This window comes from Vibrio sp. 99-8-1 (assembly GCF_013114595.1).
Taxonomy (GTDB): Bacteria; Pseudomonadota; Gammaproteobacteria; order Enterobacterales; family Vibrionaceae; genus Vibrio.
The window spans coordinates 1-57,671 of sequence record NZ_VTXE01000021.1 but is presented as its reverse complement, the minus strand read 5'-3'; the positions used below and the strand labels follow the sequence as shown (position 1 = coordinate 57,671).

At 40.2% G+C, this 57,671-nt stretch carries 42 protein-coding genes and 1 tRNA gene (1 of these 43 running past the window's edge); 30 read left to right on the top strand and 13 right to left on the bottom strand.

The window, feature by feature from the left end; all coding sequences use genetic code 11:
- Positions 1–574, bottom strand: the 5' portion of a protein-coding gene (locus F0227_RS13160; RefSeq protein ID WP_171753676.1) for an inositol monophosphatase. 212 nt of this gene lie to the left of the window's left edge; only the first 574 of its 786 coding nucleotides appear in the window; the start codon lies at positions 572–574; the stop codon falls past the left edge of the window.
- Positions 575–830: 256 nt separating this feature from the next.
- Between F0227_RS13160 and F0227_RS13155 the strand changes: the two genes are divergently transcribed.
- Positions 831–1,655 (top strand): MurR/RpiR family transcriptional regulator, encoded by an 825-nt coding sequence (locus F0227_RS13155; protein ID WP_171753675.1) that lies wholly within the window; start codon positions 831–833, stop codon positions 1,653–1,655.
- Positions 1,656–1,745: 90 nt separating this feature from the next.
- On the opposite strand, the gene F0227_RS13150 is transcribed toward F0227_RS13155, so the two are convergent.
- Positions 1,746–2,912: an iron-containing alcohol dehydrogenase gene (locus tag F0227_RS13150; RefSeq protein ID WP_171753674.1), complete on the bottom strand. Its 1,167-nt coding sequence runs from the start codon at positions 2,910–2,912 to the stop codon at positions 1,746–1,748.
- A gap of 363 nt (positions 2,913–3,275) precedes the next feature.
- Between F0227_RS13150 and F0227_RS13145 the strand changes: the two genes are divergently transcribed.
- From F0227_RS13145 to F0227_RS13080, 14 genes are all read left to right on the top strand, one after another.
- Positions 3,276–4,649 (top strand): GntP family permease, encoded by a 1,374-nt coding sequence (locus tag F0227_RS13145; protein ID WP_171753673.1) that lies wholly within the window; start codon positions 3,276–3,278, stop codon positions 4,647–4,649.
- A gap of 168 nt (positions 4,650–4,817) precedes the next feature.
- The gene (iolC, locus tag F0227_RS13140; protein WP_171753672.1) at positions 4,818–6,725 is read left to right on the top strand and encodes a 5-dehydro-2-deoxygluconokinase; all 1,908 of its coding nucleotides are present in this window, start codon (positions 4,818–4,820) and stop codon (positions 6,723–6,725) included.
- A 19-nt stretch (positions 6,726–6,744) separates the two neighbouring features.
- On the top strand, positions 6,745–7,635 hold the full coding sequence (gene iolE / locus F0227_RS13135) for a myo-inosose-2 dehydratase (protein ID WP_171753671.1): 891 nt from the start codon (positions 6,745–6,747) through the stop codon (positions 7,633–7,635).
- A gap of 77 nt (positions 7,636–7,712) precedes the next feature.
- Positions 7,713–9,647, top strand: a complete 1,935-nt coding sequence (iolD, locus tag F0227_RS13130; protein ID WP_171753670.1) for a 3D-(3,5/4)-trihydroxycyclohexane-1,2-dione acylhydrolase (decyclizing) — start codon at positions 7,713–7,715, stop codon at positions 9,645–9,647.
- A gap of 174 nt (positions 9,648–9,821) precedes the next feature.
- A complete protein-coding gene (iolB, locus tag F0227_RS13125) occupies positions 9,822–10,649 on the top strand; it encodes a 5-deoxy-glucuronate isomerase (RefSeq protein ID WP_171753669.1) in 828 nt (275 codons plus the stop codon).
- A gap of 38 nt (positions 10,650–10,687) precedes the next feature.
- Positions 10,688–11,674, top strand: coding sequence for an inositol 2-dehydrogenase (gene iolG / locus F0227_RS13120; RefSeq protein WP_171753668.1), 987 nt, complete (start codon positions 10,688–10,690; stop codon positions 11,672–11,674).
- A 633-nt stretch (positions 11,675–12,307) separates the two neighbouring features.
- Positions 12,308–13,939 (top strand): sensor histidine kinase, encoded by a 1,632-nt coding sequence (locus tag F0227_RS13115; RefSeq protein ID WP_171753667.1) that lies wholly within the window; start codon positions 12,308–12,310, stop codon positions 13,937–13,939.
- Positions 13,940–14,632: a response regulator gene (locus F0227_RS13110; protein ID WP_171753666.1), complete on the top strand. Its 693-nt coding sequence runs from the start codon at positions 13,940–13,942 to the stop codon at positions 14,630–14,632.
- A gap of 470 nt (positions 14,633–15,102) precedes the next feature.
- The gene (gene citD / locus F0227_RS13105; protein ID WP_171753665.1) at positions 15,103–15,396 is read left to right on the top strand and encodes a citrate lyase acyl carrier protein; all 294 of its coding nucleotides are present in this window, start codon (positions 15,103–15,105) and stop codon (positions 15,394–15,396) included.
- Positions 15,396–16,271 (top strand): citrate (pro-3S)-lyase subunit beta, encoded by an 876-nt coding sequence (gene citE / locus F0227_RS13100; protein ID WP_171753664.1) that lies wholly within the window; start codon positions 15,396–15,398, stop codon positions 16,269–16,271. The genes citD and citE overlap by 1 nt, the downstream gene beginning before the upstream one ends.
- A gap of 3 nt (positions 16,272–16,274) precedes the next feature.
- Positions 16,275–17,813 carry a citrate lyase subunit alpha gene (citF, locus tag F0227_RS13095; protein WP_345775807.1) on the top strand — a complete coding sequence of 513 codons (1,539 nt, stop codon included), beginning with the start codon at positions 16,275–16,277 and terminating at the stop codon, positions 17,811–17,813.
- 60 nt (positions 17,814–17,873) lie between these two features.
- The gene (gene citX / locus F0227_RS13090; protein ID WP_345775806.1) at positions 17,874–18,362 is read left to right on the top strand and encodes a citrate lyase holo-[acyl-carrier protein] synthase; all 489 of its coding nucleotides are present in this window, start codon (positions 17,874–17,876) and stop codon (positions 18,360–18,362) included.
- Positions 18,325–19,257 (top strand): triphosphoribosyl-dephospho-CoA synthase CitG, encoded by a 933-nt coding sequence (citG, locus tag F0227_RS13085; protein WP_171753661.1) that lies wholly within the window; start codon positions 18,325–18,327, stop codon positions 19,255–19,257. The genes citX and citG overlap by 38 nt, the downstream gene beginning before the upstream one ends.
- Before the next feature lie 75 nt (positions 19,258–19,332).
- Entirely contained in the window at positions 19,333–20,115 is a 783-nt protein-coding gene (locus F0227_RS13080; protein WP_171753660.1) for a DUF5718 family protein, read from the top strand.
- Between the two features lie 131 nt (positions 20,116–20,246).
- Here F0227_RS13080 and F0227_RS13075 read toward each other — a convergent pair whose 3' ends face one another.
- Complete coding sequence (locus tag F0227_RS13075) at positions 20,247–21,485, bottom strand: helix-turn-helix domain-containing protein (protein ID WP_171753659.1); 1,239 nt, start codon at positions 21,483–21,485, stop codon at positions 20,247–20,249.
- Positions 21,486–21,609: 124 nt separating this feature from the next.
- Between F0227_RS13075 and F0227_RS13070 the strand changes: the two genes are divergently transcribed.
- Positions 21,610–22,914 (top strand): DUF1566 domain-containing protein, encoded by a 1,305-nt coding sequence (locus F0227_RS13070; protein ID WP_171753658.1) that lies wholly within the window; start codon positions 21,610–21,612, stop codon positions 22,912–22,914.
- A gap of 99 nt (positions 22,915–23,013) precedes the next feature.
- Here F0227_RS13070 and F0227_RS13065 read toward each other — a convergent pair whose 3' ends face one another.
- The gene (locus F0227_RS13065) at positions 23,014–23,511 is read right to left on the bottom strand and encodes a MarR family transcriptional regulator (RefSeq protein WP_171753657.1); all 498 of its coding nucleotides are present in this window, start codon (positions 23,509–23,511) and stop codon (positions 23,014–23,016) included.
- A 111-nt stretch (positions 23,512–23,622) separates the two neighbouring features.
- On the opposite strand from F0227_RS13065, the gene F0227_RS13060 reads away from it, so the two are divergent.
- The 8 genes from F0227_RS13060 to F0227_RS13025 all read left to right on the top strand — a co-directional run bounded on the left by F0227_RS13060 (position 23,623) and on the right by F0227_RS13025 (position 35,972).
- A complete protein-coding gene (locus F0227_RS13060) occupies positions 23,623–24,792 on the top strand; it encodes a multidrug effflux MFS transporter (RefSeq protein WP_171753656.1) in 1,170 nt (389 codons plus the stop codon).
- Positions 24,793–25,139: 347 nt separating this feature from the next.
- Complete coding sequence (locus tag F0227_RS13055; RefSeq protein WP_171753655.1) at positions 25,140–26,909, top strand: methyl-accepting chemotaxis protein; 1,770 nt, start codon at positions 25,140–25,142, stop codon at positions 26,907–26,909.
- Positions 26,910–27,236: 327 nt separating this feature from the next.
- A complete protein-coding gene (locus tag F0227_RS13050; protein WP_171753654.1) occupies positions 27,237–28,730 on the top strand; it encodes a 5'-nucleotidase C-terminal domain-containing protein in 1,494 nt (497 codons plus the stop codon).
- A gap of 11 nt (positions 28,731–28,741) precedes the next feature.
- Positions 28,742–30,451 (top strand): GGDEF domain-containing protein, encoded by a 1,710-nt coding sequence (locus F0227_RS13045; protein ID WP_171753653.1) that lies wholly within the window; start codon positions 28,742–28,744, stop codon positions 30,449–30,451.
- Positions 30,452–30,784: 333 nt separating this feature from the next.
- Positions 30,785–32,311, top strand: a complete 1,527-nt coding sequence (locus F0227_RS13040; RefSeq protein WP_171753652.1) for a PTS transporter subunit EIIC — start codon at positions 30,785–30,787, stop codon at positions 32,309–32,311.
- A gap of 287 nt (positions 32,312–32,598) precedes the next feature.
- Positions 32,599–33,303 carry a response regulator transcription factor gene (locus tag F0227_RS13035; RefSeq protein WP_171753651.1) on the top strand — a complete coding sequence of 235 codons (705 nt, stop codon included), beginning with the start codon at positions 32,599–32,601 and terminating at the stop codon, positions 33,301–33,303.
- Entirely contained in the window at positions 33,293–34,732 is a 1,440-nt protein-coding gene (locus F0227_RS13030) for an ATP-binding protein (RefSeq protein ID WP_171753650.1), read from the top strand. The genes F0227_RS13035 and F0227_RS13030 overlap by 11 nt, the downstream gene beginning before the upstream one ends.
- A gap of 1 nt (position 34,733) precedes the next feature.
- On the top strand, positions 34,734–35,972 hold the full coding sequence (locus F0227_RS13025) for an ABC transporter substrate-binding protein (protein ID WP_171753649.1): 1,239 nt from the start codon (positions 34,734–34,736) through the stop codon (positions 35,970–35,972).
- 303 nt (positions 35,973–36,275) lie between these two features.
- On the opposite strand, the gene F0227_RS13020 is transcribed toward F0227_RS13025, so the two are convergent.
- Both F0227_RS13020 and F0227_RS13015 read right to left on the bottom strand, forming a co-directional pair.
- A tRNA-Gly gene (locus F0227_RS13020) sits at positions 36,276–36,350 on the bottom strand.
- A gap of 250 nt (positions 36,351–36,600) precedes the next feature.
- Complete coding sequence (locus tag F0227_RS13015) at positions 36,601–37,833, bottom strand: serine/threonine protein kinase (RefSeq protein WP_171753648.1); 1,233 nt, start codon at positions 37,831–37,833, stop codon at positions 36,601–36,603.
- Positions 37,834–38,279: 446 nt separating this feature from the next.
- Between F0227_RS13015 and F0227_RS13010 the strand changes: the two genes are divergently transcribed.
- Positions 38,280–39,200 (top strand): AraC family transcriptional regulator, encoded by a 921-nt coding sequence (locus F0227_RS13010; RefSeq protein ID WP_171753647.1) that lies wholly within the window; start codon positions 38,280–38,282, stop codon positions 39,198–39,200.
- Between the two features lie 96 nt (positions 39,201–39,296).
- Here F0227_RS13010 and F0227_RS13005 read toward each other — a convergent pair whose 3' ends face one another.
- The 6 genes from F0227_RS13005 to F0227_RS12980 all read right to left on the bottom strand — a co-directional run bounded on the left by F0227_RS13005 (position 39,297) and on the right by F0227_RS12980 (position 45,626).
- Positions 39,297–40,757, bottom strand: coding sequence for a sodium:solute symporter family protein (locus F0227_RS13005; protein ID WP_171753646.1), 1,461 nt, complete (start codon positions 40,755–40,757; stop codon positions 39,297–39,299).
- A 14-nt stretch (positions 40,758–40,771) separates the two neighbouring features.
- Complete coding sequence (locus F0227_RS13000) at positions 40,772–41,713, bottom strand: DMT family transporter (RefSeq protein ID WP_171753645.1); 942 nt, start codon at positions 41,711–41,713, stop codon at positions 40,772–40,774.
- Between the two features lie 3 nt (positions 41,714–41,716).
- Positions 41,717–41,863 carry a hypothetical protein gene (locus F0227_RS12995; protein ID WP_171753644.1) on the bottom strand — a complete coding sequence of 49 codons (147 nt, stop codon included), beginning with the start codon at positions 41,861–41,863 and terminating at the stop codon, positions 41,717–41,719.
- Positions 41,864–42,572: 709 nt separating this feature from the next.
- Positions 42,573–42,950, bottom strand: coding sequence for a RidA family protein (locus F0227_RS12990; RefSeq protein ID WP_171753643.1), 378 nt, complete (start codon positions 42,948–42,950; stop codon positions 42,573–42,575).
- 80 nt (positions 42,951–43,030) lie between these two features.
- Positions 43,031–44,326, bottom strand: a complete 1,296-nt coding sequence (locus F0227_RS12985) for an L-serine ammonia-lyase, iron-sulfur-dependent, subunit alpha (protein ID WP_171753642.1) — start codon at positions 44,324–44,326, stop codon at positions 43,031–43,033.
- Positions 44,327–44,594: 268 nt separating this feature from the next.
- A complete protein-coding gene (locus tag F0227_RS12980) occupies positions 44,595–45,626 on the bottom strand; it encodes an HD domain-containing phosphohydrolase (RefSeq protein WP_171753641.1) in 1,032 nt (343 codons plus the stop codon).
- A gap of 524 nt (positions 45,627–46,150) precedes the next feature.
- On the opposite strand from F0227_RS12980, the gene F0227_RS12975 reads away from it, so the two are divergent.
- Both F0227_RS12975 and F0227_RS12970 read left to right on the top strand, forming a co-directional pair.
- Entirely contained in the window at positions 46,151–49,852 is a 3,702-nt protein-coding gene (locus F0227_RS12975) for an ATP-binding protein (RefSeq protein WP_171753640.1), read from the top strand.
- A 36-nt stretch (positions 49,853–49,888) separates the two neighbouring features.
- Entirely contained in the window at positions 49,889–50,503 is a 615-nt protein-coding gene (locus F0227_RS12970) for a response regulator transcription factor (protein WP_171753639.1), read from the top strand.
- Positions 50,504–50,638: 135 nt separating this feature from the next.
- Here the strand turns inward: F0227_RS12970 and F0227_RS12965 are convergent, their stop codons facing one another.
- Positions 50,639–52,327 carry an NAD-dependent malic enzyme gene (locus tag F0227_RS12965; RefSeq protein ID WP_171753638.1) on the bottom strand — a complete coding sequence of 563 codons (1,689 nt, stop codon included), beginning with the start codon at positions 52,325–52,327 and terminating at the stop codon, positions 50,639–50,641.
- A gap of 546 nt (positions 52,328–52,873) precedes the next feature.
- Between F0227_RS12965 and F0227_RS12960 the strand changes: the two genes are divergently transcribed.
- The 3 genes from F0227_RS12960 to F0227_RS12950 all read left to right on the top strand — a co-directional run bounded on the left by F0227_RS12960 (position 52,874) and on the right by F0227_RS12950 (position 57,405).
- Positions 52,874–54,253: a DASS family sodium-coupled anion symporter gene (locus F0227_RS12960; protein WP_171753637.1), complete on the top strand. Its 1,380-nt coding sequence runs from the start codon at positions 52,874–52,876 to the stop codon at positions 54,251–54,253.
- A gap of 222 nt (positions 54,254–54,475) precedes the next feature.
- Positions 54,476–55,378 carry a LysR family transcriptional regulator gene (locus F0227_RS12955; RefSeq protein WP_171753636.1) on the top strand — a complete coding sequence of 301 codons (903 nt, stop codon included), beginning with the start codon at positions 54,476–54,478 and terminating at the stop codon, positions 55,376–55,378.
- A gap of 536 nt (positions 55,379–55,914) precedes the next feature.
- Positions 55,915–57,405: a DASS family sodium-coupled anion symporter gene (locus tag F0227_RS12950; protein ID WP_171753635.1), complete on the top strand. Its 1,491-nt coding sequence runs from the start codon at positions 55,915–55,917 to the stop codon at positions 57,403–57,405.
- Positions 57,406–57,671: the final 266 nt, after the last annotated feature.

The window sequence follows — 57,671 nt, the reverse complement described above, 5'->3', positions numbered from 1 at the left end:
CTGCAGAACCATTCCGATAAAACATTCCTCCCATTCGTAGTAGATTGTCTAGAAATGGAATAATTTTTTCTGATGGTATTCTAGTTGAAACGCCTACACCAAACAGTCCTTCATTAAGAGACTCCACCTCATTTACGGTAATTCTTGTTTCGTTCAAATAGGCTCCACAACCTGACATCGAGTGAAATAACTCATCATGTACAGGATCGTAAACTAAGCCAATTTGAGTAATCTTTTGTTCATCAAGAAGTGCAATAGACACGCACCATGAAGGCAAGCCGAATAGAAATGCGCTAGTGCCATCAATTGGGTCTACAACCCAGGTATAGCTAGAGTTGTCTCCAGATAATCCTGACTCTTCACCAAAAATACTGTCTTGAGGATAATGGGTATTGATTTGATTTCGGATGAAGTCCTCTGTAGTTCGATCAGCGACAGTGACCAGATCTTGTCCATCATTATTTTTTCTTTCAATCTTGAGTTGTTCTCTATTCTGAAAGTAATCAAATGCAAGTTTACCTGCTTGCTTTGCCACCTCTTTGATGAAAACGTATCTATTCGTTAAGCTGTCCATTTTTATTCCTGCGGTAAAATCTATGTTTCATAAGATACAGATTTAAGAATAAACATTCTGTGATCGATTTCAAAAACATACGTATATGCAATGAAAGTTCGCCAAAATAGCCCGAATAGGAGGAGAACTTTTAATATTTTACGAAATAAATGAACTAAAATTGCTTTTAACTTGAAATTTACAGACTAATAACTACACTAATACCGTCTAAAAAATACGTGATTGCTCATTAAAGGTTATTAAATAAGAGGACTATATGTTGGTTGCAACTAATTTAATTGAATTGCAAGATCAAATTCGCTCTAGGTATGACGAGTTAAGTAAAAGATTACAAGAAGTGGCGGGTTACATTATAGAGAACCCAAACAGTGTTGCATTTGATACGGTTGCGATTATTGCAGAAAAAGCCGATGTTCCTCCATCTACTTTGATACGCTTTGCTAATGCTTTCGGCTTCACTGGCTTTAATGATATGAAGCAGATTTTCCGAAAAAACATGGTAGAAGAAACAACGAATTATTCGGATAGGGTTCGTCTGTTCGAAGAGCTGGAAGGAGAAGCTCCGTCATTAGAACGACCAGCCGATATCCTTCAAGAATTTGCTCATGCAAATACCAAAGCATTAGCCTGCCTGGCTGCCCAAACGTCAACGGAAGAGCTTGAGAAAGCCGTTAATTTATTAAGTGATGCGGAAAACATATACATAATTGGTATGCAGAAATCTTTTAGCGCTGCTTCATACTTAAATTACGCGTTATTGCATCTAAATAGACGAGCTTCATTAATTGATGGGTTGGGGGGGATGCACCGAGAACAAATGAATGTTGTTGGCCCCAAAGATGTGGTACTTACTATTAGCTTTTCGCCATACTCAAAAGATACCATTATGCTGAGTGAGTTAGTGGCAAAAGCTGGCGCGAATCATATTGTTATTACAGATAGCCAAATCAGCCCATTAGCAAAATTCAATGACACATTGTTTGTAGTAAAAGAGGCCGAGTTGGCTGGGTTCCGTTCACAGGCTGCATTGCATTGTTTATTGCAAACTCTGGTTGTTTCTCTTGCGTTCAAACAAAAATAGTTAATTTTATTGACGATTAAAAGCATAAAAATCCAATTGAATAATCAGATTTTTATGCTTTTAACTTATTTAGTCGCTATACATTAATGACTACTTATCTAACCAAACTTTTTTATAGAGTTTAATCATTTCATCAACACTTGGTACGCGTGGATTATTGCTAGGAGAGCCGGAAGCAAGTGCTTGTTCTGCCATTATTGGTAACAAGTCGTGAAATCTGTCTGAGTCAATGCCATATTTCTCCATGCTCGGAACCTCTAAATCCTTATTTAAGGATCTCAGTTCTGTAACTAGTTTATTACAAGCAACGCTATTACTATCTTGGATATTGGATACACCCATCGCTCTTGCACAGTCCGCATAGCGAGCTTGCGCATTTTCGATAGAAAACTCAGTAATTACCGGTAAAAGCATGGCATTGGATAAACCATGTGGAACATGAAAAAACGCACCAATTGGACGGCTCATTCCATGGATTAATGCCACTGATGCATTTGAAAATGCAATCCCAGCCAATGTGGATCCCAACATCAAAGCTTCTCGGCCATCTTCATCTTTAGGGTTTCTGTACACATTTCGTAAGTTTGGTGCGATCAATCTTATTGCGGCTAATGCTTGATGATCGCTAAAGGGGTTGGCTTTTTTACTTACGTAGGATTCGATAGCATGAGTAAGTGCATCCAAACCGCAATCGGCAGTTGTTCTTGTTGGCAAAGATAATGTTAGGTTGTAATCAATGATTGCCGTATGAGGCATAAAACCATCGCCGGACAATAGCATTTTTTCATCACTTGCATCATCAGTAATAATGGTAAAGCGAGTGGCTTCAGAACCTGTTCCGGCGGTTGTTGGAATGGCAATAATTGGCAAACCCTGCTCTGTCACATCGCGTGGGAACTTATAGTCGCGAGCTTTACCGCCAAATTTTCCAACAATACCGATAGCTTTAGCACTATCAATTGGACTACCGCCACCAACGGCGATAATGCAGTCGAAATCCCCTTCCTGAACAATGGTAACGCCAGCCGTAATTGAACTTGCTGTCGGTTCTGGAACGGTGTCTGAAAAAACAGCAGCGTGATAATTGTTCTTTGACAGAATCGCGTCAATTTTATCGATATACCCCAAACTAACCATTATTTTGTCAGTAATAATTAATGGTTTAGAAGCGTTAAGCGCTTTCATTGCTTCGGCAACTTTCTCAATGGAATCTTTGCCGACATGCATGGTTCTAGGCAACACTACTTTAGTGCTCATTACTGTACTCCTGATGATGTTTTACGTTTAAACTAATGAAATGAATATTTCGGCATATTACAATGTTGTCGTTATAAATCAAACTCTAAATCGGATTTTTTCACCTTGCCGTTAAATTTTACGACAGTTATTCGAGTGTATTTCACTTGTTAATGGTTTATAAGTGATTGTTAATCAGTGCGTTAGCTCTTGCATTTATTCATTTGTCTGTTTTCTATACAACTTTTCTGTGTTCAAAAAAATAGAAATTTTCTTCCAATTTGATGAAACAAATGTTTCAATGCGTGCAGGGTGTTGAATGGAAGCTTATTGGTTAAGGCTAGCATTCTTAAAATTTAAACATTTTAAAATTTGGAGTTAGTTGTGTATTTAGGAATTTTTGGAATATTGCTGTCATTAGTAATGTTGATGTATTTGGCATATAAAGGCATGTCAGTCATTTGGCTTGCGCCCATATTGGCGTTAGTGGCGGCAATGTTCTCAGTTGGCACGCCTTTAATGGCAAGCTTTACAGAAGTATTTATGTCGAGCGCGGCAAATTATGTAAAGTTATATTTTCCGGCGTTCTTGCTTGGTGCAATTTTTGGCAAAGTCATGGATGCTTCAGGCGCCGCAAAAAGTATTGCTGAAGTGATAACGAAAAAGATTGGTGCCACTAACTCTATATTAGCGGTTGTACTCGCAGTGTCAGTATTGACCTATGGTGGCGTATCCATGTTTGTCGTTGTGTTCGCTGTATATCCTATTGCTGCAGACATTTTCCGACGAAACGATGTGCCAAAAAGATTAATACCGGGATCAATTGCACTAGGTTCGTTTACTTACACAATGACCGCGTTACCTGGCTCTCCTCAAATTCAAAATACAATCGCAATGCCCTTTTTCGGTACAACAGCTTACGCTGCTCCCATGCTGGGGATTATCGCTTCTGTAGTGATGTTTGGTTTAGGGATGTTGTGGTTGAAACGTCGCGAATCAATAGCAAAAGAAAACGGTGAAGGGTATGGGGTTCATATAGAAAAAAGAAATGAGGCAGATGGCGCAGATCTTCCTTCTGCAACATTAGCCTTTATACCTATTGTAATAGTATTAGCTCTAAATTTTATAATCGTAACATTTTACTACCCCAATATTGATACAAGCTACCTTTCTGATTACGGAGTTACGTTATCTAAAGTAAACGGCATGTGGAGTCTCATCATTGCGCTAACCACAGCGATAGTGGTCGCGATTGCTCTATTTCACAAATATATGCCTAACGTAAAACAGATTATCAATGAGGGGAGCCTTGATTCGGTCATGCCAATCATGAATACAGCAGCGGCTGTTGGGTTCGGTAATGTTATTAAGTCATTGGCTGCGTTTGTGGTTATAAAGCAATTGATCTTGGCTATTCCAGGTACACCACTCTTATCATTTGCACTATCAACAAGTTTACTCGCAGGGATCACTGGCTCCGCATCAGGAGGTTTGAGTATTGCGCTTGATGCCTTGGGGCAAACTTATATTCAACAAGCATCTGAGTTAGGTATTAGCTTAGAAGTCTTGCACCGTATCGCATCCATAGCATGTGGAGGCTTAGATTCTTTACCGCACAATGGAGCGGTTATTACTTTACTCGCTATTTGTGGAATGACTCATAGAGAATCGTACAAGGATATTTTTGTCTGTACGTTATTTATCCCAATTATAGCCACCGGAGTGACCTTAGTTTTCGCTGTAATGGGGGTCGTTTAACTAGAATGAATCAATTTCAAACAGGGTTAAATTGAAGGTAAAGACGCTCATTAAATAAAAGTTCCAACTTGATCACGATTTGGAATAAATGTACTTAATTGCATTGAAATAAAATAAACGTTTCGTATAATGTTTGTTATGAAATAAATAATTGTAAGAGGTTTTAAAGTGGACAGTAAAAAATCTTTAGATTTAATCTGCATGGGCCGCATTGCTGTTGATCTCTATGGTCAACAAATTGGTTCGCGTCTTGAGGATATGGGATCTTTTAGTAAGTATCTTGGAGGCTCCTCAGGTAACGTCGCGTATGGCACAGCAGTTCAAGGACTAAAGTCATCCATGCTAGCGCGCATAGGCGACGAGCATATGGGACGCTTTCTAAAGGAAGAACTCGAAAGTGTTGGCTGTGATACAAGTAATCTAATCAAGGACAGTGAGCGTCTTACTGCTTTAGTTATTCTCGGCATTAAAGACGAAGATACATTCCCATTGATTTTCTATCGCGATAATTGTGCTGATATGGCGATTACAAAAGACGATTTTACAGAAGAATATATTGCGTCTGCTCGTTGTTTAGCTATCACTGGTAGCCACCTCTCTAATCCAAAAACGCGAGAAGCAGTGTTAACGGCGTTGAAATACGCACGTAGAAACGGTGTAAAAACCGCGCTAGATATTGATTACCGTCCTGTTCTTTGGGGATTAACTTCCTTGGGAGATGGTGAAACACGTTTTGTAGAGTCAAGCAAGGTAACAGAAGAGCTCCAAGAAGTTCTTGGCTTGTTTGATGTTATTGTTGGAACAGAAGAAGAGTTCCATATTTCTGGTGGTTCAACCGATACAATTGAAGCACTAAAGAACGTAAGAAAAATCTCAGACGCTGAGTTTGTCTGTAAGCGTGGACCACTAGGTTGTTCCGTGTTTACAGGAGATATCCCTGAAGATTTAGATGATGGGATCACGGTAACAGGTGTTCGAGTAGAAGTGCTTAACGTATTGGGTGCTGGTGATGCGTTTATGTCTGGGCTACTGCGTGGTTACTTGAATGGTGAAAGTTGGCAGAAATCTTGTGCCTATGCTAACGCTTGTGGCGCGTTAGTGGTTTCCCGTCATGGTTGTGCTCCGGCTATGCCAACCAAGGAAGAGCTAGACAATTATTTGACTCGTGCTGAAGATGTGCCACGCCCTGATCTCGATGAAGAATTAAATCATTTACACCGTGTAACAACTCGAAAAACTGAGTGGCAAGAGTTATGCGTTATGGCATTTGACCATAGAATTCAGTTTGTAGAAATGGCGCGTGAAGCTGGTGCGGACTTGAGTCGAATTAAGCCGCTCAAGAAACTGATACTGCAAGCAAGCCGTGAAGTAGAACAAGAAGCAGGAATTCAAGGTAAATCAGGACTTCTTTGTGATAGTACATATGGTCAAGATGTGTTGAACGAGGTTACTGGGAGTGGGTGGTGGATTGGCCGTCCTATTGAGCTTCCTGGCTCTAATCCATTAGAACTAGAACATGGCAATATCGGTTCACAGCTTATCGATTGGCCTCTAGAGCATATCGTTAAATGTCTTGTGTTCTTTAATCCTGAAAGTGACTGCCAAGTTCGCCTAGAACAAGAGCGTCAAATTAAAGAAGTGTATCAAGCATGCTGTAAGTCAGGTCATGAGTTGCTGTTGGAAATCATTTTACCCGCTGGTGTTGAAAAAGAAGATGATCTCTATATTCGAGCAATGAAGCGTTTTTACAACCTAGGTGTGAAACCGGATTGGTGGAAATTACCTCCTCTAGCCAGCGAGTCGTGGAGTCAGGTATCTGATCTAATCCAAGAGCGTGATTGCTACTGTCGCGGTGTTGTTATTCTAGGTTTAGACGCCTCTCAAGCAGAGTTAAAATCCGGATTTTCTGCCACAGCAGGACACGATGTTGTTAAAGGCTTTGCTGTAGGAAGAACACTATTTGGTGAGCCTTCTCGTAATTGGTTAGCTAACAAAACAGACGATAAAACATTAATCGAAGATATTAAATCTAACTATCACAATCTCATCACTCTATGGCGCAACCGCGCACTCTAGTGAATAAGGAAAAAATATAATGACAATTAAACTTGGTATCAATCCGCTAACTTGGACTAATGATGATTTACCTTCTTTAGGCGCTGAAACATCTTTGGAAACATGTTTAACAGAGGGTCGTCAAGCTGGATTTGTAGGTTTCGAACTTGGCAATAAGTTTCCAAGAGAAGCCAGCATTTTAGGCCCAATTTTAAACGCTCATGATGTGGAGCTTGTATCTGGCTGGTATTCGTTAGAGCTTCTTACTCGTTCTGTTGAAGAAGAGATTGAAGCAGTGCAACCGCATTTAACTTTACTTCGTGAGCTAGGTGCGAAAGTCATGGTGGTTTGTGAAGTAACGGATTGTATTCATGGTAAGCAAGATACACCTGTTCATCTACGTCCAGAGTTTCCAAAAGATCGTTGGGAAGAGTACGGTAAAAAAATCACAGAGTTTGCTAAATATACTCAAAGCCAAGGTGTGCAAATTGCCTACCATCACCACATGGGTACGGTGATAGAAACTGCGGAAGATGTTGATAATTTGATGTCTAACACCGGTTCTGAAGTCGGTTTATTACTTGATACAGGACATCTAACTTTTGCAGGCGCGGACCCTATTGCTGTAGCTGAACGTTGGGCTAAACGAATTAATCATGTTCACTGTAAAGATATCCGAAAAGATGTACTTGCTGATGTTAAAAATAAGAAGATGAGTTTCTTAAACTCTGTTCTTGATGGTGTTTATACCGTGCCGGGAGATGGTTGCGTTAACTACCCTGAGATTTTCAAAATTCTAAAACAGGAAAACTATCAAGGTTGGTTAGTGGTTGAAGCGGAACAAGATCCTGCGATTGCGAACCCATTAACCTATGCAACACTCGGGTATAACAACCTAGAGAAACTAGCTAAAGATGCGGAATTAATCTAATACGCACGAAGTAGTATAAGCGCCAGGCCCTATGCTGGCGCTTTCTAATAACTTCCAGTTTTTGGAGTGATGTAGTTATGAACACCATACGAATGACAACTGCGCAAGCGCTAGTAAAATTTATGAATCAACAATACGTTGAGTTCGATGGTAAGCAAGATAAGTTTATACATGGTGTATTCACGATTTTTGGACATGGAAACGTAGTCGGTTTAGGCCAAGCATTAGAAGAAGATGCCGGAAGCCTTATTGTACATCAAGGTTGTAATGAGCAAGGCATGGCTCATATTGCAATGGGATTTGCTAAGCAGCACAAACGCAAAAAAATCTACGCGGTAACGTCATCTGTTGGTCCGGGCGCTGCAAATATGGTCACGTCAGCAGCAACGGCAACGGCCAATCGAATACCGGTTTTATTTCTTCCGGGAGATATATTCGCAAGCCGTCAGCCAGATCCCGTGTTACAGCAAGTAGAGCAATTCCATGACTGTTCTATTAGCACTAATGACTGCTTTAAGCCTGTGTCACGCTATTGGGATAGGGTGAATCGTCCTGAACAACTGATGACCGCAATGATCAATGCGATGCGTGTTCTTACTGACCCTGCTGATACGGGCGCGGTGACTATCTGCTTACCTCAAGATGTACAGGGTGAAGCTTATGATTTCCCTGATTACTTTTTCAAGAAACGAGTTCATAGAATTGAACGCCGTCCAGCAACATCAGAAATGATTCGTGACGCTGTAAATCTAATTAAGAGAAAGAAGAAACCAATTCTAGTTTGTGGTGGTGGTGTTCGATATTCAGAAGCACATGGTGTTTTTCAAGAATTTTCTGAGAAATTCAATATTCCATTTGGAGAAACACAAGCTGGGAAAAGTGCCATTGTTGCCAGTCATGAATTAAATCTTGGCGGGATAGGAACAACAGGTTGTTTAGCTGCAAACTTAGTCGCGAAAGACGCAGATTTAGTTATCGGTGTCGGTACACGTTTTACCGATTTTACTACTGCTTCAAAATCATTATTCCAAAATCCTGAAGTGGAATTTTTAACGATTAATACCGCTGAATTTGATGCGTGCAAACTGGATGCAATTTCAGTGGTTGCAGACGCAAAATCGGCGTTAAAAGAGATAGAAAATTTACTTGTTTTAGAAAACTATTTAACTCAATACAAAAATGAAATTGTTGATGCTAAATCTGCATGGGAGCAAGAGTTAGATCGTTTATTTAATATCAAATTTAGCGATGAGTTTACGCCTGAAGTGGATGGTCACTTTGATAGTCAGCTCATTGAGTATCGTGATTCATTAGACACTGAGCTAACTCAGACTCGTATTTTAGGATTACTCGACCAAACGTTGGAAGATAACGCGATTGTTGTTGGGGCTGCTGGTTCGCTACCGGGAGATCTTCAGCGTGTATGGCGACCAAAACACCCTGATACATATCATATGGAGTATGGTTACTCCTGCATGGGATATGAAATTGCGGCATCGATTGGTGCGAAGATAGCGAGCCCAGAGCAACCTGTTTATACAATGGTTGGAGATGGTTCCTACATGATGCTTCATTCGGAGTTACAAACCGCAATCCAAGAAGGCATCAAAATCAACGTGATACTGTTTGATAATGCGGCGTTTGGTTGTATTAACAACCTACAAATGAGTCAAGGCATGGGGAGTTATGGGACTGAAAATCGCTTCCGAGATCCAGAAACAGGGAGAATGACAGGCAAGCTTGTACCTGTTGATTTTGCCAAGAATGCCGAAAGTTATGGTTGTAAGAGTTATACCGTGCGCACGGAGGCTGAATTGATAGCTGCTGTTGAAGATGCCAAAAAACAGACGGTATCAACCCTAATTGATATTAAAACTCTGCCTAAAACCATGACCAACGGTTATGAAGCGTGGTGGCGTTGCGGAACGGCACAAGTGGCTAAAAAACAAGAGGTTGTTGATGCTGCCGCAAGCATTAAAGAGGTTTTAGCTACTAAGGCACGTCAATACTAACAAGGTATATCAACCCTCTAAGGTAGAGGGTTGATATGATCGCTATCACACATCAAATAAAATAATTAATTCGCATTTAATTTATTTTGAAATTTATATTTCGTGGTGGTAGTTTGTATCAATAGTTAATTCCAACGAATATTTACCTTATATAACAGTAAGTTTGGGATCTTTATGTCTAAATTATTATCAAAATACGAGTATGTGAACGGTTCCACGCCGACACAAGACATCACACCAGAATCGGCAGGATGGGACTATGTAGGATTTAAAGCTTATGAACTAAATCCTAGCCAATCTTTAAAGTTTGAAGCATCAGATATAGAAACTTGTGTCGTTATTATTTCTGGTAAAGCGACAGTTCAAACGGATTCAAAATTGTTTAAAGATATTGGCGACAGAATGAGTCCTTTTGAACGCAAAAAGCCTTATGCGGTTTATATTGCGAACAATGAAGCATACACAATCAAATCTCATACCGATCTAGAAATAGCGATCTGTACCGCCCCCGGAAAAGGCAGCCATGAGACTCGTCTTATTGCGCCAGACGACATCGATGCAGAACATCGCGGGGCAGGCGCCAACCAACGCTATGTTCATAATATTCTTCCGGATTATAAAGAAGCAGATAGTCTGCTTGTGGTAGAAGTTTATACGGATGAAGGCTGTACTAGCTCTTATCCAAGCCATAAACATGATGAAGCGACAGAAACAGAAACCTATTTAGAAGAAACGTATTATCACCGTCTGAACCCTTCTCAGGGGTTTTGTTTACAACGAGTTTATACCGATGATCGCACACTCGACGAATCGATGGCTGTATATAACAAAGACGTTGTAAAAGCACCTAAAGGCTATCATCCAGTCGCGACCATCGCCGGTTACGATAGTTATTATCTAAATGTAATGGCTGGGCCAACGCGTAAATGGTTATTTACTTGGGAAGCCGATCATAATTGGGTGAACTCAGACGAATACGCCAAAAAGCATTTAAAAAAATAGACTCCACAATTATTAACAACAACTTAGAGAATGTAATTATGTTTAATATTGCTTTGTTTGGTGCGGGCCGCATCGGAAAGGTTCATGCACTAAATATTAATAATCACCCTGAAACAAATCTTTATTCTGTTATTGACCCATACCTCGAAGGTGCGCAACAAATTTGTGCGGCCTATGGTGCTAAAGTTCAAACAATTGAACAAGCAATGACAGACCCAGAAATAGATGCTGTTTGTATTGGCTCTGCAACAGATACGCATGCAGACCTAACAATGATGGCGGCGAAAAATGGAAAGGCGATTTTCTGTGAGAAGCCGATCGATCTTTCCCTTGAACGTGTGCGCGAATGTCTTTCTGTTGTTAAGCGATACGAAGTACCAATGCTAGTGGGTTTTAATCGTCGTTTTGACCCTCAGTTCCGTAAAGTAAAAGAGCAGTTTGGCGCTGGTGTAATTGGTAAAGCAGAATCATTGCTCATCACATCTAGAGATCCTTCGCCACCGCCAGCGGAATACAGTGAAGTGTCTGGCGGTATGTTCCGCGATATGACGGTGCATGATTTGGATATGGCACGTTTTATTATTGGTGACGAGCCAGTATCTATTTATGCAAGTGGCAGTTGTGTTGTTGATCCTGCTATTGGTCACGCGGGTGATATTGATACTGCGACAATTATTATCGAATTTAAAAATGGTGCCACAGCAACCATCATGAATAGTCGCCGTTCTGGCTATGGTTATGATCAACGCATGGAACTTCACGGCGAGAAAGGTCTTCTTCAGGCGAATAATATGCTGGAAAGCCTTGTTGAGCACTGGGGTGAAACGGGTTGTAATGCAGAAAAACCACACCCATTCTTCCTTGAGCGTTATGAAGCGGCTTATATTTCAGAATGGAGCCACTTTGTTGATGTGATAGCTAAACGTTGCCAACCAAGCTGTAACGGTGATGACGGTGAGTATGCATTGGTTCTTGCAGAAGCCGCATTAGAATCATTGAAATCTGGAAAAAAAGTATCACTGTAAAAAGTATCCAACCGTATTATTTTGCGTAAAACGTAAAACGTAAAACGTAAAAATTAAGCCATCAAAGACCTTTTTCGAGAGGTCTTTTTTTCTGGGCGGAATTAAATCCGATCAGCACAAGAATCAATATTTGATTACTTTCTAATGTCGTACGTCCTCAGAACCTCTGCTTCTTTCATTTATATTCATCCAGCTTAGTATCTGTTCGGTAGTATAAAATTTGATTAAATTGACAGAAACGGACAAAAAAAGACATGAATGGACGCGATATTTAATTATAACTTGCTATGGTGCTCTTAGTTATTCTGAGAAATTGAGTTCACTTTTTCTAGATAATGAATGTGATTGGTATAACTCGATATATTTGATGATGGATATTATCTAACCGTTGAGTGAATGGGATTGACAATAATTAAATTCATTAAAACCATTAGGTGCATTAAATACTAGTAAAAATATGAGTCTTGATTGTGGCGTACTGTTTTACTTAAAGAATATGTTAATGATGATAGATATAATATATTCGGTTTTTATATCCGTTATCACACTGTTTAGATTTAGTGGTGAATTATATTATTATTAAAACTATAATTAAGTGGAATATATCAAGAACAGCTAGCTGGGCATCGGGTTATGAATGAAATCTCTCATCAATTGATAAGTAAAGTGAAGTTTGGTTTTTCATTCAGGAAAAAAGTTTTTCTTCTCATTTTTGCTTTGCTAACTCTGCAGCTTGTATTCATGAGCAGTAATTTCCATTCAGCCTTGCTTGATACACTTGAGGATCAGGTTGGAACTCGAGCACTGATTCAGGCGCAGGAAATTGCCAGTGATCCTGAGTTAATTAATGACGTCAGAGTGAGAAATCAGCCAGAGATTAAAAAACTGATCGAGCGTTTAACCAAGATCTCAGATGCCAGTTTTATTGTTGTTGGAGATACAGAAGGCATTCGTCTGGCTCACCCAGTTGAGGATAAAATTGGTTTCCCTATGCAGGGCGGCGATAACGCGGGGGCACTAGAAAGAGGTGAATCTTACGTTTCTATTAGAGAGGGAAGCTTAGGTTACGGTGTTCGAGGCAAAACGCCTATTATTGATTTTGACGGCTCAATCATCGGTGTTGTATCGGTGGGTTACTTACTCAACCGTTTTGATCAATGGCTATTGTTTTATGCAAAACCTTTTGCTTACGATGTGCTTACGGTATTCATTTTGACAATCATCGGTGCGTGGTTTTTTTCTCGTCATATTAAGCGGAAAATGAATGGCATGGAGCCTTCGCAGATAGCGCTGGCCTTATATCTACAAAATTCGATACTGAAATCTGTCTACGAGGGAGTGATTGCCATTGATAAGCAAGGCAAGATTTTGGCGATTAACAAAACAGCGCTTGCGATGTTGGGTATTAATAAACAAGCTAGTGAACTGAAAAATAGCAGTATTCTAGAGTATTTGTCTCAAACGAAAATATTTTTTCAGGAGCCTTTTGATAAAAATATAAAAGATGAGATTGTCTATTTTAATGGAAGTACCTTTATCGCGAATCGTGTTGCTATGATAGAAGCGGATCTTCTTATTGGCTGGGTGGTTAGTTTTAGACGCAAAGATGATATTAACTCATTAACCGCAGAGCTGACGCAAATAAAACAATACACCGATAATTTAAGGGTATTAAGGCATGAATACGCAAATAAATTGTCTATGATCTCTGGTCTTATTGAAATTGGTGACAGTGACGCGGCGCTGTTATTAATTAATCAAGAGAACAATAATAATCAAAGATTAATTGACTATATTAGGAAAAACATTAAAAACAACCAAATTGCAGGCTTGTTGTTAGGCAAATATACTCGCTCAAAAGAGTTAGGCTTAGAGCTACAATTTGACCCAACATGTGAGTTATCGGCCTCAACAGAGATGATTGATGTAAATGAGTTGTCGGCAGTAATAGGTAACTTGTTAGACAATGCTTTTGAAGCGTCTCTTAACAACCCGAATAGCAATAAAGTCGTCACATTTTTGATCACAGATGCAGGAAAAGAGTTGGTTATGGAAGTGGCAGATAACGGTACGGGTATTGATCCGGACGTGGCAGATTCCCTGTATCGGCGTGGGGTGACAAGTAAAAAAAAGAGTGAGGGGCATGGCATCGGACTTTATCTTGTTCATCGCTATGTAACAAATGCAGGTGGTATGATTTTGGTTGATGATGCGGAACCCAAAGGAACCATTTTTTCAATTTTTATTCCAAAAAGACGGACATAGATGATGGAATTGATAGACGTAGTAATAGTAGAAGACGAAGTAGGAATCGCTGAGTTACATGCCCAGTTTTTAAGACAGATGTTTCGCTTCAATCCTGTGGGAATAGCTTCTAATCTGAATATGGCGAGAACCATGATTAAGGTTCATAAACCTCAACTTGTCATTTTGGATAACTACTTACCTGATGGGCTGGGTGTCGATCTATTGCGTGAGATTGTCTCGGAAAAGAATGAAAAAAAACCAGATGTTATTCTGGTTACCGCAGCTAGCGAAATGGATACGGTAAAAGATGCCATGCACTGCGGATGCTTTGATTATATTTTAAAACCCATCGCTTACGATCGGTTAAAAGACACCTTAAATCGGTATTTAAAATACTACAGCGCACTCAATGCCTACGACAATATAAGCCAGCGACATGTGGACGACTTATTTAATATCCAAGTGAGAGATAAAACGGCAAAGACGTTACCAAAAGGGATTGGTGAGTTAACTCTAGATAAAATCAAAGAGGTCTTTATCAGGAACGTTGGTACTAGATTTACTGCTGAAAGCTTAGGAGAACAGGTCGGTATCAGTAAAACCACCGCTCGACGTTATCTCGAATACTGTGCTTCTAGTGGATTTTTGCAAGCAGAAAATGAACACGGCAGGGTTGGCCGACCAGAACGAGTGTATTTAAAGTCCAGTTAGTTTCTCCAGTTCGGGCTTGCCATTCTTTTATACCGTTTACCGAATGAAGTTAACCCTCATATAAAGTAGAGCGTCCTGTAAGGATGCTCTACTTTATATGAGGGTCAGTTGATCTTTCGCGACTATTTTTGCAGTAGTTTATTGGTGCTTTATACAAGGCAGCACTAACAATATCTTGCCCAACCCCTTTCAGACTGAACAACCTCTCTTAGCACACTCTTTTCTGCCCTTTGAATAAAGCCACCTTAAAGTAAAGATTAAATTCATAAAATCCATTAATGATTTTTAACTTGCTGAGAAGCTTGATTGTTGTCGCTAATTCGTCGCGCTTAATACGGAAAATAGACCTGACTTCGGCATTGCAACGGTGAAGCAGTGCTGGGGATATAGACGAATTGGTAAATAGCTTGCCTTTCCGCCTCGAATCAAAATTTTGACCTACTCCAACACACGATTTACGAGGAAATAAAATGATAATCGCTCAGCGATCTTATGCCGGAACGCTGGAGTCCAGTGACCTGTTAGTTGAGGTCTGGCCTTCTGAAAGCAAAACGTTAGACATAGAAATCACAAGCTCTGTAGAGAAACAGTTTAGTGAACAGATTACGCAAGTTGTAGAAGAGACACTCTGCAAAATGGGCGTTGAAGCCGCGTGCGTTACTGTCAATGACAAAGGCGCTCTTGATTGTGTTATCAGAGCTCGAGTACAGGCTGCGGTTATGCGCGCAGCGAAAACAGAACAGATGGCTTGGGGAAACTTGTAATGGCTAAGTTACGTAGAAGCATGCTGTTTGTACCCGGCTCTAACGCAGCGATGTTAAGCAACTCATTTATTTATACGCCAGATGCCATCATGTTTGATCTGGAAGATTCGGTATCACTTCGGGAGAAAGATACGGCACGCATGTTGGTTTATAACGCTTTGCAACACCCATTTTATCAGGGGATTGAAACCATTGTCAGGGTGAATGGACTGGATACCAAATTTGGCCGTGAAGATGTTAGAGCGGTGGTAAAAGCAGGAGTCACCGCAGTCCGTTTAGCTAAAACGGACAGTGCTCAAGATGTGATTGATATGGATAAACTAATTTCAGAAGCAGAAGAGCAGTTTGGCCGCGCGCCGCGCAGCACTCGTATGCTTGCCGCTATTGAGTCAGCTATGGGGATCAATAATGCTGTTGAAATTGCTACCGCGTCAGATCGTCTTATTGGTATCGCGCTTGGCGCAGAAGATTACGTACGAGACTTAAGAACGCAGCGTACCCCTGAAGGCACAGAACTGTTGTTTGCTCGCTGTTCTATCTTACAAGCAGCACGAGCGGCGGGAATTATGGCCTTCGATACCGTGTATTCCGATGCGAACAATGAACAAGGTTTTCTCAATGAAGCGGAGCATATTAAGTCTCTTGGTTTTGACGGCAAGTCACTCATCAATCCGCGTCAAATAGAATTGTTGCACAACGTTTTTGCTCCTTCTCAGGCTGAAGTCGACCACGCTATCGCCGTTATAGAAGTTGCAGAAGAAGCAGAAGCCCAAGGCTCTGGTGTTGCATCTTTGAACGGGAAAATGGTTGATGGCCCAATCATTGAAAGAGCTCGCTGGACACTTCAACGAGCAAAAACAGGAATTAAAGAGTAGGGCATTGCTATGACAACGATTAAGAATGTATTAAACAGAGAGATTGAAATTCCTGCCAATGGACACCGCAATATGCGACCGTTTAGCGATGCTCATGAGATCACTGCACGAATGGTAGATAAAACCAATAGGCTTGACCGCAAAATGCATGCATCTATTGAAAGTGCGATAAAAAACTGCGGCTTAAAAGATGGCATGACGATTTCATTTCATCACTCATTTCGTGGTGGAGATAAAATCATTAACAAGGTGATGGATGTAATAGCAGAGATGGGCTTTAAAGATCTGACATTGGCGTCTAGCTCTCTATCAACCATTCATGTGCCTATTGTTGAGCATATAAAAAATGGTGTTGTAGGAAAAATCTATACATCTGGCGTTCGGGGACAGCTTGCTGAGGAGATATCTCGCGGGTTAATGAAACAGCCGATTCAAATTCACTCCCATGGCGGCCGGGTGCATTTAGTTGAAACGGGTGAGCTAAAAATAGATGTGGCGTTTATTGGGGTATCAAGCAGTGATGAGTTTGGTAATGCCAATGCGATTGTTGGTCGATCTCGATGCGGCTCTCTAGGTTACGCCAAAGTAGATGCGCAGTATGCCGATAAGGTTATTGTTCTGACGGAAGAGTTGGTTGCTTATCCGAACTCTCCTGCGTCAATTTCGCAAGATCAGGTTGATGCGATCGTGAAAGTTGAAGAAGTTGGCGACGCATCAAAAATTGGTGGCGACGCGACGCGAATGACTAAGAACCCTAGAGAACTCCTGATTGCAAGAAAGGCCGCTGATGTGATTGAGCACTCAGGTTATTTCTACGATGGATTTACTTTGCAGACAGGATCTGGCGGTGCCTCATTAGCCGTAACGCGTTTCTTAGAAGATAAAATGACCAAACACAATGTCACGGCAAGTTTTGGTTTAGGTGGCATCACTTCAACCATGGTGGCGATGCACGAAAAAGGGTTAATCTCGACCTTACTAGATGTGCAGTCCTTCGACTCAGATGCCGCTGATTCGTTAGCTCGTAATCCAAAACATATTGAGATCTCCGCTAATCAATACGCGAACCCTTCATCATTAGGAGCGACAGTAGAAAGACTCGATGTGGTGATTCTTAGTGCTTTGGAAATTGATGTTGATTTCAATGTGAACGTGATTACCGGTTCTGATGGGGTAATTCGTGGTGCCTCTGGTGGTCATAGTGATACTGCTGCCTCGGCAAATCTGACCATTATCGTCGCACCTCTTGTAAGAGGTCGTATACCAACGGTAGTCAATTCAGTGTTAAATGTGGTTACACCGGGCTCGCAAATCGATGTGTTAGTCACGGATCATGGTGTTGCCGTTAATCCTAAACGCGAAGAGGTTAAGCGCCGTCTTGAAGAGGCAGGTATCGAAACGTTTGATATTAACGCCCTTCAGCAACGTGCAGAGAAGTTAACTGGAAAACCCAAAGCGATAGAGTATTTGGATAATGTTGTAGGCTATGTTCGTTACCGTGATGGTTCTGTTATTGATGTCATCAAACAAGTTAAGGACTAAATATTGTTTGCTGGGCCAACAGTAACGCTCCAACAGGTACTGGATAATAGGGAACGGCGAGTGAGCCGGCAACAGAAGTGGGTAAAGGACTACTCGCTTTCCCTTATAAGTTTCACTATCAATATGATGGGGGAGATCAAGCGAAACAAGCTTTCACAAATTGCATTTGAGCGTGGCTATATTGCGATTTTAGAAGCTTGCCGCACAGAGAACTTGTCTATCATCAGTATCGAAAAGTTTAGCTTGGTCACCGGAGTAGAGCTTTTAATTGCGGTGGAATCGAGCAGCGTAGAAGTGCTGAAGCGACGGATGGTGAACATAGAAGATGAACACCCTTTAGGTCGGTTATTCGATATTGATGTTGTTGATAATAAGGGTGTTGCACTTTCCAGAGACAACCTAAGACTGGCGCGACGACCATGCCTGTTATGTGATAGAGATGCGAAGGTTTGCGCTCGAAGCAGAAATCATGCGTTGTCAGAACTTAAACAAAAAATGAGTGAGATGATAAATGATTGCGAGCAACTCGATCCGCTGGTTACTCAATGATTGCTGTCTATATAGAACGTCATCGAGTGGAAAGTTAAAACTTAATATTACAGAGCTTGTGGGTAATCTGGCTTATCACGCTATGATGCTAGAAGCGCATTTAACGCCCAAGGCGGGGTTGGTGGACTGCGCATCATCGGGCGCTCATCGGGATATGGATATTGGTACCTTTATTGCCAGTTCTGATGCGCTTCGTCCTTATATGAAAAAGTTTGTCAGCGTCGGGATGGAGTTTCATCACTCTTCTCCGACGGATCTTTTGTTACCCCTTCGAGAAGTCGGCATACAAGCCGAACATGCGATGTTTACCGCTACGAACAATGTGAACACACACAAAGGAATGATATTTACCCTTGGTCTTATATGCGGTGCAGTAGGTTGGTTGCACCAACGCAATGTTCCGTCTAATGCGTCTCAGGTGCGTGAAGTGATTCGATCTTGCTGCGCAACTATTGTGCGAGATGACCTAGAAAAACAGACCGGCAATTTGAGAACCGCGGGAGAACGCATTTTTCATGACTATGGTTTTACAGGCATTCGGGGAGAAGCTGCGTTAGGATACCCCACTATTTTTGATTGTGCTTTGCCGGTTTATGAAGAGCATATAAATAAAGCCTATTCTGAGGAGCAAGCTCTATCTAAAACCTTGCTCTCTTTGATGGCGAATAATAATGACACCAATTTGATAAATAGAGGCGGCATAGAAGGGTTGAATTTTGTAAAAAAAGAAGCTCAGAAATTACTTGATAGCTTTGCATGTTCGGAGTTCAACTATGATGTTTCTATTTCTAATTTCGACCAGCAATTAATAGCGAAAAATTTAAGTCCAGGCGGAAGTGCCGATTTGTTAGCTGCCACTTGGTTATTAGCACAGCTGAATATCTGTTCAAATTAATGGAATGATCACTACCTCATTACCTCACTCCACTCTCTCATTGGTAAACAGTGAGAGTTTTTTATAAGGTTTTAAATGTTAAATAGTATATCGATAGGAATCATTGGCAATTACTTCGGCCATTTAAGTGGCGCAGAGAATGTAAAAGAGCACCCATTACCCAATGGCATATTTGTGATTCATTGTGATCACCCGGAAACGGTTACATCGGGTGTTGAAGCCAAGTATCCGCAGAGCGGAACTGACCTAGATATCGAACCAGAATTTGTCATTCGATTTGCGACTCGCTATCAAAACGGCAGGTTATCTGAATTAACCGCAACACATATGACAATCGGAAATGATTTCACGATTCGTTCGCTGGACGGTTCATCAAAAATCTCACAGAGAAAGGCGTGGGGAGAGAAATCTAAAGGAATTAATTCAACTTGGTGGCAGATGCAGGAGTTCACCAAAGCGAACTACGGCAAAAATTTGAATCTTATCTCCTATATTGAGCGGGATGGTAAGTTTCATTGTGCGACAGAGTTAGTTGATTGTTTGGATACCAAACTCTTTCATGGAGAACTTATCGAGTGGATTATCGAGCGGGTAAATCATCAGCAAGATGAGGGCATGTATGAAGAGATTCATCCTGAGTTTTCAGCGAACAATTTCCCTGAAGAATTAATTCTCTATACCGGTGCGCCAAATTACTCCGGTTGGGGAGAAGAGAACTTTATCGAAATCGGGGATAAGGTCCATATATCGGCATTTAAAACGGACAAATACAGCCCCAGTGAAGTTGAAAAACGGTTGCTTCAAGGGGAACTGGTTAATGATAGCCATATGCTGTCGTTTACTCAGCTAGTGGTTTGAACCTAGAGTGAAAGCATTGTGATTTCTAGGTCTACGTTGGGTTAGAGTAGTGGTATGGCGAGTTTGATCACTCGGTATCGGTATCAAACTACCGAAGAGTAAAATTTAAAAACCATTGACCGGATTGTTGATTATGAAGCGTCATTTTGCTGTTGCATTTTCTTTCGGTATTGAGACGGTGTGATATCGCAGTGTTGCTTAAATAGGCTGTTAAAACTTGATTTCGATTTAAACCCTGCTTGAAAAGCAATATCAAGTATAGTGGTATTCTCTGTTTGATTCGCCAATTGAAATTTTACTTCTTCAATCCGGAATTCATTTACATATTGATAGAAGTTTTTTGAAAGACCTGTACTGAGAACTTGAGACAACATGCGCCTTGGAATATTCAGACTACTAGCTAACGTATAAACCGAAAAATCAGGGTCCATAAAGGGTTTTTCGCTTTTCATATAAGCGTTCATATGCTCGATAGTCTGATAGACAAATGTTTTATCTGAGTCATTCTGCTCTAGTTCAGATCTTATCTGTGTATTAGTTTTTTCTACATCATTTTTGTCTTCATCTAAAGTTTTATTCTCTATATTAAGAATGCTAGCGTTAGTTTGACTGGTGTCAATTTGAAAGACAGGTTTCTGCTTTAAGCCAAAAAAACAGAGAATTATGACAAAGCAGAGAAATGACAATAAATGAAGTATCAACGGATGAACAAGGGAGTTGAACAGAGTAACACTTTCAAAAATGGCAGCAGTCAGAGCGAGCGTTGCAAATGTGCCCGGTAATGCGTAAATCCATTTTAGATTTACCTGAATATCATTTTGAGAGAAGAATCCCGGTATTTTTTTCTGGTGGTTATTCAGTAGCACAATCGTTGCTACTGAGTAGCCAACAAATGAGATCACATTAATAAAGCCGAAGTGGATAAGAACTGGCTGCAAAAATGTCATAACACTGCTTATCGCAACGGGTTCGATATTCAATAGATCTCTATCGGGTTGAGGCATCATCTCAGGGTGGGATGTGGAAATATATAAAAGGTAGAAGAGTAAGAAAGGAGCAAAGTGCCAAAACTCAGTTGTTTTTATTCCTGCCGATTCATTGTTAATTAGCGTCCGCACATAGAGATATAGCATTGGACCATTAACGAGATTTAATGTCGGATTGGTGTACAAATATAGAGTAGCGGAGTCTATGTTTAGGTGTGATAGCCAAGAATGAATGAATGGCACATTGAGAAAGATAAGCCAGACACATAATTGCCAGTCTGTATGATGTTTGTAGGGTTTTGTTAATACGTTTGCCAGAGTAAATAGAGTAAGTGATAAGCCAATCAGGCTGATTTCCCAACGTAAACTTTCGGCTAAAAACAAAACTTAACTCCGCCATAAAAATCGAAAAAATGAGTACAAGTAGCGCCAATTGGACGATTTGTACTAGTTATACCTTTAGATTATACGCTTGAACCAAACCAAACAACTCGAAAAGGTTACCTAGATGAAAATCAATCCGTTTTCGGCTCGCCATACAGAGCTTATGCGACAGAGTAAAACTAACCGAAAATTTGTACTCACCGTACTGTCTCTCGTTGTAGCAGCATTATCAGGGTGTAGTGACAGTGCGTCGAAAACTAATGCAGAAAACACCGCTAGTGATATCACGTTAGAGACTCCAAAAGTGGACTTTGTCGTTGTTGATACGCGACAGGAGTCTTGCTTTGCAAATGATGGTAGTGGAATTACTTGTCCTGCAATAGGAGAGGAACTGTATGGACAAGATGCTCAATATAATGGAGTGCAGCCTTCTTTCACTGACAATGAAGATAAAACAGTGACCGACAACAATACAGGAATGATGTGGCAGAAAACACCTGATTACAAACACTACTCCTATGACAATGCCATAAGCTATTGTGAAAACTTAACGACGGCTAACTATAGTGACTGGCGACTCCCTACTATAAAAGAGCTTTACTCTATTGCTGACTTTAGGGGTGAAATTGTTGACCCGCGCAATGAAAGTGCAAACACACCTTATATTGATACTGAATATTTTGATTTTCAATATGACAAAAGAATGGCGTATATCGGTCAGTATTGGTCTATCACCAAATATACGCTAGGGCCAGTGCATAATACTGAGAATGTAGAAGCTGCTTTTGGGTTTAATTTTGCAGACGGTCATATCAAAGGATACGAGACAGGTTATGAATTCGGCACAACTAACGAAACTATTCATGCTCCGGGCAACTTCGTAAGGTGCGTTCGAGGTGAAGAAAATGTCTATGGCGTAAATAACTTTTTAGCAAATGGAGACGGTACAGTAACGGACCAAGCAACCGGACTTATGTGGCAAAGTGCAGATGATGGTGTTCGCAGAAGCTGGCAAGATAGCTTAGCCTATGCCGAAAGTTCTGAGTTAGCGGGTTATTCTGACTGGCGCCTACCCAATATTAAGGAGCTACAGAGTATTGTAAAATATGGTGGAGAAGAGGGGACATGGCCTGCAATCGATACCCGATTCATTACTTTGTCAGGAGATAACTCCATTGACGATCCTAGTTGGGTTTGGAGCAGTACAACCCAAGGTGACTTCAAGTATACGGCAACGTATATCTCGTTTAGTAAGGCATTTAGTAGAAAAAACTCTTCTGCTACGGCGTTCTTTGACTGGCACGGTGCTGGAGCTCAAAGGAGTGATCCAAAATCTGGAACACCTTCAGACTATGACATGGCATCTGAAAATGCCACGGATCTAGTTATGACGAAAAATTATTCTTTGTTAGTTCGTTCAGTTAAGTAGTTATCGAAGTATTGAAATCCACTCCATAAATGGGGTGGATTTTAAGCTTGGTTGTTAGCTTGCAACTACTCGGGGCTGCTATACGATCAAAAAATTTGATTACTCCTTATGAGCTTCCACAGTAGTAAGCAGCTTTGTTAATAGCCTATCAAGCTGTTTTGCTTCCTGTACGGAAAAATCCGCTTTCATAAGTCTGTGGCTTTGTTGAGCTTTTATGACAATCTCTTCAATTATCTCTTTCCCTTTCTCAGTAAGCTGAACAAGCTTTATTCTGCCATCGTCTGAAGAGGGGCTTCTGGATATTAACTCTTTTTCCTCTAACCGATAGAGTGCTTTTGTTAAACCTCCGGAGCTGATCAACATATAATCCATTATCTGTGTTGGCATTAGTAAGTGAGGGGCGGGCGTTCGTCTTAACGCAGTAAGTAGCCCGAAATCTGAAGTTTGTAGCCCATATTCTGCCATCACTTTGCTACGTAGTGATTCATTTATTGAGTGAATTTTGTCAATCAGTGGCAGTGAGGGCATCATGTCCTCGTAGGCTTCCGGCCAGTTCTCCTCCATTAAGGAGAGGAAAGTTTCAAACTTCTCTATCATGTTTTTCACTTATTAAGTATGTCTATGGTTGCCAAATATACCTTGCTAGAAAGATATGTTCAATTTATTATATCTTCCTAGCAAGATAATATTATTAGTAAGTGGGGATATATGTCTAAAGGGCATTTCGTCGTTATGATGGCATTAATTATGGCTGCAGGTCCGTTTGCGGTTGATGCTTACCTACCAGGTATTCCATCAATGGCCGAATACTTAGGTGTTGGTATTGATTCGGTTGCCACTACGGTTAGTTTTTATATTTTTGGGATGGCGATTGGACAATTGATTGGTGGTCCATTTGCGGATCGTTTTGACAAGCGTACGATAATTATTGGTGGGCTGGTATTGTATGCACTGTGTTCATTGGTTATCGCGTCCGCCAGTAATCTCCATGTAATTCAAATTTCCCGTATATTTCAAGCGGTGGGAGGAGGGTTCGCAAGCGTATGTATTGCACCACTGGTCAGAATGAGAGGACAGGGAAACGAAGCCGCCAAACTGTTTGGTTTAATTGGCTTAATAATGGTGCTTGCTCCTGCTATTGCCCCAAGTATTGGTGCGTTAATTCTATTAACGGGACAATGGCAAAATATCTTTTATTTCACGGCGGCTTATGCGCTGATTGTTGCCACACTGGTGACACTTTCTATGTCTAAATACCCAGCTCCTGTTGAACGGGAAAAAATCTCAGCATACAAGCGATATATGATTGTTATGCAAAACACAACTGCCATGCGTTATCTCGTCGTACAGGCCTGCGGATATGGCGTAATGATGGTTTTTATAACCAACGCATCTTTTATTTATCAAGTTAAATTTGGCCTAGGTGAGCAGGTATTTGGATTGATGTTTGCAGCAAATACCTTAATGAATATGCTTATAAACAGAAGTAACTCGAAACTGTTGAGCTATCAATCGGCACATCAGTTGCTTAGAGGTGCAATTCTGATTCAAGCCATTTTTGTTCTACTGTTGGTTTGTTTTACTGCTGTAGATGCGCATCTGTATATGTTTGTATTAGGTATCATGGGGGCAGTAGGTATGCTTGGAGCTATTATGCCCAATGCGAACGCGTTATATATGAGTCAGTTTCAAGAAAATACAGGTTCTGCGTCAGCACTATTGGGGGCAGGACAGTTTACAGCAGGTGCTTTGATGGGGGGGATAACAACTCAAATATATAACGGCACTCTTTGGCCAGTGGTTTCGGTTATGGCGGTGTTAGTTATCACTGCAAATATCTTATTGCCAAAAGAAGACAGGAAGCTCGCCTTTAGCTAGATTTGGTAACAGGATTACCTTCATATTTCGAACGTTTATTGGTTTAAATAAGCGGATATAGAGATAGGTCCCTTATATGCGCGGCAGTGATAATCGAACCCACTTCATCAGGAGTGGGGGGGGCGTATTGATCCTTGCGACTCTGAACTCAATAATGCCTTAAACCGGCACATTCCCTAAATCTGATATCTAATTTGCTTTCTTAAAGTTATGCTAGAGATTAAGTCATTTTTCTATAGAATGCATGGAGCATAGATATTTATTTGTTTGATATTTATTGGCTCTAATACAATAAAATTCGGCAAATTCCTGGTGAGTAAATGGATTTAGATTGATAGGGTAGTTATATGAATATAAAACAGAAAATTTATTTTTTAGGCGCTGTCTCCGTTTTGGGAATTTTGTCTCTTGTCACCGCTGCAACCCTGTTTGCCAATACGGCAACTCAGCTTCAGACAGCGACTAGTTTAGTCTCGGATCTGGAAGTCAAATTGCTGAACCTACGGCGCAATGAAAAAGACTTCTTGCTGCGCAAAGATTTAAAATATCTGGATAAATTTGAAAGTAATATGGCAACTTTCCTTGCTACGGAAGGTGAACTCGCCACTATCCTTGATGAAAACTCGCTACCGTCCAGTCAGAAAATTCGTACAGGCATCCTGGATTATCAGAAAGGTTTTCAGACTTTAGTTTCTGCTTTTGAAACACATGGACTTAAGGATGATCAAAGCTTACTTGGTGCTTATAGTTCTGCATTTACAAGCTATCAGTCCAGCTTAAATAGCGATCAGCTTATTAAACTGTTCGAGTTCGATAAAAATGTCCGACAAGGTGTGTTACAACGCTCTCTTTTGGCAGGACAGAACAGTACTGCACTGGCAGTGGCAGCAGAAAACTTAGTTAAGCAAAAAGCGATGATTGGTGTTAGCTATAAAGAAGGTTATTTGGGGCAGACACGTGAATATTCTCATGTGGTGGAAGAGTCCTTCAAGTCCTTTTCGTCGGCATTAAGCGCGGAGGTTAAATCGAACCAAACATCACTGCAGTTGGTCGAGCAAGTTGCTACCAGCAGCTTAGTGATCATTATTATTCTGAGCGTTTACTGGGTTTCCCGCTCAGTTAACCTGCAGATGTCTCAGCTTCTTTCCGTAATTCAGGAAATTGCCAGAACCAATGATGTGAGTAAGCGGGTTAACCTGACAGGCAAAAATGAGTTGGTTTCTATCGGTGTTTATTTCAATAAGTTACTCGACAAGTTAGAAATATTGATTGCAGGCACGCAGACTAAATCTGAGCATCTCACCCAAAGCACGCAGAGTATGCATGACGAGCTTCAGTCGGTTGTTGAGCAGTTTAGTGTGCAGGCGGACCATACCAGTACCATGGCAACATCGGTTCAGGAGATGGTTGAAACTATTAATGAGATTTCAGAGAGCACATCTGTTGCTGTGGAAGGTGTCCATCAGGCGTCTCAGAATGCAAAAGACGGACGCCATGTGGTTGAATCCACCGTTAGCAATATCAACCAGCTTTCCAGTACTTTAGGTGAAAGTCAGCACTCTATCTCGTCTTTAAATGAGCAGGTAGAAAAGATTGGCGGTGCAGTCAATATCATTCAGGAAATTGCAGAACAGACAAACTTGCTGGCATTGAATGCCGCTATTGAGGCTGCCCGTGCGGGTGAACAGGGGCGTGGGTTTGCTGTGGTTGCGGATGAAGTAAGAACATTAGCAAGCCGGACTAACCAGTCAACAGAAGAAATTAACCGGGTTGTTTCTGCTATTCAGAGCCAGATGTCGTCGGTTGTTGCGAGTATTGGAGAATGTAACGAGCAAGGTCAGCAAACCCTTTCTGCTTCTATCGCTCTGGACGAAAGCTTAGGTCAGATAATTACTGATATGGATGATATACAGGCTAACTCAGAAAGAATTGCTTCTGCTATCGAAGAGCAGGGCGCGGTGATGAATCAGGTCAGTTCATCCATTGGCGACCTGAACAAAATTTCAGATAGCAATACCTTGTCAGCTCAGCACTGCTTAGCTGAAGTAGATTCTGTATCCAGTCAGGCCATAGAGATGGATAGCGCGGTCGCGGAGTTTCAGGTGAACAAAGCGTAACTAAACTTCCAGTCTGATTTAACACTCAGTATACCCAAGTAATTAGCGGCCAACTGGCCGCTATATTTTTATCTGAAGAGTATAGAAATGAAGTTATTCATATCTTATTTAGTTAAGTAATTTAACTAAGTAACTTAATTTAAATGTTTGTGAGTGGACGAGTGTCAGGTGAGACTTTGAGCTTTAAATGAAATTTATTTGGCGATAACCATCGTGAACAAAATTGAAACTTTTCGATTTCTAGCCTAATGATTAATATTATAACTTTAAAATAAGTTAATTATCTTATTGATTGTCTGTGACGATAGTTTACAAATTAGGTGAGTCATGAATAAAACTTTGTTGCATATTATAGTGGGTATTTTCATTGGGTTCATGTTCTCTTTTAAGACGATTGCAGAAACTGAATTGAATATTATCTATGTTTCGAAAACCGTTGAAGTTGATTCCAGAGAAAGCAAAGTTGGCGGGCTGGCAAATTTACAATCATTAGTTAAAGCAACTCGTCAGGCAAACAAAAATACGCTCTTTCTGCATGGCGGAGACTTTTTGGCAGGTAGCCTTATGTCCTCTTTTGACAGAGGAACTCATATGATCGATCTGCTTAACATGATGGAACCCGATGCGGTCGCTATCAATGAAAGAGAGTTTGCATTTAAAGAGGATGAGCTGTCACTACGTATTCAGGAATCCGCATTTCCCTATATTAATATTAATATCACCGATCCGCTAACCGGAGGGCGATTTGAAAGCACAGAGGAGAGTATGTGCTTTGAGCTGCAAGATATAAAAACCTGCGTTTTTAGTATCTTAGACCCTTTGGTTATAGAGAACTACCCACCTGACCGAATCTCGGTTGACCCTAGTCTTGACCTTATAGAGGACAAAGCGCGTTCTTTACGTGAACAAGGGGCAGATTTGGTTATTTTGATGGCCAGTAACGAAGAAGATCAACTTAAAAATCTTATTGAGAAAGAGTTGGTTGATATGCTGCTTTACTCAAATTCTCATGAAGATAGTGTTTTGCCTGTAGGTAATGGCTTGCTTGTCAATCAGGGGACAGAAGATGGGAAAGCGGCCTTGATAAAAGTGAAGTTCGATAACCGCAAGAGAGCTGAATTTGGTGCAGAACTTATCTCTCTCAACAACTTCGAACCCGACCCAGAGTTTTCAAATAAGATTAACTATTACTTGTCTGCTTTGGACGGAATAATGAACACGCCAGTAGGTAAAGTGACCTCTAAGATTACGTCCAGACGAGAAAAAGTACGATCAGAAGAAGTCGCCTTTGGTAATTTGGTAGCAGATGCGCTTCGTGAATATTATAACGCCGATATAGCGCTTGTTAACGGTGGTTCGATCAGAGGGAACAAAGAGTATGCAGCAGGGGCAGAGTTAACCCGCAAAGATATTCAAAGTGAGCTGCCTTTTGATCCTCCTAGTGTTCTGTTTCAGGCTAGCGGACAGGATATCCTTGCTGCTTTAGAAAATGGATTAAGTTTAGTTGAACAGGTTAAGGGGAGGTTTTTGCAAGTATCCGGCATGAAGTTCAGCTGGTGTCCGGATTCTGCGGTAGGGCAGCGTGTCGGCTCGGTGACTATCGGCGGCCAGCCAATAGCACTTGATAAACAATACACTATCGCGACTTCAGAATATTTAGCCAGAGGCGGAGATGGTTTTGTTATGTTTAAAGACAAGCAGCCGTTAAACAATAAAAAAGTAAGCTTGATTATGTGGGAACTTGTCAGGGCTTATATTAGTGAAAGAGGCGAAGTGAGCCCGAAAGTTGAAGGTAGAATCAGTCAAATTTGCAGTACCTAATGAGGCGATAGATGTTTCTAAACAAGAAAAAGAATAAGTTAAGGCTGAAATACCCGGGGGTTGAAGGCAAAATAGCCCGAACGAGTGTTTCTCGTACAGTTAGAATTAGCTTGTCTGTCATTACTCTGTCTCTAATTATCATTTCTGGTTTGACTTTAGCGGGTTTGTACAGCTTTAACGGAGCGCTTAATCTTCTGGTTAAAGAGACCATTCCACAGATTGTACTCGATGCATCCAACGCAAGTAAGTTTGATAATTTACTGATCGAGACTGAGCGTTTAGCAGCAGCGAGTTCAGAATCATCGCGACGTATAGCTTATAAGCGCATTCAGCAGAATAGTATTGATATTCGGACTAAGTTTTCAAATGAGGTTACTGTATTTGAAGAGCTGAATAATGAATTGATCATATTAGAACGTGTATTAGCAGACTTAAACCAGCTTATTGCCAGAAAAATAAAAATAAATGAACAAAGTAAAATTAAGGTACTGAGTTTATTTGAACTGATGAAAGATGTGGTTACTTTTAAAAATGATTCAAACTCACATCAAATTACTGAAGCAGATAGAAACGCAATTACTGAGTGGGTGAACACTTCGGTTCATATGCTGAGTTTGGCAGGTGAGTCTAGTACTTTAACCACACTGTATAAATTAAAGCGCATTGAATCGACACTTAAAAATGACGCTGAAAAATTAAAGGAGTCGTCCGGCAAGGTGCCGTTGCTTTACAAAGACGAGATTTTATTGCTGGAGAAAAGAGTTAACGATGAACTATTAGGCATAGATGGATTGATTGCCTTAATGCATTCAAGAGTAAAGGTAGCAATCGAAAGCGCCAGCAGAGCCAACTTTGCCAAAAAAGTAGTGAGTGATTTCAAGGCGACACAAACGACACTCTTTAATGAACTCATTGACGATGCGGCAAACACGACAAGTCATCTGAACAGCAATGTTGAAAAGATGACCTCGGTACTAGTTATTCTCTATTTTATACTGCTCTGTTCGATCGCTTGGGTCATCTATTACTTTCACCATAACCTTGTATTGCGTTTAGTAAACCTGAACTCAGCGATTTTGGAACGTATAGCTGGCCGAGAAGCGAATATCACTGAGACGCGTAATGATGAACTAACAGATATGACCAAGAGTTTTATTTATTACGAGAAAGAGGTTATTAAGAGAGAGGCCGCATTAAATGAAGTGGCAATGAAGGATTCCCTTACCGGCTTAAGTAACCGTCGTCACTTTATGGAAGTAATGAAAAGTGAAGTTGCGCGTTGTACGCGCTATCAGAATAATTTGAGTTTACTAATGTTAGACATCGATTTTTTCAAGAAAATTAATGACACCTACGGTCATTTTTCAGGAGATGTCGTTTTGAAACAGATCGCGGTTTTGCTAACTAAGGAGTTAAGAGAAGTTGATACGGTAGCTCGTCTCGGAGGAGAAGAGTTTGCAGTGCTATTACCCGAAACGGATCGGCAGGAGTCACTGTTACTCGCAGAACGAATAAGATGCGCAGTGGACGAATATAGTTTTGAGGATGAAGGAAATAGCATCCACTGCACCGTTAGCATTGGGGTATCAGTATGCAGCCGAGGGAATAATTGTTTTGGCGATCTATTGAAAGAAGCCGATAGAGCCCTCTATCAGGCTAAAGAGCAGGGACGAAATCAAGTGTGTTACCGGCAAGCCTGTAATAAAATGGAAGATGAATGAAGCCTATGTGTCGTTTACGCTAGCTATCAGGGGCGGGTAAAGTTGTTGATAGGCTTGTCAGTGCCGGAGCCTCTCCTGACCGGAAAAATAACAATGGTTGGACTGCTCTTTTAGAAGCAAGCATCCTAGGGAACGGGGCAAAATGTTCCTAGCGGAAAATGCGACGAGAAATACAAAATCAATGTCCAGAGTCCCAGATCATAATGTAAAATTTTACTTACAAAACGCCTACAATAATTAACCTTTAACAACATAAATCTCTGTAGCTTTATTAAGGAAATACCTGATTCATCGGGTATAGAAATTCTAACTATTAAGCTACGAGGTGTTCGCATGTCTACAGACGCTAAGACATTACCCACTCAGAATAGGTCAATATTTGCCCTGCTGAAACAAAGCATTACCAAGTTATCTACTGTCGGTCGGGCCTTGATGCTCCCTATCTCTATACTGCCTGCGGCAGGTCTTTTACTGGCCTTTGGTGACAAGTTTGGTATTCCCCTTATGGTTGGGGCCGGTGACGTTATTTTCGGAAATCTACCCCTATTGTTCGCTGTTGGTGCCGCGGTAGGTTTAACTAAAGAGTCTGGTATTGCAGGGCTTGCTGCCGTTGTGGCCATGTTGGTTATGAATATGACCATAGGAGTACACGCAGGAGTGACCCAAGAAATGGCCCTTAGTGGAGGAGCCTACGCTATGGTACTGGGCATACCCAGTTTGCAGATGGGCGTATTTGGCGGCTTAATCGCTGGTATTCTTGCCGCTTCGATGTACAACCGCTTCCATGATATTCAGCTCCCTGCGTTTCTGGGATTCTTCTCCGGAAAACGATTTGTGCCGATTGTGACAGCTGTCGCTGCATTCCTTCTCGGTTTAATTTTGCCAAGTATCTGGATGTACGTTCAAGCTGGTATTGATGGTTTATCTGCAGTGGTAAATGGTGATAATCAGGCACTTTCTACCTTCATTTTTGGTTTTACTGAGAGAGCGTTGATTCCTTTAGGGCTTCACCATATCTGGTATCCGTCTTTCTGGTTCTCATTTGGTGAATACACCAGTCAGGCAGGAACCGTGGTAAATGGTGACCAGACTATTTGGTTTAAGATGTTAGCTGAAGGTGTTAAGAGTTTTGATTCTGCTACCTATCAGGGTGCTGGTAAATTCATGCAGGGCGAATTTCCTTTAATGCTTTTTGCTCTTCCTGCTGCTTGTCTCGCTATGTATCACGAAGCTAAAACTAACAACCGAAAATACGCTGCCGGTATTCTGTTTTCTGCAGCCCTAACCTGCTTTATTACCGGTATTACTGAGCCAGTAGAATTTACATTTATTTTTGTGTCTCCGTTACTTTATATCTTTAATGCTGTAAGTACTGGCTTTTCATATATGTTGATGTATCTATTGGATGCTCACTTAGCGAAATCATTCTCGGCAGGTTTTATTGACTATATTACTTTAGGTATTATTCCTTCATTGAACGGATTCGATACAAACTATCTTGCAGCTGTATTTGTTGGCGTACCGATGGCGGTTTTATACTACTTTGTATTTCGTTTCGTTATTCGCAAATTCGATGTACAAACACCGGGACGAACAGAAGAATTAAAAGAAGAGATTTCACTGAGTACAGAACAGATGACTAAGTTGACTTTGGACTTTGTCGGAGGTCGAGAAAACCTGACTTCTGTTGCATCATGCATTACGCGTCTTCGCTTAGAAGTTAAAGATACATCTTTAATTAACGAAAAAGGACTTGAAGATATTGGTGCAATGGGTGTTATTAAGGTCGGGTCAAATGGTATACAAATTGTATTTGGTGACAAGGCTCAGTTTATAGAAGCGTGTATTAATCGTGGATAGTAAATCCACAAATTAATATTCATTATGAAAATTGATTTCAATAAAGCTACGCAATTCGCGTGGCTTTCTCTGCTTTACTATTTAAAAAAATCAACAAAACTTATTACGTTCTTTTTAACTATTTCGGAAAATTGTAAGCAGATGCTTACAAAAATTAGAGTAAAGTGTGATGAATAAAGAGGTAGGTCATAGTAGTTCAAGTTGAATGTCGGCATAGTAACAATGCGGGAAGATAACCGTATAAACCCGCTATGGCTAAAACTTCAGATATAAAAGGATATTCGCGAATGGTTCCAAAAACCATTTTAGTTGTTGATGACAATGAGGAGCTTAGAGATGCTCTTAGTGATTACTTTGGTCGCGCAGGGTTTAAGGTCATAACTGCTGCTGATGGCGAAGAGATGTGGAAGCAATTAGAAACCAACGAACCGAATTTAATTATACTTGATATAATGATGCCCGGAGATGATGGTTTTACCTTATGTGCACAGATTCGCCGTCGTTCTAATGTGCCTGTTATCATGCTAACAGCGGTAACTGAAGAGTCTGACAGAGTGGCTGGCTTAGAGATGGGGGCTGATGACTATATAACAAAATCATTTAGCCCAAGAGAGCTCCTTGCACGAGTAAAAGCAATACTACGAAGGGCAAGTCACAATACTGATGTACCGTTTGCCCGTAAGATTACTTTTGCTGGCTGGACACTAGATACCATTACGCGTCAGTTACTACATGAAGAAAAATCTCCTAGGCAACTATCGGGGGCAGACTTTTCATTACTTACCCTTTTTTTACGCCAACCGAATGCTATTCTTTCTCGAGACGAAATAGCTCAGGCGATCTGGGGTAGAGATGCAGAACCTCTTGAGAGAGGAATTGATGTACAGATCAGTCGGTTACGTAACCATCTAGATGACAGATACCGTGAACTTATAATTACCATTCGTAATAAAGGTTATATGTTAGCGGTAGAAGCCCTGTATGAGTCTTAAAAGAATATTCCCCCAATCCCTTGTTGCTCGTACGAGTTTAATGCTGCTTATGGTGATATTGGTTGCTCAGTTACTAGCGGGTTTAATTTGGTTTCAGCAAAGCGCACAAAAAGAGCAACAGGGTTTAAAGAGTACAGTGAGCAGTCTCGTTCTCAGTGCCTCTTCAACTATCTCATTTTTCAGTTCTCTTCCGCTTGAGTATCGTCACCTTGTGTTAAATCAACTGAGGAATATGGGAGGAACACGTTTCTTTGTTTCTCTTAACAGTCGTGAACTTAATGTCACTCCGATTCCTGATTCTGCTCGAAAACAACTTGTTCTAAATGAAGTGAGAAAAGTATTAGAACAAGAGCTTGGTAACGAAAATAATATTACTGTTGAGTTTACTACCCGAGAAGAGCTTAAGGTTTTTAGTTCGGGCATAAATATTGATGATTTACCCCTGTTGTGGGCGCATTACAGTCTCTCTTTTGGTGATATAAACCCTCCAATTCTAGTGATTCAGATAGAGGTATCCCCTCAGGAATGGTTTTACTTAGCGGCCGTACTCCCTGCGCCTTATGTGAGTTTGGAAAGTTCATTTATGGACAGCAAACAGATCTTTTTTATGATCTTGTCTGCATTGATGTTGTTGGTGTTTACTTGGCTAGTCATTCGCTCGGAAATCAGGCCCATCAGGAACTTGGCTAAGGCGGCTACTTTAATGGGAAGTAAATTGAGTGTCCCTGAAGTGAAAGAGGAGGGTAGCTCAGAGCTTAAAGCCGCTGTTCACGCTTTTAACAAAATGAATCGGAGAGTGAAGTCTCACCTTCGTGAACGTGAAATGCTGTTTGGGGCGATATCCCATGATCTTAAAACCCCACTTGCCTGTCTGAAATTAAGGACAGAAATGTTGGAAGACGATGTAACCCGAGCCAGATTCGAGAAGCTGCTTAACGAAGTAGATCTAATGGTTAAGGGGGCTCTGCAATGTATACGAGAAACCGATATTCATGAGGATATAGAGTCGATAGATCTCAATGATATTCTTAATATGAGTACCGAGCTTTATAACCGTTATGCAAAAAACGTCACTATAAATGGATATCAAATTAAACCCTATTACGGTAAACCTCTGGCTATAAAACGTTGTATCCAGAATCTTGTTGATAACGGAGTAAAGTACGGTAAAGAAGTCGCAATAGAAGTAGAGGACTCCCCGAGTCAGGTCATTATGATCTTTATCGACCAAGGACCCGGAATTGATAAAAAATTATTGGCAAAGGTATTTGAGCCATATTACAGAGTATCGTCTAACAATCAGGAAGGCAGTGGCCTCGGTTTAACTATTGCACGAAGTATTGCTCGAGCACATGGAGGAGAGGTCACTCTTCACTCCCGCACTGAAGAGCAGCCGTTCGCAGTAAGACTTGTTCTAAGTAGAGATTAAAATGAAAAAAATATTATTTTTCATAATGTTGTTAAGTAATCAAGTTTACGCTAAAGAAGTTGAATTTCTTCACTGGTGGACATCAGATGGTGAGATGGCTGCGTTGGATGTTATGAAGGACGCGGTCAAGGTACTAGGTGATGATTGGAAAAGTACCGCCATTAGAGGTGGAGGCGGAGACACCGCAATGGCGGTATTGCAGGCGCGTGCTATTGCAGGTAACCCACCGACCATGGCTCAAATTGAGGGGCCAGCAATTAAATCTTGGGCAAAAATTGGCTTTCTCACGTCACTTGATGAAATAGCTCAGAAGGAGAAGTGGGATGAACTTATGCTACCAGCAATTCAGCGAATTAATAAGTACAATGGTGGTTACGTAGCGATTCCAGTTACTGTACACCGAGTAAACTGGCTTTGGGTAAATATGAAATTGTTGAAAGAAGCAGGACTAGACGTGCCCACCACTTGGAATGAATTCATAAGTGTGTCTAAGGTGCTTAATACCAAAGGCATTAAACCGCTTGCTTTGGGCAATGCTCCTTGGCAGATTTCCATGCTTTTTGAGAATATAGCGCTAGGTTTAGGTGGCCCAGACTACTATCAAAAAGCGCTAGTAGATCTTTCCCCAGACGTATTGAATAGTTCAACGACAACCGAAGTTTTATCAGTTTTTCGCCAGATTGGTGATATCAGTAAAAACAGTTTAAAAAAGCAAACGTGGGATGAAGCGACTCACGAACTTTTAAATGACCAAGCTGTTTTTCAGGTATTAGGGGACTGGGTTATTGGTGAGTTGAATACTGAAAAAATTTCTATTCCAGATCATATCGCTTGTTATGTCTCACCACAGACTTCGGGGACATATATCTACAATATGGATAGCTTTGTTATTTTTAATCACAACGCGGGTTCGCTTAAAGCAGATTCAGACAGAATGGCTAAATTGTTGTCCGCTAAAACATTTCAGGAAGAGTTTAGTAAGAAGAAAGGTTCAATTCCTGCCCGGGCCGATGTTTCTCTTTCCAGCTTTAATAGATGTTCTCAGCAATCAAGGCGAGATTTTGATAATGCAGAAGAGAACAATCGGTTGCTCCCAAGTATGACAGATTCCATGGCGGTGGCTCCTGTAGTACAGAATGCCATTATTAATGAGTTGTATCAGTTTTTTAATGACCCAACAAAGCAACCGGAGCAATTGATTTCTAGGCTTATTGCTATCGCTGGCAGCCATTCTGGTTAGGATGCTACTGAACATTTTTAGTTAGTGAAATACAGTGGTGGTAATTGGTGTTAACACGATATTTTATATGTAAACACATCCACATTTTAAGTGTGGTGGTGCTAGTGGGGTAACGAGACAGTAATTTTTAATCGCATTTTGTTCCATTGTGCTTATCTTGATTTTGAAGTATCTACCGTTGAACTTCTTGCCATTTATTAACTGTGCTTTTTAGAGGTAATAATACTAGTTTTACACTATCAGGCATTTTTATAGTAGATAATACGGGGCTTTACTTGGGAGGTTTAAACTAGGAGGAAAACTTGGAGCGTGCAGCGGGAATCGAACCCGCATCATCAGCTTGGAAGGCTGAGGTAATAGCCATTATACGATGCACGCACATCGTGTTGACGGAAGGTATAATGCCATACTATTTGTGAAATGGAAGCGCTAATTTTAGCAAAAGCGATAAAACTCAACTGTTTGGCGGTAATTTAATCAAAGCGTTTAAATTCCATGCAGATAACGGCTGGTTGCTTGTTAAACGTCGGGACGTGATTGGCAAGTTCATCTTGTTTAACCTTGCAGACGTGAAAAAAGGGACAGCTTTTATGCTGTCCCTTTGGATAGAATCAGATAACGAGTTTGATTAGTATTCCCAATGCTCAATACTATGAGCACCAGTAAATTGGTTTGCGAAGTAATCTTCACACTTACCTTCACGCCATACATCCGCTGTTGCACAGTGCAAGCCGCCACCGAAGGCATAAGCGTCACGTAAATCAACAGGGATAACGTTAAAGCCAAGTTGGTCAAATTGTTCCATTTGGCCAGTTTCAGATGCTTCAACACACACAGTTTTATGGTCAAGAATCAAGGTATTCATTGATAACCAAGTACTTGAATAACATAGTGGTGGTGGGTTGTCCCATGCAGGGCTAACAGCTTCAACAATTTCCCAACCATTCTTCTCAAATATTTCACGTTGTCCTTTAAATAGAGGACGGTGAGGGTTAAGCAGCATCAAGCCTGGGCGAAGTGGGCAGAAGGTCGCATCGATGTGAATCGGATGGTTGTCTTCAAAGCTTAGCGTATGGATACGGAAACCTTGAGGCTCATATTTACGCTTGATCCAGCGAATACCTGCCAAGTTAGTGGTTAAGCCGTGTTGAACGAAGATATCTTTACCTAGACGCATTACATCAGCTGCATCGAAAAGAATATCAGTCTCTTTAGTCGAGTACTCTTTACGTAATGAACGAGCCATTGTCTCTTCATCAGATAATGTTTCATAAGCAGCAACATAATCCATACGGAAACTTTCATCCGCTAAACGAGGACGAGGTGCTTGCTCAATCAGGCAGTTTGGATCTGACTCGAAGTATTCACGTAGTAGATCGACATAAGCCAAATATTCAAAATAACGGCTTCTGAAACTCATTGGTGCCATTAAGATGCTTTTACCCATGGTTAGCAAGCAGTCGCGAGGAGGCATAACACCAAAACCAGAACTAATAGTAAAATCTGGTGTTGTGATTCTTTCGTGCCAGTCTACTGCTCCCGGGCGGTCAACAACAATACCGCGATCTTCTAACTGCTTTGCAAAGCCGTTTAAGCATTCGTTTGCACGGTCGATACTCTCTTGAGTTCTTCGGCCTGCTTTACTGCCACGCATAGGAGAGTCCGCAGGAATTTTCTCGTTACTTGCTGGACATGCTTCTGGTATGTGTTGGTTATCAGCAATTCCGACAATAACGTGCTTTAGTGGATCAAAGTCGTTATACGATTCAACATGTAAACCGGGACGAACAATTGGAACGCCAGAATCTTTACGTTCTAGAGGCAGAGATGCATTTGGATATAGATCATTTGAAATACTCATGACAAACTCCCTAAGAGTATAAACGTTATGGAAAATAAGAACTGAGTTATATATAAATCACTTACATATAAATTCGATATAAATAAACTTGGAATAACCAAATTAAATTTATTGTTCATTTATTTAATAAATGAGCTGATGTTATTGTTTGCTCAATGGAATCAATATTGCGCTTTTTAAATTTTTATAATAGTTAATTAATGCTTAGGAATAGCGAATTTCTGCTTAGTTTAAAAATACTGGATATCTGCATTGATAATGTAATTATCACAGGTTGTTAGCTTTACTGGCTATGAGCCGGTTAACCAAGATATGCCATAGTTCAAAATAATGTACTTTAGATTGTGGACAATGCGGATTTTAGTCACGTTTCAAAAAAGGAAGCTTGTTGTCACAGGGGAGAAGAGTAAAACTGTCTGCTGTTGTTGTGTTTGGGAGCGGTAAATTTGAATCAACGAATCATTGCGAATACTCCCGAATTTCATATGTTTGACTTACAGAAAGTAGAAGAATCAAAACATATGATTTTTGGTGCGGATTACATATTGATCCAACCTAATACTGTTGGTTGTACCTTACATCTCGCCAGTAAAGAGTACCAACTTAAAGATAATCAAGCGGTACTGCTTGCGCCTTTTAATCCATTTCGTTTGTCTGTAAATAAAGAGAGTAAACAGGAGCTTAGTGAAGGAAATAATGTGTTGCATTTCCGTTTGAATGCGCTTGGTCAGACGTTTGTCGATAGTGTTCAGTTTCATCAAATTCGCGATATGCTGGAAAAATCCAAAAGTGGTTTGCTGTTTGATGGGGAGGTGATTTTTCAGGTACGTGAGTTGCTCAATGTGATGGAAAATACCTTTGAGTTCACTCAAGTATTGCACCTGCTTAACTTACTGAATATTCTCGCCTCTAATGAGCCAAAACAGAAATTGCTTGATGAGTGTGTTGAGATAAATAGTACCAAAAGAGCAGAAGATAGACTGCACATTGCACTAGACTTTATTGAAGAAAACTTAGCTGAGCCATTATCGGTTTCTATGGTTTCTAATCAACTGCATATGGCCGAAAGTACCTTCTCACGTTTCTTCCATTCAAATATGGGAACCACCTTTCGTCAATATTTAATTGAACAGCGAGTCAGGCAAGCAGCACGTTATTTAGTGACAACGGATTGGAGCATTGCGCAAATAGGGGCGGAAGTTGGTTTTTCGTCTCTGTCTAATTTTAACTCTAAATTTAAAGGGCTATTAAGAGTTACACCAAGGCAATATAGAGCTGACCATATAGATATGCGAAAAAATATTGATAATTCATTAGTAGTAGAAGGGCAGGTTCAACGGCAATATATAGAAAAATTTTCTGATTGACCGATATTTTGTCCTAATAAATAGCGAGAGAATATATACTTAATATAGATAAAGGGAGCAGCGCCTCTTTTCACTGCTCCCTTTTTTATATCCAGATTAACGTAACCGGAGATAATGAGTTACATTCTGGCTCTGGAATCCTTTTGCTATCAATAGATAAGTAATAGATGAAATTATGGTTGAGTAAATGGGCGCTTCAACCCAGCCGAGATCAAACCATAAGAAGAGTATTGCACCGCTAGCAAAGCCAGCAATCATTGAGAATAAAGCTGCGTAAATGTTTCCTTTAATATAACGAGAGAGTAACGTCGGTGCGACCAATGTTGCCATTAATGTTCCTGAGCCAAGTATCGCCAGCATCGATAACATAAAAGGTGGTGCGTAGAGCATACCGACAAACCCCATAAAACCTAACCCCCAAACTGCCGATCTATTTAGCAGCAGCAAGTGAGTATCCGCTAATTGACACTTTGGCCAGATCGCTTGTCTCAAATCGTGAGAAACTGATCCGGCAATCGAGTGCAGAACGGAGTTTGCGGTCGACTTCATTGCAAACAGAATGAACAGAGTAATGACAGCCGACACAGTTGGAGTTAAGAATGTCGTTAGAAAAACGGGCATTGCATTGTCAGCGTGTTCCAATCCGGGCACTTTCACTCTCATGTAAAGCCCAGCCAAAGGTACTAAACTGAGTAAACATGCGATAGGAGTCATGTATGCCGCCATATGATGAAGTTTGGTCGACTTATCCAGCGCCATAAATCTTACCGACATATAAGGTAAAGTGGTGGAATAGATAAAGGCATACGGTAAAACCAGAAATACGTGCCAACCTGTTGAACCATACGGACCTGAATCACTTGGCATAACTAATTGTGGGTCAATGGCATGCAGTGAATCAAACAGCTCAATGGGGGACATATCACTGAAAATGGTAAATACAATAATAAAGGCTGACACACACATACCAAGTACCATAAACGTATCAGTAAATGCCACTGCTGCAAGACCGCCAATAGACGTATAAAGAATGATTATGCCGATCATTATTAAAGATGCAGTGGTGTTATCAATACCGAGCCATTGGCCTGCAAGTAGCCCCAATGCTTTTACCTGCCCAACCAAAAATACCAGCAATAATAGAACAGTAATAATGGCGGCAAAAGCTTGCGTTAATCGCTGTATATGTTCTGGGCCACTATGACTTTTTGCGATGTATTCGGGAATGGTTAAGCTGCCCATACTTTGCGCTTTTTGATGTAAAAACCGAGCGCAAAATAGTACCGCGAGAACCATTGCTGGGGCGAAGAAGAAATTCCCCAGCAGTTCAATAGCACCATATTTGTAAGCAACACCTGGGGACCCCATAAATCCCCAGCCAGAAAAGCCTGTTGCTACGATAGTAGCGGCGCCGGTAAACGGGCCTAAACAATTGGCAGCCAAAAGGAACCCACTCTCACTTTCGTCAGACTTCATGATCTTGTTACTGTATAACGCCAGTCCAACCATAATGACAACAGTTAAAATCAGTAATCCCCAATTCAGAGCAGTATCCATGTTAGCGTCCTCAATTAATGGTCTAACTGGGCATCAGTATTTTGTGCTGCCTTTCTTTTTTTACTCATAGTAAAGACGATTTCACCCATACCACCACCGATAACCAATATACCACCTAAGGTTTGCAATGCTGTTAAGCTCTCTCCAAACATCATAATACCGATACCAGCACCAACTACTGTTTCCAAATAGGATACGCAAGCAAGTTCAGCAGCTTTCAAGTGTTTTGCGGCAATCGTTAGCAATGAAAGGGCACCGAATCCGATGAAGAAGCCCATTGAAATTAGCCAAACCCATGAACTAGTATCCATTTCGCTTAATGAAGGAGGGTTCATTAAGAAGAAGACTGCGATAGCAAGAGCGCCAAATAAGAAGTTAAAGAAAGAACGCGAATCAGAGCCAACATCAGTGCGGTAACGGCTAAAGAATAGGTATAAACCATAACCTAATCCTGATGCTAAACCTAACATATCACCTATAAAGTTCTCTTTAGAAAATGATAAAGAAACAGTTAAGCCAGATTGTGGATCATAATTAATGATACCAATAATAAACAAACAACCAATAAATACAGCGGTTAATAGACCCGCGGTTAATTTGGCTATTTTTTCTTTAAGGAAAATAGCCGCTAATATGGTTGAAAATACTGGTCCGGTATAAATTAAAAATACCGCATTTGCTAACGTTGTATATTTGGTAGAAGAAACATAAGCCGCTAGACATAACCCTAAACAAGCACCACTTGCAATAACTGCGGGAGATAGTTTTGTTTGTTTAATTAATGCCCATTTCCCTTGGTAAAGCATAATAGCCAAAATACAGAGTGCACCAACCGTCATTCTAGTAAAAGCAATAACGTCACCACTGGTATTAATATTTCGTGCAAATAAGCCAACACATCCCATTAGGGCTGCTGATACGATCATAGTCGTATAGCCCAACGTTTTTGTATTCATCTGTTACTCCTTAGGAGCGTGATACTTAGCAGAGTCTTCGAGCATCCCGCCATCTGTCGTTTCGTAATGAAAGTAAACAGCAGCGACTAATAACCACAATAGGACATTAGCAATGATAAACGCATCGATTGACCAGTAACCTGTTAGCATCAGTGATCCTTTAATGATTAAATTGATAGACTACGCGGTATGCGTAAGCTACTTGTTGTTTTATTCATCATTAATTAATGGCAAAAAGATAACTAGCAAAAACCTGCTATATAGTTGCTAATTGCTGCGATAAACAAATAAAACAGAGTTTGGCTTGGTATTTTGTGATCTCAATCAATTTGAATTGGAATGAATTTATTATTTAACAGTGAAATATATTGGATTGCATTATAAATGTGATCTGACATAGAAATATTAATCATTATTCTGAATAAACTGTGAGTTAATAACGAATAAATATTCCTATTAATTACTGGTTTTATATTATCTCATTGATTTTATTCATATCTAAAGTTTTGATAATTAAAAATATAATTTGATGGCTGAATTCAACTGTTATTCAGAAATATAGAGCCACGGCGATGCGTACGGTCTGCGTGAAATGACGATAATCTGTTTGTGATATGTTGCTTTCAGTAAAAAGAATAAAGTAAAACAGTAGAAAATTCGGGAAAGAGAGAAGAGGAAGAGAGCTAGAGATAACAGAGTAAACAAGTTAACAGTAATAAATAACTTTATGAGCGAGTAGTAAAAAAGTCAGCATAATGGCTGACTTTGACGATGATTGTTAGGCTTGAGTCTGATACGAGAAATGAGCGTAATCAAACGATAGTCGCTGCCTAATTATCAATACACATTTACTCGGCAGCTATGATTTAGAAGCAATAACTTCTATTTCAACTTTCGCATCAAGAGGTAACCTAGCCACCTCTACACAACTTCTTGCCGGGCAGTTGTCACCAAAAAACTCACCGTAAACTTGGTTTACCGTTGCAAAATCATTTAGGTCTTTAACAAATACCGTTGTTTTAACGATGTCAGTTTTGCTTAATCCCGCTTGCTTTACGATAGCTTCTACATTGGCAAGAGATTGTTTGGTTTGCTCGGCAACATCTTCAGGCATTTGACCCGTTGCTGGGTTAATTGGCAATTGACCTGAGGTATATAAAGTATTTGCTGTTAATTTGGCTTGCACATAAGGGCCAACTGCTGCTGGTGCGTCGTTGCTAAAAATAGTTTCGTTCATATGCTATGTTCTTATTTATTTTGAATAAAAAGGCCCAGCTCTATCGCTAGGCCAATGGATAATGGGTTTACTATGGAGCGTTATTTATTGACCATGATGTCGAGGATCTGTACATCGGTTTGAGTCATTGAACCGTTGGCAAGAGCGGACAAGTTCTTAATGGTTTTGTCTACATCATTGTCGACGATACCTTCGTTACCTGTCACACGAATATTATCCAACGCCATTAATGCCGATTTTACAGCGGCTCCCGCCGAAGAGGATACTTTCATAGAGCAGCTTGTTTTTGCTCCGTCACAAATAATGCCAGCGATGTCTCCGATCATACTGCATATAGAATGACTGACTTTTTCAAAGTCACCCCCCAATAGCCATGTCATAGCGGCAACAGAACCCATAGAAGCGGTCGTTGCGCCACAAAGAGCAGAGAGCTTGTTTTGATGACTCTTAATGTAAATCGCCATTAGGTGAGACAGCATCAAAGCGCGGATCATTTTTTCTCGGCTAACTTTAAGATGTTCAGCCACCACTACGACAGGCATTGTCGCGGCAATTCCTTGGTTACCAGAGCCAGAGTTGCTCATGGCTGGCTTCATTGCGCCATCCATGCGGGCATCGGAAGCCGCTGAAGTACGAGAAAGAACGTTAGTTAACAGCCCTTCGGACAGTAAGCCTCTTTCGATATTGCGCTGGAAAGTGGCTCCAATCTGTAATCCGTAGTTACCGGTTAACCCTTCTACTGAGAGAGCATCGTTTAAACGGTATGATTGTTCGATAAATTCAATCTGCTCAAGCGGTGCATTTAATGCGTAGTCGTAAATGTCTTCAGCTAATGCGTTGGCTAGGGGATGAGCGTTCTCTTGGTCATCTTCATTGCTAGCGTTTATTGGAGAGTCAGCAATAAATAGAGTCATTCCGTCTTTTTCAATAGACATGATATGCGTATGGCTATCTGCGATGGTAACTGACGCATAATGTTGTTCGTCATGAATGGTTACTTTGGCGTAAATGATATTGCTTACATCGGCAACGCCTACGGTTACCTTATCGCTATCAATCAGTTGCTTCGCTTTTGCGACATCGCCGTCGGTGATATCTTTTAGTACTTCAAGTTCTGCTTTAGAGTTACCGGCAATCGCCCCGACTGCTGCTGCAATAGGTAAACCGACCATGCCTGTACCCGGAACACCTACGCCCATGCCATTTTTCATTAAGTTTGGAGAAATTAAGGCAGAGATACTTTTAGGTTCGCCATCTAGATGCTCCATTGCAATGGCAGCAGCCAGCGCAACAGAAACAGGCTCAGTACATCCTAAAGCAGGTGCGACTTCTTTTTTCACAAGGTTAGTAAAGTCATTCCATAGTTCAGTTTTCATATTATCGGTCCTGACATAATTACGTTGAAGAGATGATGAGTCGGCGTGTAGTTAAGTGATCGCCAACATCTTTCTACTTCATTTATTCAATAACGATAATATACAAAGAAATAGGGAGATGATTTTTGCTTTGTTTACTTTGAATTGAACAATAAAGAGAAAATTATTCTCTTTATTGCGGGTGTCACGATGGTTTTGGTAGTTAAGTCACATTTAAATTGAGTACTTCAATGTTCCAGTCGAGTCAGAAACGACGCAGTTAAATTCGCTATTTATTAACATGCTGTACTTGCTTACCCTCAACATCAGAATGTAATCGAATGATTTCTACAAATTCATCAATATTGTCCACGACAAGAGTGGCAAGTTCAGGGTCGAATTGTTTACCCGATTCTGTTTTAAAGAGTTTAATAACTTTACTCACAGGCCACGCTTCTTTGTAACAACGTTTACTTAGTAAAGCATCAAGCACATCGGCGACGGCAGTAATACGTGACAAAATATCTATCTCCTCTCCCTTCTTACCACAGGGATAGCCATTTCCATCCCAGTGTTCATGATGTTCATAGGCAATTTTTGCTGCAAGTTTCATATAAGGGGAGTGACTGGATTTTAGCATTTTGTAGCCAATGGTGGTGTGACTCTGGATAATGGCAAACTCTTCGACAGTCAGTTTAGCCGGTTTATTCAGAATCATTTCTGGTATGGCAATTTTACCAACGTCATGAAGGGGGCTGACAATTTTTACTACATGTGTTTGATGTTCTGATAAGCCCCTTAATTGCGCTAGTTTTGTGGATATTTTTGCCACTCTTTTTACATGCTGTCCTGTTTCTCCGCTTCGATACTCAATAACCTCACCCAAAAAATAGATGAGCTCTTTTTGTGAGTCGATAATGCTTTGATCTAGTTGCTGCTGCTGGCGTTTTCTTGACTTTTTTTGCTGTATGCCAAACCACAATAGCACGAGAGAAATAATCAGCAGTACAATGGATGTTATGCTGAAAAAACTCATTTCTTTAGAGTAAAAAAACGATGGATTGCTTATATAAACAACCTTATTAAAAAGTTGTGCTAAAAAGCGATCAAGATCTGAGAAAAATGATTGAAGGCTTCGATCAAGTTGAGTGACGAATTTACCAATAAAAAAAGAGCTCGCTTTTCCATTTAATGCAACATTCAATATGCTCGATTTAGCTTCAAATAGAACGTCCTTTGTTGGTGAAGGTAATGGCTCTCCGTTGGTAGGTAGTACAGTAAATGCCAACAATAAAACGTATAAGCGTCTATAAAATTTCATGATTACCACGTTAACAAATCTTGGGGAAAATAATATATAACGAGAGATAACTAAGGTCTTTGCTTGTTTGATGAATCTAACTTGTTTAAGTAAAAGGTGACATTTGAGTAAGAATTTACCTTCAAACTAGTTAATAAATTCTTACATTTTTCTAATTCAAGCTCATAAAATAATCAACTTGTCTACTTCAACTAGCATGTTAATTAAAACTATATGATCGTATTCATATATGTTTGCAATAAAAAAATAATTTGCATGTTTTAATCTAATAAAAATTACAAATGTTACATTTCGTTGCCGGATACTATCTGTCTAATGCTATAAATTAAATGGCATTTTTACATGAAAAAAATGTTGTTCTGACAATTCCCTGCCGTGTTAATTTTGTGTGTGTTTAATTAAATGATATAGTCAATCCGGTATAACATGCTGTTTAGAATAGAGATTGTTCTATGAAAAATTATTATTTGCGCAACAAGTATTTTGTAATAAAATGTGTCGAAATTTTTATCACTGATTGACTAATGAAATCGATAATAATAAGCCTTATATTAATTTTTCTACTTCCAGTTACCTTATCTTTTGCTAGTAATGTTAAGGAGTTGGAGGGAGAGAGAACACTTTCTAAAATTCAAATGAACAGCAGTTACATGCGAGTTGGTTTGATTTTGGATAATGGCTACTCTCAAAACGCAATTAATGTGCTAGGCGATTTATATGGAATAGATGTCGATTATATGTCGTTGTTGAGTCGGTATATTAATGTTGAATTTAGATATTTTTCTTTCGAGAGTGAAAGTTCAGCCTACAAAGCGTTGCTTGCAGATAATATAGATGCAGTTGTCACTTCAAGTTCCTTGTTCAGTGAAGATACTAATTTAGTAAAATCTGATTCAATCTATAAAAGTAATCTGGCTAGTTGGTTTCTTAATCCAGAAAGTAATCAGTCAGATAAAGGTAGAAATAAAGTGGGTTGTATAATAACAAGCCCTTTTTGTAATCGCATAAAAAATAATAGTCAGGTGGTCTATGTAGATAACACAATCAAGGGAATGCGTATGGTGTTAGAAGGAGAGATCGACGGTTTTATAGATAGTTATGCGTTTATTGCTGAATACCTTGATAACTATGATATTAAACAGGGCGAATTAACCATTTTAGACAAAGATGCAACATTATCGACTTATCTAGTGACTGAGCAGGGAAATCGCAATCTGATATCGTTAGTTAATGAGGGAATTCAACGATTTAAACAAGATGGAAGCGACTTAACCGGCACAAAGAATCTGTATCATCAGCATGATCAAAAAATATCTCGCTTGATAAGTTCAATGAATCACCGAAAGGTGTTTCGCTATTCGATAGATGACAATCTTTATCCGCTGTTTTATCGCGATGGACAAGGTAATTTAGCGGGTTATATCTATGATTTTATTAATCTTCTTCAAGCTCGGTCTGGCTTAATATTTGAATATGTTTCAGATGAAGGGAAGTCAATATCTGAAATGATAGAAAAAGGTGATATCGACTTTGTCCCTATTGTTAAACCATTTGATGATCTAAATGAAAATATAGTGAGCTCTAAACCATATATAAACGTTAGCTACGTTAAAGTGGAATTAAGGGATAAAAAAGGAAACAGAGCGAATAATGAAAAGATGGGCGTACTGGTAAGGAATAATATTTTTTCATTCAGAAGAGGGAAGGAAAAATTTGGTAACGATGTACGTATATATTCAGATGCTAAAGAGATGCTAAGTGATTTAGACCAAGGTGTGATAAATACGGTCGTTATGACAAGTCAAATAGCAAAGAGTTTTCTTATTCGCAATGAAGATGATAAGTATAAAATAGATAGTAATGTAGATTATTTGAATAAAATTGGCCAGGTTGCACTAGGAGTGTCTGCTAATAACCCTTTGTTATTAAATGCATTAAATAGCGTTATAGATGTAATAGATAATAATGAAATATTATCCTTATTTAACTCATACAAAAAATTTGATCTTGTATATGGGTATGAGAAAAGTTTCATTAACTCAATTGCACTGGTTATTATCGTGTTAGTTCTATCCGTGGCTATCATCACGGTCTTAGTTCTGAGGAACTTGAAGTTACAAGTTAATCTAAGAAAACTGTCTGAGGGTAGGGTCAAGCAACAACTTCTTTGGTTACAAGAAGTAATTAATGAACTTCCTGATATGATCGTTATTCGAGATAGAAATATGAATATCGTCTTAACAAATGAAGAGTACAAAAGAAACAGCTCGTTATTTTCCTCGTTAGCTTATGGTTCAAAGTCAGAAACAAAAGCGCTATTAACTGATGAGCAGGATGTTTATTCAATAATGATCGATAGTTTAGTAATACGTGACACTATTAAGCTTGAACAACCTCATAATCGCATTCAGTACCTTAACTTGATGCATAAAAGTATTGTTAACCCTGTAACTAAAGAGAACTTTATATTATCGAGTTTTCAAGATGTAACGGTATTGAAACAGCAAGAGATAGATCTCATAGAAGCCAACAAAAAAGCAGAGACAGCGATGAATGCTCGCAGTCAGTTTCTTGCCAATATGAGTCATGAACTTCGCACGCCAATAGCCGGAATGTTGGGGTTGTTGGAGCTGTTAAAACAAAAGATCAGCTCGAAAGAGGCACTGTATTTAGTCGATAATATTCATGCATCAAGCAGCAATCTGCAATTACTGGTAAATGATGTGCTTGATTTTTCAAAGATTGAAGCCAATCAGTTCAGTTTAGATGTTTCATCAACCGAAATATACACAGTCATCGGCAGTTTATTGCGCTGTCATCAGGCTGCTGCTAAAGAGAAAAAACTGGCGTTTGAAGTAGAGTGGACGCCGTTTAATATTGAATTTATGGATATTGATACCCTTAGATTTAGTCAGGTAATCAATAACCTAATGTCGAATGCCATTAAGTTTACAGATAAGGGATCTATTCGAGTTTCCATTGCCGTTGAAAACGACTATCTGCATATAGAGATAAAAGACAGTGGCATTGGCATAGAAGCCGATAAGCTATCGAGTATTTTTAAACCGTTTGAACAGGCTGATGGCTCTATAGCACGAAGTTATGGAGGAACAGGATTAGGCCTGTCTATCGTCAATAGTTTAGTCAGTTTATTGCAAGGCGATCTAGAGATAAAAAGTACGGTTAACAAGGGGACGACAGTTTATCTGCGCTTTCCTGTTGTTGCGGCTATTCCGTTCAAAAAACTGCCTTTAAAATGTTCTGTGCGCTACCTCGGGGATAACAAGACGCTCAATTACTGGCTCAATACGTGGGGGGGCGACCCAAGTGTTGCCGAGAACGCCATTCAGCAAGAAACAGCCGATGCAGTTAGCAGCAAGGTAGCCATTTCTCACTGCGATGAAGAGATAATTAATGTGACTCATTGTGAGGATGATGAGCATAAACAGCTTCTGCAGATGTCTGAGTCCTGTTTTTATCCGGATTTACTGCTAAATACGCTAAGACAAAAAGAAGTATCAGCAGCAGAAAATACCCTCACGTTTGATGAAAATCGCTCTATTCGAGTATTGGTGGCTGAAGACCACGCGATTAACCGTGTATTGATTGAACAACAGCTAGAAAGACTCGGTGTTCAGTACAAAATAGTGGCTGATGGGGAGCAAGCATATCAAGAGCTGGAAAGGTCGGCGTCACATTATCATGTGCTATTAACTGATTATCACATGCCCAAGTTAGATGGCCTTTCTCTTGCCCATAAAGTTCGTGAACAACTTCCTGAATTTAATGATAAGAAAATAATTGCTATGACGGCAGAAGTTTCAAACCGAATCAACTTGGAAACAGAAGAGGGAGGGTTTGAACAGATCTTATATAAGCCGTACACCCTGCAAGATCTTGCTGAGGTACTGCTAGAAAATGTACCGAGTAAAGCTAAAAAGGAAGTGGATTTCTTATCACTGTTCAGTGACATTTTTTGCCAGACAATGAGTGCCGATATGGAAGTGTTGGCAGCGAGTATTGACGACTATGACGATGCCTTTGTTAAAAAGGTTGTTCATAGAATCAAAGGTGGCGCTATCTCAGTGGGCTTAACAAGCATTTCCGATGAAGCGACAGAAATAGAGTCACTTATAGATCAAGATGTGAATAGAGAGAAAGTAATTAAACAAGTCAGCGTCCTTATGGATGCAATAAGTAAGGAAATAAAAGCGCTTAATCGCTAACCGTATAATTTATTGAATATTTGATGAGGAAAAACCATGTATATTAAAAACAATGGCGTCAACTTTTTAATCGTTGATGATCACCCGTTAGTCTGCGCTGCAATTTCTCATATGCTGAATGAGAAAGAGTATACACATTCTATCTCGGAGGCGAATAATGCCTTGGATGCGATGAAACTGGTGAAAGAGAATAATATCGATTTTATTGTTCTTGATGTTGATTTGGTCGATTCAGATGGTTTTGAATTTTTACGTAGAGCAAAAGCGTATGGTTATGCTGGGAAAGTGTTGTTTGTTTCCGTGCATAATACCACTCTGTACGCCGAAACTGCATATAAGTTAGGGGCCAACGGTTATGTGACCAAAACCGAGGGGATGAATGATATTAGAGAAGCTGTAGAGGCCATCTTAAAGGGTTATAGTGTGTTTAAATCTAATGAATTCAATACTATGTCGGATAAAGAGACCAAACTATCTAAGCGTGAAGCCGTAGTGTTTAACTATCTAATACGTGGGTTGTCCAATAAAGAGATCGCACAAAACCTCTCGCTCAGCTCAAAAACGGTCAGCACTTACAAAGTCAGAATTTTTGATAAGTACAAAGTTAAATCACTGGTCGAGCTGATTAAGATAAAAGATATGGTTGTGTGAAAATGAACCGATATGCGTGGTCATTGCTAAAAAAAGGGTTCTTTTTTTAGGAGAACCCAAGGAAGGGAATTATTTTTATTTATCAAGTGACCTTTAGATCAAGCGCTTCATCTTAAGGTCTTTTGAGTATGTAGCTTAATAAGAAGTGCGCTTGTAATCACGATAGTTGGCGGTCCAGAAATTAGCGACAATTTTATCCATCAACTTCTCGTCGCTGAGTACCGCCGCGTAATTTTGTTCCATGGCTTTTTTAGCAACAGCAAATGCGATTTGAATAGAGACTTCTCTTATTTTTTCTAATGATGGTAAAAGAGCGCCAAAGCCATTGATGGCGAGCGGAGAGCAGTCCGCTAATGCGCGGCTAGATTCCATTAACATTTCATTCGTAATCCGTTTGGCCCCAGATGCCAGAACACCTAAACCAATACCAGGGAATATGTAGCTGTTATTGCATTGAGCAATGGTAATACTTCTATTATCAAGTTGAACCGGATCAAATGGGCTACCTGTTGCAACTAACGCTTTTCCATTGGTCCATTTTAAAATGTCTTCAGGTGTCGCTTCTACTCGGCTAGTAGGGTTAGACAATGGAAATATGATCGGACGTGCACAATGCTTGTGCATCTCTTTAACCACTTCTTCACTAAAGAGTCCTGGCGCACCAGATACTCCTATAAGAACCGTAGCTTTTGCATTTTTCATTACGTCTAGCAACGAGTGCTCGTTTGAGTCCGTTTGCCATTTAGTCAGTCGTTGGCGTTTGACGAGCAGTTTTTTCTGAAAGTCGAGTAGATTTGGCATATCGTCGGTTAATAAACCCCATCGATCGACCATATAAATCTGGCTACGAGCTTGTTTATCAGAAATCCCCTCAGACACCATCTGAGCAATAATCGCTTCTGCAATGCCACAGCCTGCGGAGCCCGCACCTAAAAAGGCGATAGTTTGTTGGCTAAGTAGCGTCTTAGCCGCTTTACATGCAGCGATAAGAGAGCCAACGGTAACCGCCGCAGTACCTTGAATATCATCATTAAAACAGCACAACTGGTCTTTATACCGGTTTAATAAAGGCATCGCGTTTTTCTGAGCAAAATCTTCAAACTGCACCAAGGCGTCAGGCCAGCGATTTTTGACTGCTTGAATGAATTTATCGACAAACTTGTCATACTCTTGTCCCGAAATCCTAGGGTGTCGCCATCCCATATACATAGGGTCAGAGAGTCGTTGAGGATTGTTGGTTCCTGCGTCTAAAACAATGGGCAAGGTGTAAGCAGGGCTGATGCCTCCACATGCCGTATATAAAGAGAGTTTACCAATCGGGATCCCCATTCCACCAATACCTTGATCTCCGAGCCCTAAAATTCTTTCTCCGTCAGTAACCACAATAATTTTCACGTTATGTCGAGTAGCATTGTTGAGGATTTCTTCAATTCTATCCCGATTAGGGTAGGAGATAATTAACCCTCGTGCACGTCTGTAGATGCTAGAAAAACGCTCACAGGCGGTGCCAACCGTAGGGGTATAAATGATCGGCATCATTTCCGAGATATGGTTTTGAACTAATCGATAAAAAAGTGTTTCATTAGTGTCTTGGATATTTCGCAAGTAGACATGGCGATCAATATCATTTTCAAAGCTACTAAATTGTTGGTATGCGCGTTCTGCCTGTTCTTCAATGGTTTCAATTGCATCGGGCAGAAGACCTTCCAAATTGAAGACTGAGCGTTCGTTCTTGGAAAACGCACCGCCCTTATTTAACAGCGGAGATTCTAATAACGCTGGACCAGCATAAGGAATATATAAGGGTTTACGATTCTCGTTCATATTAAACTCTGAAAAATGTGATGTAAAAAGGTAAGGTTTTTATTATTGGTAACTTTCACGAAAGATAAATTAAAACTCAATCTTTAACAATTCAAATAACTGCAATTCTTCTTGCTATTAATGTAAGCTATATTTAAATGTTCTCAAAAAAACCACCTAAAATAGCAAAAATATTGAAGTATAAGAAAGTAAAACTGGCGAACCGATAATGTGATGAATAGATCTATGTCTCATAAGTAACTATTTAATTTATCAATACTGATTGCTTTCCATTGTGATTAGTGAAGTGACAAAAACGGCGTCGCCAGGGTGAAAAGTGAACTGTAGCAATAAGATAGGGTGATGTATGGTATGAAGTAATAGCTGATAGTGATGACTGAAAACTATGACTATTGCAAAAATTGAAATGGTTATCCGTTTTATTGTGATTGTTATAACTGTGCTGGTTGATTAATCATGTCGCCGAAAATACATACAGGGATCTATTTATATACCCTACATATTAATGAATAGATCTTATCTACACTATATTCAAAAGGAATGCCTATGTCTGCGCACAGCCTTACTATAAATAACCAAGAACGAACGGGAACAAATAAAAAAACCATAATATTTTTTTTAGATGTATTGCTCTTTATTTTACTACTAAATTTTTTACCATTTGAAGAAAATATAGTAACAGGTTTAAGTCTGTTAATTTTTATTGCGATACTTTGGCTTACTGAAGCGATTGATGTGAGTATGTCAGCAATATTGGTTCCTATTCTAGCGGTTGTTCTTGGGGTTTTTGATACAGCAAAAGCCCTAAGCAGTTTTTCTGATCCAATTATATTTCTGTTCCTCGCCGGATTTGCTTTGGCTGCGGCGCTTCACCGCCAAGGATTAGACCAAGCGATTGCAAATAAGGTCTTAGTCATAGCGAAGGGGCGTATGTCGGTGGCAACGTTAATGTTGTTTGGCGTGACAGCTGTCCTATCTATGTGGATCAGCAACACCGCAACCACGGCAATGATGCTACCTATGGTGCTTGGCATACTGCAAAAGGTTAATGCAGAGAAAGAGAGGAATACCTATGTTTTTGTTTTATTGGGAATAGCGTATTGTGCCAGTATTGGCGGTATTGCCACCATTGTAGGCAGTCCGCCAAACGCAATTGCAGCAGCTGAAGTTGGACTGAGCTTTACTGAGTGGATGAGCTACGGCGTGCCGATGACAATTATGCTGTTGCCATTGTCGGTATTTATCCTCTATATCAAACTAAAACCTAACCTAAACCACACCTTCGAGATAAAGAGCGATGAGTTAGTGTGGAACAATCAGAAAAAAATCACCTTAGTTATCTTTGTTATTACTGTTTTGCTATGGATGTTCAGTAAACCGATCAATGCCATGTTAGGCGGTGTAAGCAAGTTAGATACTTTAGTTGCGGTGTCAGCAATGATAATGCTTGGCGTATCTAGAGTGGTTGAGTGGAAGGACATTGAGAGATCCACTGACTGGGGGGTTCTGATGTTGTTTGGCGGCGGTATATGTTTAAGCAACGTATTAAAAACCTCTGGTACCAGTCTATTTCTGGCTCATAGTTTGAGTGATTTTTTAAGCTCTGCTGGACTAATGATAACGATAATCTCGGTGGTGGCTTTTGTTGTATTCCTTACTGAATTCGCTAGTAACACTGCTAGTGCAGCGTTATTGGTTCCTGTGTTTGCTTCTATTGCTGAAGCTATGGGTGTATCTCCTGTAATTTTATCCGCGTTAATTGCTGTGTCGGCTTCTTGCGCATTTATGCTACCTGTCGCCACACCGCCTAATGCAATCGTATTTGGTTCTGGGTACATTACTCAGTCTGACATGATGAGAACAGGTTTTATTCTTAACATCGTCTGTATTATCGCTATTAGTATTCTTTCCTATTTATTGTGGTAACAGAGTCATAAATTGCCGATTGCCATTGAGCTAGTGTCACACAACGGCAACACAGAGTTGTAGTGTTGCCGTTGTGCTTTACGCTTTATATAGAAAAACTAGCAAAATAGATGATGGTGGTCATGCTGTTAGTAATTGTATACGACGTATTGATCCTGTTTATGATTAACTTAATAGGTATCTCTACCTCTACTATCCAGACATAATATTGAGTAATCCGCGATGAACTTAAAGTCTTTACAAATATTCGCTACCATAATGAAGCAAGGTTCCCTTGCAAAAGCGGCAGATCATCACTGTCTTAGTGAGTCTGCAGCAAGTCGCCAAATTAGCCAACTGGAAGGTCAAATTGGTTTTAAACTGTTTTCAAGGGAAAAAAGAAATTTAAAACCTACTGCTAAAGGTGATGAGTTCTATAAAGAAATTCGCCGTATCTTATACGGACTCGATGAAATCCCCGATATCGTCGAAGATATAAAACGTACTGATAAAACTCAGCTTAGAGTTATTGGTATCCCGAGATTAGTACGCCATATTATCTCTCCTGCGGTGGCGCAGATCTGCCAGCAACATCAAGATGCTAAGATCCATGTTGATATTCAAGCTATGCGCACGCTAGAAAAGTGGGTGGCCGGTTTTCAATTTAATATTGGATTAGGCAGAGTACCGGCTGAACACCCAGCTATAGTGACAAAGACTTTTTGTTCATTGCCGACGGTGGTCATTCTTCCGTATAACCATCCACTATCAAAGCGCTCAGAACTCACGTTGGCTGAGCTTGATGACTTGCCTCTCATTACTTTAATCAATGACACATTTTTAGCACAGAACATAGCCAATCTATTCCATGCAGAAGGTCGACCCATCAAACCTGTGGTAGAGGTCGCCAGCTCATTTCACGCATGCAGCATTGTAGCGTCAGGTTATGGTTTTACATTAGGTGATCCTTTAGCTGCTCATAGTATGGGAGAAAATAGCGTATCAATTGTTCCTTTGAAAACTGATTTTCGATTTGATTTTGCTTTCTTTGAGCCGAAGGATTTCGAATTGAGTGAAGCAACAAAAATATTTAAACAACAAATAGAGGTGGTTTCTAAAGAGTACTGCACTAAATACGGTTATTAACCTCTAACTAATGAATAAAAAATGCTCTTTCTTAAGGGCATTTTTTATATTATGACGATCTCGATATCTCTTATCTAAAAAAGCCTGCCAACGATCACATCGTTCTATTTATTAAATTATATATCATAGCAATTGCAATCCATTTATAGCTACTTAAATAGCAAAAATTTATGCGGTTCTTAATATATGAAATATGCGCTGAATCGCAAAATTATAAATCTATGTTGTAAGTCACAATGTAAATATAAAGTTTTCATCTTTGTAATATACAAAATAACACAAGGTAAGTTGTTATGTAACCTGTTGTTTTTGTTTGCTTTATATTCCATTTATTTTGTGTGGTTATGTTAACGAAATGCTGTGAAAAAGTATAGATGCAAATAGCGCAACTGTACTTGGTTTAATTGAAATTGTTGAAAGTATCACTCGGGTTTATGTTTGCGTTAGATGATATGCATATGTCACTAACAAAAACAAAATAGAAGCCAGTAGCTCTTTTCTGGCGGTTTAATTTATTTAACCTGGATGCTAGAACTATGAATCAGACTGTAGCAAAACCAACACCGGGAAATATACTTCGCAATAGTCAAGATAGCGAACCATTTATTGTCGCGAAAACTATTCCTCTCGCGCTAATTATTATAATTAGCATTGTCATGTGGCAATTTACTCCTCCTGCTGGATTAGAGTTGCCCGCATACCACACAGCCATCATCTTTATTGCAACCATAGCCGCGATTGTGGCGAATGTACTGCCGACAGGTGCAGTAGCAGTAATTAGCCTAGCGGTATACGCAGTAACCAGACCTGGCGGTGAAGCCGGCGCGAAACAAGCAATAATCAGCTCACTAAGCCATTTTGATAACGCCCTTATCTGGTTGATTATTATTGCCTTTATGATAGCGCGAGCATTTACTAAAACAGGACTAGGGCGTCGTATTGCTCTGTTATTGCTAAGTAAATTTGGTAAATCTTCATTAAGAGTCGCGTACTGTCTAGGTATTGCTGATTTTCTTATTGCACCAGCAACACCAAGTAATACAGCTCGATCTGCCATTGTTTCGCCTATTGCTGACTCGCTAGCTAAGACCATCAATAAGTCAGATAAAAAACTGGGTAAGTACTTAATCTCGAGCGCCAGTGCGATGAATGATGCGTCTGCTATCGGTTTTCAAACTGGCTTTGCAGGAAACCTTGCGCTAGTAGGCATCGCTTCTACTGTTGCCGGTATTACATTAACCTTCGCGGACTGGGCGCTTTATTTGCTGCTTCCTGCGTTATGTTTGCTGCTAGTCACACCTTATGTGCTGTATCGCGTTATTTCACCAGAAACAAAAGAGACACCAGAAGCGCCGGAATTCGCCAAGGGTGAGTTGAAGAAAATGGGTGCGATGACTTTAAGTGAGTGGAAGTTAGTCAGCGTATTTGTTGGCCTCATTGTTATGTGGGTTGGCGGAAAAACTTTAGGACTACACTCAACTACGTCGGCATTTGTAGGGCTATCAGCATTGCTGCTAATGGGCGTATTAAGCTGGAATGATATCAAGTCGGAAAAAGGCGCTTGGGATACATTGATCTGGTTTGCCGTACTGATGGGAATGGCGAGTAAGCTAAAAACATTAGGCTTTACGGGCTGGGTGGGTAACCTTGTCTCTGATGCACTAGCTAGTGGCATGGGTGATGCGAGTGCCACTATGTTCTTAGTCGCTATGATGGGTTTCTACCTATTTACAGCTTACTTCTTTGCGTCTGGAACCGCTAAGGTTGTGGCACTTGGTCCTGTAATTATTGGCGCGTTGATGGGATTGGGTGTATCACCACTTATTTCTGTATTGGCTGTCGCGGGTATTACAAACCTAGGTTGTAACTTGAGTACTTATAGCCACGCACGTAACCCGTTACTTATTGGCTACGGTTACCATACCGATAGCGAATGGATGAAGACAGGCTTAGTTATTTCCATTAGTGGTGCCATTCTCTTTATGATTGTTGGCCTTATCTGGTGGAATGTACTGGGTATTATGTAACCGATTTTACAAATTCTTATAATAATAAAATACAGACTCATACTTTTGCCGACATTGCCCCAACGACTTTGTCGGCTTTTTTGAGAACACAATATTCGTTGAATAAATATACATACGCTCATTTTGCCGTTTTATATTCATAAGAACCAAAAACAATTAAATACACTGGAGGATAACTGTGAAAACCATAACCACAGATATCGCGGTCATCGGCGCTGGCGGCGCCGGTCTTCGTACTGCTATCGCAGCGGCTGAAGCCAACCCCG

What these genes read in the sequence shown, in the direction of transcription:
- F0227_RS13155 (WP_171753675.1), top strand. Translation starts at nt 831, where the DNA reads ATGTTGGTTGCAACTAATTTAATTGAATTGCAAGATCAAATTCGCTCT.
- F0227_RS13150 (WP_171753674.1), bottom strand. Translation starts at nt 2,912, where the DNA reads ATGAGCACTAAAGTAGTGTTGCCTAGAACCATGCATGTCGGCAAAGAT.
- iolE (WP_171753671.1), top strand. Translation starts at nt 6,745, where the DNA reads ATGACAATTAAACTTGGTATCAATCCGCTAACTTGGACTAATGATGAT.
- iolD (WP_171753670.1), top strand. Translation starts at nt 7,713, where the DNA reads ATGAACACCATACGAATGACAACTGCGCAAGCGCTAGTAAAATTTATG.
- iolB (WP_171753669.1), top strand. Translation starts at nt 9,822, where the DNA reads ATGTCTAAATTATTATCAAAATACGAGTATGTGAACGGTTCCACGCCG.
- iolG (WP_171753668.1), top strand. Translation starts at nt 10,688, where the DNA reads ATGTTTAATATTGCTTTGTTTGGTGCGGGCCGCATCGGAAAGGTTCAT.
- F0227_RS13115 (WP_171753667.1), top strand. Translation starts at nt 12,308, where the DNA reads ATGAATGAAATCTCTCATCAATTGATAAGTAAAGTGAAGTTTGGTTTT.
- F0227_RS13110 (WP_171753666.1), top strand. Translation starts at nt 13,940, where the DNA reads ATGATGGAATTGATAGACGTAGTAATAGTAGAAGACGAAGTAGGAATC.
- citD (WP_171753665.1), top strand. Translation starts at nt 15,103, where the DNA reads ATGATAATCGCTCAGCGATCTTATGCCGGAACGCTGGAGTCCAGTGAC.
- citE (WP_171753664.1), top strand. Translation starts at nt 15,396, where the DNA reads ATGGCTAAGTTACGTAGAAGCATGCTGTTTGTACCCGGCTCTAACGCA.
- citG (WP_171753661.1), top strand. Translation starts at nt 18,325, where the DNA reads ATGATTGCGAGCAACTCGATCCGCTGGTTACTCAATGATTGCTGTCTA.
- F0227_RS13080 (WP_171753660.1), top strand. Translation starts at nt 19,333, where the DNA reads ATGTTAAATAGTATATCGATAGGAATCATTGGCAATTACTTCGGCCAT.
- F0227_RS13070 (WP_171753658.1), top strand. Translation starts at nt 21,610, where the DNA reads ATGAAAATCAATCCGTTTTCGGCTCGCCATACAGAGCTTATGCGACAG.
- F0227_RS13065 (WP_171753657.1), bottom strand. Translation starts at nt 23,511, where the DNA reads ATGATAGAGAAGTTTGAAACTTTCCTCTCCTTAATGGAGGAGAACTGG.
- F0227_RS13060 (WP_171753656.1), top strand. Translation starts at nt 23,623, where the DNA reads ATGTCTAAAGGGCATTTCGTCGTTATGATGGCATTAATTATGGCTGCA.
- F0227_RS13055 (WP_171753655.1), top strand. Translation starts at nt 25,140, where the DNA reads ATGAATATAAAACAGAAAATTTATTTTTTAGGCGCTGTCTCCGTTTTG.
- F0227_RS13050 (WP_171753654.1), top strand. Translation starts at nt 27,237, where the DNA reads ATGAATAAAACTTTGTTGCATATTATAGTGGGTATTTTCATTGGGTTC.
- F0227_RS13045 (WP_171753653.1), top strand. Translation starts at nt 28,742, where the DNA reads ATGTTTCTAAACAAGAAAAAGAATAAGTTAAGGCTGAAATACCCGGGG.
- F0227_RS13040 (WP_171753652.1), top strand. Translation starts at nt 30,785, where the DNA reads ATGTCTACAGACGCTAAGACATTACCCACTCAGAATAGGTCAATATTT.
- F0227_RS13035 (WP_171753651.1), top strand. Translation starts at nt 32,599, where the DNA reads ATGGTTCCAAAAACCATTTTAGTTGTTGATGACAATGAGGAGCTTAGA.
- F0227_RS13030 (WP_171753650.1), top strand. Translation starts at nt 33,293, where the DNA reads ATGAGTCTTAAAAGAATATTCCCCCAATCCCTTGTTGCTCGTACGAGT.
- F0227_RS13025 (WP_171753649.1), top strand. Translation starts at nt 34,734, where the DNA reads ATGAAAAAAATATTATTTTTCATAATGTTGTTAAGTAATCAAGTTTAC.
- F0227_RS13015 (WP_171753648.1), bottom strand. Translation starts at nt 37,833, where the DNA reads ATGAGTATTTCAAATGATCTATATCCAAATGCATCTCTGCCTCTAGAA.
- F0227_RS13005 (WP_171753646.1), bottom strand. Translation starts at nt 40,757, where the DNA reads ATGGATACTGCTCTGAATTGGGGATTACTGATTTTAACTGTTGTCATT.
- F0227_RS13000 (WP_171753645.1), bottom strand. Translation starts at nt 41,713, where the DNA reads ATGAATACAAAAACGTTGGGCTATACGACTATGATCGTATCAGCAGCC.
- F0227_RS12995 (WP_171753644.1), bottom strand. Translation starts at nt 41,863, where the DNA reads ATGCTAACAGGTTACTGGTCAATCGATGCGTTTATCATTGCTAATGTC.
- F0227_RS12990 (WP_171753643.1), bottom strand. Translation starts at nt 42,950, where the DNA reads ATGAACGAAACTATTTTTAGCAACGACGCACCAGCAGCAGTTGGCCCT.
- F0227_RS12985 (WP_171753642.1), bottom strand. Translation starts at nt 44,326, where the DNA reads ATGAAAACTGAACTATGGAATGACTTTACTAACCTTGTGAAAAAAGAA.
- F0227_RS12980 (WP_171753641.1), bottom strand. Translation starts at nt 45,626, where the DNA reads ATGAAATTTTATAGACGCTTATACGTTTTATTGTTGGCATTTACTGTA.
- F0227_RS12975 (WP_171753640.1), top strand. Translation starts at nt 46,151, where the DNA reads ATGAAATCGATAATAATAAGCCTTATATTAATTTTTCTACTTCCAGTT.
- F0227_RS12970 (WP_171753639.1), top strand. Translation starts at nt 49,889, where the DNA reads ATGTATATTAAAAACAATGGCGTCAACTTTTTAATCGTTGATGATCAC.
- F0227_RS12965 (WP_171753638.1), bottom strand. Translation starts at nt 52,327, where the DNA reads ATGAACGAGAATCGTAAACCCTTATATATTCCTTATGCTGGTCCAGCG.
- F0227_RS12960 (WP_171753637.1), top strand. Translation starts at nt 52,874, where the DNA reads ATGTCTGCGCACAGCCTTACTATAAATAACCAAGAACGAACGGGAACA.
- F0227_RS12955 (WP_171753636.1), top strand. Translation starts at nt 54,476, where the DNA reads ATGAACTTAAAGTCTTTACAAATATTCGCTACCATAATGAAGCAAGGT.
- F0227_RS12950 (WP_171753635.1), top strand. Translation starts at nt 55,915, where the DNA reads ATGAATCAGACTGTAGCAAAACCAACACCGGGAAATATACTTCGCAAT.